General features: G+C 70.5%; 54 protein-coding genes, 1 pseudogene and 2 CRISPR repeat arrays (1 of these 57 running past the window's edge). Of the genes and pseudogenes, 22 read left to right on the top strand and 33 right to left on the bottom strand.

Features of this window, described 5'->3' with window-relative positions:
* The 10 genes from ACIBO1_RS28650 to cas3 form a co-directional block, all read right to left on the bottom strand.
* A protein-coding gene (locus ACIBO1_RS28650; RefSeq protein WP_155222115.1) for an HAD domain-containing protein crosses the window boundary here: on the bottom strand, nucleotides 1–355 show its 5' portion. The gene continues 140 nt to the left of window position 1, outside the view; 355 of the gene's 495 nt are visible here — the first part of the coding sequence; its start codon is at nucleotides 353–355; its stop codon lies beyond the left edge, outside the window.
* A 23-nt stretch (nucleotides 356–378) separates the two neighbouring features.
* Nucleotides 379–1,578, bottom strand: coding sequence for an IS110 family transposase (locus ACIBO1_RS28645; protein WP_396751812.1), 1,200 nt, complete (start codon nucleotides 1,576–1,578; stop codon nucleotides 379–381).
* 243 nt (nucleotides 1,579–1,821) lie between these two features.
* Nucleotides 1,822–3,130: direct repeats of the CRISPR family, unit length 28 nt; unit sequence GGGTGACCCCCGCGCGTGCGGGGACGAC.
* An 18-nt stretch (nucleotides 3,131–3,148) separates the two neighbouring features.
* On the bottom strand, nucleotides 3,149–3,427 hold the full coding sequence (gene cas2e, locus ACIBO1_RS28640) for a type I-E CRISPR-associated endoribonuclease Cas2e (RefSeq protein ID WP_387262401.1): 279 nt from the start codon (nucleotides 3,425–3,427) through the stop codon (nucleotides 3,149–3,151).
* Complete coding sequence (cas1e, locus tag ACIBO1_RS28635; protein ID WP_396751810.1) at nucleotides 3,424–4,416, bottom strand: type I-E CRISPR-associated endonuclease Cas1e; 993 nt, start codon at nucleotides 4,414–4,416, stop codon at nucleotides 3,424–3,426. The genes cas2e and cas1e overlap by 4 nt, the downstream gene beginning before the upstream one ends.
* A 1-nt stretch (nucleotide 4,417) precedes the next feature.
* Nucleotides 4,418–5,149, bottom strand: coding sequence for a type I-E CRISPR-associated protein Cas6/Cse3/CasE (cas6e, locus tag ACIBO1_RS28630; RefSeq protein ID WP_396751808.1), 732 nt, complete (start codon nucleotides 5,147–5,149; stop codon nucleotides 4,418–4,420).
* A gap of 4 nt (nucleotides 5,150–5,153) precedes the next feature.
* A complete protein-coding gene (gene cas5e / locus ACIBO1_RS28625) occupies nucleotides 5,154–5,966 on the bottom strand; it encodes a type I-E CRISPR-associated protein Cas5/CasD (RefSeq protein ID WP_387262395.1) in 813 nt (270 codons plus the stop codon).
* Nucleotides 5,963–7,150: a type I-E CRISPR-associated protein Cas7/Cse4/CasC gene (gene cas7e / locus ACIBO1_RS28620; RefSeq protein WP_396751805.1), complete on the bottom strand. Its 1,188-nt coding sequence runs from the start codon at nucleotides 7,148–7,150 to the stop codon at nucleotides 5,963–5,965. Before cas7e ends, cas5e begins: the two co-directional genes overlap by 4 nt.
* Before the next feature lie 58 nt (nucleotides 7,151–7,208).
* Complete coding sequence (gene casB, locus ACIBO1_RS28615) at nucleotides 7,209–7,781, bottom strand: type I-E CRISPR-associated protein Cse2/CasB (RefSeq protein ID WP_396751803.1); 573 nt, start codon at nucleotides 7,779–7,781, stop codon at nucleotides 7,209–7,211.
* A 30-nt stretch (nucleotides 7,782–7,811) separates the two neighbouring features.
* On the bottom strand, nucleotides 7,812–9,470 hold the full coding sequence (casA, locus tag ACIBO1_RS28610) for a type I-E CRISPR-associated protein Cse1/CasA (protein WP_396751801.1): 1,659 nt from the start codon (nucleotides 9,468–9,470) through the stop codon (nucleotides 7,812–7,814).
* A gap of 30 nt (nucleotides 9,471–9,500) precedes the next feature.
* Nucleotides 9,501–12,278 carry a CRISPR-associated helicase Cas3' gene (gene cas3, locus ACIBO1_RS28605; RefSeq protein WP_396751799.1) on the bottom strand — a complete coding sequence of 926 codons (2,778 nt, stop codon included), beginning with the start codon at nucleotides 12,276–12,278 and terminating at the stop codon, nucleotides 9,501–9,503.
* A gap of 180 nt (nucleotides 12,279–12,458) precedes the next feature.
* A CRISPR array of direct repeats spans nucleotides 12,459–14,863; the repeat unit is 28 nt; unit sequence GTCGTCCCCGCACGCGCGGGGGTCACCC.
* A 1,110-nt stretch (nucleotides 14,864–15,973) separates the two neighbouring features.
* On the opposite strand from cas3, the gene ACIBO1_RS28600 reads away from it, so the two are divergent.
* Nucleotides 15,974–16,489 carry an RNA polymerase sigma factor gene (locus ACIBO1_RS28600; protein WP_396751797.1) on the top strand — a complete coding sequence of 172 codons (516 nt, stop codon included), beginning with the start codon at nucleotides 15,974–15,976 and terminating at the stop codon, nucleotides 16,487–16,489.
* 1 nt (nucleotide 16,490) lies between these two features.
* Nucleotides 16,491–17,204: a hypothetical protein gene (locus ACIBO1_RS28595; protein WP_396751795.1), complete on the top strand. Its 714-nt coding sequence runs from the start codon at nucleotides 16,491–16,493 to the stop codon at nucleotides 17,202–17,204.
* A gap of 39 nt (nucleotides 17,205–17,243) precedes the next feature.
* Here the strand turns inward: ACIBO1_RS28595 and ACIBO1_RS28590 are convergent, their stop codons facing one another.
* Both ACIBO1_RS28590 and ACIBO1_RS28585 read right to left on the bottom strand, forming a co-directional pair.
* Nucleotides 17,244–17,825 (bottom strand): hypothetical protein, encoded by a 582-nt coding sequence (locus tag ACIBO1_RS28590; RefSeq protein ID WP_396751793.1) that lies wholly within the window; start codon nucleotides 17,823–17,825, stop codon nucleotides 17,244–17,246.
* A gap of 5 nt (nucleotides 17,826–17,830) precedes the next feature.
* Entirely contained in the window at nucleotides 17,831–18,367 is a 537-nt protein-coding gene (locus tag ACIBO1_RS28585) for a hypothetical protein (RefSeq protein WP_396751791.1), read from the bottom strand.
* A gap of 1,277 nt (nucleotides 18,368–19,644) precedes the next feature.
* Between ACIBO1_RS28585 and ACIBO1_RS28580 the strand changes: the two genes are divergently transcribed.
* From ACIBO1_RS28580 to ACIBO1_RS28570, 3 genes are all read left to right on the top strand, one after another.
* Nucleotides 19,645–21,141, top strand: a complete 1,497-nt coding sequence (locus tag ACIBO1_RS28580) for an alpha/beta hydrolase (RefSeq protein WP_396751789.1) — start codon at nucleotides 19,645–19,647, stop codon at nucleotides 21,139–21,141.
* Between the two features lie 74 nt (nucleotides 21,142–21,215).
* Complete coding sequence (locus ACIBO1_RS28575; RefSeq protein WP_396751787.1) at nucleotides 21,216–21,683, top strand: MarR family transcriptional regulator; 468 nt, start codon at nucleotides 21,216–21,218, stop codon at nucleotides 21,681–21,683.
* A gap of 24 nt (nucleotides 21,684–21,707) precedes the next feature.
* Nucleotides 21,708–22,439, top strand: coding sequence for a helix-turn-helix domain-containing protein (locus ACIBO1_RS28570; RefSeq protein WP_396751785.1), 732 nt, complete (start codon nucleotides 21,708–21,710; stop codon nucleotides 22,437–22,439).
* A gap of 114 nt (nucleotides 22,440–22,553) precedes the next feature.
* Here the strand turns inward: ACIBO1_RS28570 and ACIBO1_RS28565 are convergent, their stop codons facing one another.
* The 3 genes and pseudogenes from ACIBO1_RS28565 to ACIBO1_RS28555 all read right to left on the bottom strand — a co-directional run.
* Nucleotides 22,554–23,129 carry a dihydrofolate reductase family protein gene (locus ACIBO1_RS28565; RefSeq protein WP_396751783.1) on the bottom strand — a complete coding sequence of 192 codons (576 nt, stop codon included), beginning with the start codon at nucleotides 23,127–23,129 and terminating at the stop codon, nucleotides 22,554–22,556.
* A 1,134-nt stretch (nucleotides 23,130–24,263) separates the two neighbouring features.
* Nucleotides 24,264–24,566: a cellulose binding domain-containing protein gene (locus ACIBO1_RS28560; protein ID WP_396751825.1), complete on the bottom strand. Its 303-nt coding sequence runs from the start codon at nucleotides 24,564–24,566 to the stop codon at nucleotides 24,264–24,266.
* An 84-nt stretch (nucleotides 24,567–24,650) separates the two neighbouring features.
* A pseudogene (locus ACIBO1_RS28555) lies at nucleotides 24,651–25,769 on the bottom strand (PQQ-dependent sugar dehydrogenase); the annotation flags it as partial.
* A gap of 320 nt (nucleotides 25,770–26,089) precedes the next feature.
* Between ACIBO1_RS28555 and ACIBO1_RS28550 the strand changes: the two are divergent.
* From ACIBO1_RS28550 to ACIBO1_RS28535, 4 genes are all read left to right on the top strand, one after another.
* Complete coding sequence (locus ACIBO1_RS28550) at nucleotides 26,090–27,268, top strand: sensor histidine kinase (protein ID WP_396751781.1); 1,179 nt, start codon at nucleotides 26,090–26,092, stop codon at nucleotides 27,266–27,268.
* A complete protein-coding gene (locus tag ACIBO1_RS28545) occupies nucleotides 27,258–28,448 on the top strand; it encodes a hypothetical protein (RefSeq protein WP_396751779.1) in 1,191 nt (396 codons plus the stop codon). The genes ACIBO1_RS28550 and ACIBO1_RS28545 overlap by 11 nt, the downstream gene beginning before the upstream one ends.
* Entirely contained in the window at nucleotides 28,421–29,134 is a 714-nt protein-coding gene (locus ACIBO1_RS28540) for a response regulator (protein ID WP_396751777.1), read from the top strand. The genes ACIBO1_RS28545 and ACIBO1_RS28540 overlap by 28 nt, the downstream gene beginning before the upstream one ends.
* Before the next feature lie 79 nt (nucleotides 29,135–29,213).
* Complete coding sequence (locus tag ACIBO1_RS28535; protein ID WP_396751775.1) at nucleotides 29,214–29,915, top strand: hypothetical protein; 702 nt, start codon at nucleotides 29,214–29,216, stop codon at nucleotides 29,913–29,915.
* A 25-nt stretch (nucleotides 29,916–29,940) separates the two neighbouring features.
* Here ACIBO1_RS28535 and ACIBO1_RS28530 read toward each other — a convergent pair whose 3' ends face one another.
* The 9 genes from ACIBO1_RS28530 to ACIBO1_RS28490 all read right to left on the bottom strand — a co-directional run bounded on the left by ACIBO1_RS28530 (nucleotide 29,941) and on the right by ACIBO1_RS28490 (nucleotide 39,117).
* Nucleotides 29,941–30,690 (bottom strand): lysophospholipid acyltransferase family protein, encoded by a 750-nt coding sequence (locus tag ACIBO1_RS28530; protein ID WP_396751773.1) that lies wholly within the window; start codon nucleotides 30,688–30,690, stop codon nucleotides 29,941–29,943.
* 54 nt (nucleotides 30,691–30,744) lie between these two features.
* Nucleotides 30,745–32,805: a glycogen debranching N-terminal domain-containing protein gene (locus ACIBO1_RS28525; RefSeq protein ID WP_396751771.1), complete on the bottom strand. Its 2,061-nt coding sequence runs from the start codon at nucleotides 32,803–32,805 to the stop codon at nucleotides 30,745–30,747.
* The gene (locus tag ACIBO1_RS28520) at nucleotides 32,805–33,173 is read right to left on the bottom strand and encodes an SCP2 sterol-binding domain-containing protein (protein ID WP_396751769.1); all 369 of its coding nucleotides are present in this window, start codon (nucleotides 33,171–33,173) and stop codon (nucleotides 32,805–32,807) included. The genes ACIBO1_RS28525 and ACIBO1_RS28520 overlap by 1 nt, the downstream gene beginning before the upstream one ends.
* Nucleotides 33,174–33,353: 180 nt before the next feature.
* Nucleotides 33,354–33,770 carry a CBS domain-containing protein gene (locus tag ACIBO1_RS28515; RefSeq protein ID WP_396751767.1) on the bottom strand — a complete coding sequence of 139 codons (417 nt, stop codon included), beginning with the start codon at nucleotides 33,768–33,770 and terminating at the stop codon, nucleotides 33,354–33,356.
* Nucleotides 33,771–33,832: 62 nt separating this feature from the next.
* Nucleotides 33,833–34,855, bottom strand: coding sequence for an aspartate-semialdehyde dehydrogenase (locus ACIBO1_RS28510; protein ID WP_396751765.1), 1,023 nt, complete (start codon nucleotides 34,853–34,855; stop codon nucleotides 33,833–33,835).
* 73 nt (nucleotides 34,856–34,928) lie between these two features.
* Nucleotides 34,929–36,275, bottom strand: coding sequence for a M16 family metallopeptidase (locus ACIBO1_RS28505; RefSeq protein WP_396751762.1), 1,347 nt, complete (start codon nucleotides 36,273–36,275; stop codon nucleotides 34,929–34,931).
* On the bottom strand, nucleotides 36,272–37,564 hold the full coding sequence (locus tag ACIBO1_RS28500; protein WP_396751760.1) for a M16 family metallopeptidase: 1,293 nt from the start codon (nucleotides 37,562–37,564) through the stop codon (nucleotides 36,272–36,274). The genes ACIBO1_RS28505 and ACIBO1_RS28500 overlap by 4 nt, the downstream gene beginning before the upstream one ends.
* Nucleotides 37,565–37,648: 84 nt before the next feature.
* On the bottom strand, nucleotides 37,649–37,864 hold the full coding sequence (locus ACIBO1_RS28495) for a hypothetical protein (protein ID WP_396751757.1): 216 nt from the start codon (nucleotides 37,862–37,864) through the stop codon (nucleotides 37,649–37,651).
* Between the two features lie 98 nt (nucleotides 37,865–37,962).
* Complete coding sequence (locus ACIBO1_RS28490) at nucleotides 37,963–39,117, bottom strand: alkaline phosphatase PhoX (RefSeq protein ID WP_396751755.1); 1,155 nt, start codon at nucleotides 39,115–39,117, stop codon at nucleotides 37,963–37,965.
* A gap of 299 nt (nucleotides 39,118–39,416) precedes the next feature.
* On the opposite strand from ACIBO1_RS28490, the gene ACIBO1_RS28485 reads away from it, so the two are divergent.
* From ACIBO1_RS28485 to ACIBO1_RS28475, 3 genes are all read left to right on the top strand, one after another.
* On the top strand, nucleotides 39,417–40,523 hold the full coding sequence (locus ACIBO1_RS28485; protein ID WP_396751752.1) for a 3-deoxy-7-phosphoheptulonate synthase: 1,107 nt from the start codon (nucleotides 39,417–39,419) through the stop codon (nucleotides 40,521–40,523).
* A 232-nt stretch (nucleotides 40,524–40,755) separates the two neighbouring features.
* The gene (locus ACIBO1_RS28480) at nucleotides 40,756–41,019 is read left to right on the top strand and encodes a hypothetical protein (RefSeq protein ID WP_396751823.1); all 264 of its coding nucleotides are present in this window, start codon (nucleotides 40,756–40,758) and stop codon (nucleotides 41,017–41,019) included.
* Nucleotides 41,020–41,066: 47 nt separating this feature from the next.
* On the top strand, nucleotides 41,067–41,264 hold the full coding sequence (locus tag ACIBO1_RS28475; RefSeq protein ID WP_396691025.1) for a hypothetical protein: 198 nt from the start codon (nucleotides 41,067–41,069) through the stop codon (nucleotides 41,262–41,264).
* 87 nt (nucleotides 41,265–41,351) lie between these two features.
* Here ACIBO1_RS28475 and ACIBO1_RS28470 read toward each other — a convergent pair whose 3' ends face one another.
* The 3 genes from ACIBO1_RS28470 to ACIBO1_RS28460 form a co-directional block, all read right to left on the bottom strand.
* Nucleotides 41,352–41,882, bottom strand: a complete 531-nt coding sequence (locus tag ACIBO1_RS28470) for a DUF1360 domain-containing protein (RefSeq protein WP_350692312.1) — start codon at nucleotides 41,880–41,882, stop codon at nucleotides 41,352–41,354.
* Nucleotides 41,883–41,983: 101 nt separating this feature from the next.
* Nucleotides 41,984–42,307, bottom strand: coding sequence for a hypothetical protein (locus ACIBO1_RS28465; RefSeq protein WP_396751750.1), 324 nt, complete (start codon nucleotides 42,305–42,307; stop codon nucleotides 41,984–41,986).
* The gene (locus ACIBO1_RS28460) at nucleotides 42,307–42,630 is read right to left on the bottom strand and encodes a DUF6158 family protein (RefSeq protein WP_396751748.1); all 324 of its coding nucleotides are present in this window, start codon (nucleotides 42,628–42,630) and stop codon (nucleotides 42,307–42,309) included. Before ACIBO1_RS28460 ends, ACIBO1_RS28465 begins: the two co-directional genes overlap by 1 nt.
* Before the next feature lie 125 nt (nucleotides 42,631–42,755).
* On the opposite strand from ACIBO1_RS28460, the gene ACIBO1_RS28455 reads away from it, so the two are divergent.
* Together ACIBO1_RS28455 and ACIBO1_RS28450 are read left to right on the top strand one after the other, a co-directional pair.
* Complete coding sequence (locus ACIBO1_RS28455; protein WP_396751746.1) at nucleotides 42,756–43,217, top strand: hypothetical protein; 462 nt, start codon at nucleotides 42,756–42,758, stop codon at nucleotides 43,215–43,217.
* Between the two features lie 26 nt (nucleotides 43,218–43,243).
* Nucleotides 43,244–43,582 (top strand): DUF3817 domain-containing protein, encoded by a 339-nt coding sequence (locus tag ACIBO1_RS28450; protein WP_350692320.1) that lies wholly within the window; start codon nucleotides 43,244–43,246, stop codon nucleotides 43,580–43,582.
* 16 nt (nucleotides 43,583–43,598) lie between these two features.
* Here the strand turns inward: ACIBO1_RS28450 and ACIBO1_RS28445 are convergent, their stop codons facing one another.
* On the bottom strand, nucleotides 43,599–44,123 hold the full coding sequence (locus ACIBO1_RS28445; protein ID WP_396751744.1) for a DUF6232 family protein: 525 nt from the start codon (nucleotides 44,121–44,123) through the stop codon (nucleotides 43,599–43,601).
* Nucleotides 44,124–44,575: 452 nt separating this feature from the next.
* On the opposite strand from ACIBO1_RS28445, the gene ACIBO1_RS28440 reads away from it, so the two are divergent.
* A complete protein-coding gene (locus ACIBO1_RS28440; protein WP_396751742.1) occupies nucleotides 44,576–45,547 on the top strand; it encodes an NlpC/P60 family protein in 972 nt (323 codons plus the stop codon).
* A gap of 73 nt (nucleotides 45,548–45,620) precedes the next feature.
* Here the strand turns inward: ACIBO1_RS28440 and ACIBO1_RS28435 are convergent, their stop codons facing one another.
* The 3 genes from ACIBO1_RS28435 to ACIBO1_RS28425 form a co-directional block, all read right to left on the bottom strand.
* The gene (locus tag ACIBO1_RS28435) at nucleotides 45,621–46,610 is read right to left on the bottom strand and encodes an RNA polymerase sigma factor RpoD/SigA (protein WP_396751821.1); all 990 of its coding nucleotides are present in this window, start codon (nucleotides 46,608–46,610) and stop codon (nucleotides 45,621–45,623) included.
* Nucleotides 46,611–47,030: 420 nt separating this feature from the next.
* Nucleotides 47,031–47,981 carry an N-acetylmuramic acid 6-phosphate etherase gene (locus ACIBO1_RS28430; protein WP_396751740.1) on the bottom strand — a complete coding sequence of 317 codons (951 nt, stop codon included), beginning with the start codon at nucleotides 47,979–47,981 and terminating at the stop codon, nucleotides 47,031–47,033.
* Complete coding sequence (locus tag ACIBO1_RS28425) at nucleotides 47,978–48,892, bottom strand: MurR/RpiR family transcriptional regulator (RefSeq protein WP_396751738.1); 915 nt, start codon at nucleotides 48,890–48,892, stop codon at nucleotides 47,978–47,980. Before ACIBO1_RS28425 ends, ACIBO1_RS28430 begins: the two co-directional genes overlap by 4 nt.
* 189 nt (nucleotides 48,893–49,081) lie before the next feature.
* Between ACIBO1_RS28425 and ACIBO1_RS28420 the strand changes: the two genes are divergently transcribed.
* A complete protein-coding gene (locus tag ACIBO1_RS28420; protein ID WP_396751735.1) occupies nucleotides 49,082–49,777 on the top strand; it encodes an SDR family NAD(P)-dependent oxidoreductase in 696 nt (231 codons plus the stop codon).
* On the opposite strand, the gene ACIBO1_RS28415 is transcribed toward ACIBO1_RS28420, so the two are convergent.
* Nucleotides 49,762–50,559, bottom strand: a complete 798-nt coding sequence (locus ACIBO1_RS28415; protein ID WP_396751733.1) for a dTMP kinase — start codon at nucleotides 50,557–50,559, stop codon at nucleotides 49,762–49,764. The genes ACIBO1_RS28420 and ACIBO1_RS28415 overlap by 16 nt on opposite strands.
* Nucleotides 50,560–50,680: 121 nt before the next feature.
* Here ACIBO1_RS28415 and ACIBO1_RS28410 point away from each other — a divergent pair, with 121 nt between their 5' ends.
* The 5 genes from ACIBO1_RS28410 to ACIBO1_RS28390 all read left to right on the top strand — a co-directional run bounded on the left by ACIBO1_RS28410 (nucleotide 50,681) and on the right by ACIBO1_RS28390 (nucleotide 53,525).
* The gene (locus ACIBO1_RS28410; protein ID WP_396751818.1) at nucleotides 50,681–51,307 is read left to right on the top strand and encodes a nucleotidyltransferase; all 627 of its coding nucleotides are present in this window, start codon (nucleotides 50,681–50,683) and stop codon (nucleotides 51,305–51,307) included.
* Entirely contained in the window at nucleotides 51,304–51,579 is a 276-nt protein-coding gene (locus ACIBO1_RS28405) for a hypothetical protein (protein WP_396690846.1), read from the top strand. Before ACIBO1_RS28410 ends, ACIBO1_RS28405 begins: the two co-directional genes overlap by 4 nt.
* A gap of 9 nt (nucleotides 51,580–51,588) precedes the next feature.
* On the top strand, nucleotides 51,589–52,365 hold the full coding sequence (locus ACIBO1_RS28400; protein WP_396751731.1) for a metallophosphoesterase: 777 nt from the start codon (nucleotides 51,589–51,591) through the stop codon (nucleotides 52,363–52,365).
* Entirely contained in the window at nucleotides 52,356–52,499 is a 144-nt protein-coding gene (locus tag ACIBO1_RS28395) for a GPGG-motif small membrane protein (protein ID WP_162854360.1), read from the top strand. The genes ACIBO1_RS28400 and ACIBO1_RS28395 overlap by 10 nt, the downstream gene beginning before the upstream one ends.
* A gap of 531 nt (nucleotides 52,500–53,030) precedes the next feature.
* Complete coding sequence (locus ACIBO1_RS28390) at nucleotides 53,031–53,525, top strand: TspO/MBR family protein (RefSeq protein ID WP_396751729.1); 495 nt, start codon at nucleotides 53,031–53,033, stop codon at nucleotides 53,523–53,525.
* 53 nt (nucleotides 53,526–53,578) lie between these two features.
* Here ACIBO1_RS28390 and ACIBO1_RS28385 read toward each other — a convergent pair whose 3' ends face one another.
* Nucleotides 53,579–53,866 carry a hypothetical protein gene (locus ACIBO1_RS28385; RefSeq protein ID WP_396751727.1) on the bottom strand — a complete coding sequence of 96 codons (288 nt, stop codon included), beginning with the start codon at nucleotides 53,864–53,866 and terminating at the stop codon, nucleotides 53,579–53,581.
* Nucleotides 53,867–54,063: 197 nt separating this feature from the next.
* Between ACIBO1_RS28385 and ACIBO1_RS28380 the strand changes: the two genes are divergently transcribed.
* Entirely contained in the window at nucleotides 54,064–55,419 is a 1,356-nt protein-coding gene (locus ACIBO1_RS28380) for an ABC transporter substrate-binding protein (protein WP_396751725.1), read from the top strand.
* The last annotated feature ends 281 nt before the right edge of the window (nucleotides 55,420–55,700 follow it).

Raw genomic sequence — 55,700 nt, 5'->3', positions numbered from 1 at the left:
CGGGTGTGTGGAGGTCATCGATCCATGCCGCGGGCCGTTGCAGGGCGTAGGCGGCAATGAGTGGGATCTTGTCGCTGGGGTGGAAGGGTGGGGCTGGCATGGTGATCACGGGTAGGGCCGTGATGTGCAGAAGCGGAGCGAGAAGCTGGTTGGCTTCGTCGTTCCAGCTTGTGGCCCATGCGATGTCCAGGACGGTGCTCGCTTCGGTGATCCAGGCGCCGTGTGTGGGGTTGACACGAACGGGTTCCTCGTCTTCAGGGAACAGGTGGTGCTCGGTGTAGCCGGCCGGCGGCTGAGTGGTTCCGTAGGGGTTAAGGACACCGTCGACGTCGAGCAGCAGCAGGGGTCGGCTCATTCGGAGGATTGTGCCTGGTGTAGTCAGCCGGTTGTGACCGCGACGATTGGCCTCGGCTGGTAAGGGACCTTGTCGCGGAGCATGGCGAACAGGACGTCGATGCGGCGGCGGGCCAGGCAGATCAGGGCGGCGTTGTGGCGTTTGCCTTGGGCTCTCTTGCGGTCGTAGTAGGCACGGCTGGCTGGGTCGGCCAGGGCAGCGAACGCGGCGAGGAAGAATGCGCGTTTGAGCTGTTTGTTGCCGCCGCGGGCGGGGTGTTCGCCGCGGATGCTGCTGCCGGAGCGTCGGGTGACCGGTGCCAGGCCGGCGTAGGCGGCCAAATGTCCGGGGGTGGCGAACGAGGTGCCGTCGCCTACTTCGAGCAGGATTCTTGCGGCGGTCCTGACGCCTATGCCGGGCATCGAGGTCAGGACCGCGGCAAGAGGGTGCGCATCAAGCATCCTGTCGACTTCGGCGGCGACCTGGTCACGCTGTTGCAACACGTCGCGCAGGCTGTCGGCCAGCCTCGGCAGGATCGTCTCGGCCGCGGCGGTGCCCGGGACGATGACGGTCTGCTCATCCAACGCGGTCGTGATCCGTTCGACCAGGCGTTCGCCCATGCGCGGCGCGTTCTTGGTCGCGATCGACATCAGTTTGCGGCGTCCGGCCTTGCGCAGCCCGGCCGGGCCGCCGCAGCGCGACAGCAGCTCCAAGCCCTTGTGCTGAATGTTCTGGCCCGAAGCTCGCTCCAGAGCTGGATGAATCTGGGTGAGCAGCCCGCGGATGCGGTTGGTCAGCCGGGTGGCCTCACCGGCCAGGTCGTCGTCGAAGCCAACCAGTATCTCCAGCTCGGCGAGGGCTTCGTCGCCGATGTCGACGCGGCGCAGCGTGTGCGGCATGGTGCGGGCCGCATCAGCGATCACGTAGGCGTCGCGGGCGTCGGTCTTCGCGCTGCCGGGGTGCGGGTCGGCGATCCGGCGCATCGCGAGTCCGGGCAGGTAGGCGACCTGCTGGCCGCAGGCACGAGCGACCGCGACAGGCAGCGCTCCGATCGAGGCCGGCTGGTCAACCACGACCAGGACCGGGCCGTGCTTGGCCAGCTTGTCGAAGACCTGCCGCAGCTTGCCCTCGGTGTTGACCAGCGCCGCGTCGTGCAGCCGCTTGCCGTCCCGGCTGAGGGCGACGGCGTGGTGGCCGTCCTTGCCGACATCAAGACCGAGAAACACCTGGTAGTCGCCGTGCATCGCATCGCCTCCCCGCGACGTCGCGTTCCCGTCTCGGTCGCCAGTCTGGCGTCGACTGCCGGCAGCCACGTTACGAAGAGACCTACCCCAACCGAGCGGGCGGCCGTGTCCCTATCAGCGGTCCGTCGACGCCACCCGGCCCGGCGACAACACCCCCCGGATCATGCCTACGACAGGGGCAGTAAGTCATACCGAGCCGGGCGACCGAGCAGTCCCCGGCTGGGGACGATCAAAAAGGTAACGGGGTGACCCCCGCGCGTGCGGGGACGACTGGAAAGACCTCGCCGACCGCGACGCGGCGCACGGGTGACCCCCGCGCGTGCGGGGACGACATCCTCGGCGCCCGGGTCGGAACCACGTGGGTGGGGTGACCCCCGCGCGTGCGGGGACGACAGCACCGTCACCGGCGTCAGCGGATGGGCATGCGGGTGACCCCCGCGCGTGCGGGGACGACAACTCGGCGCGGCGTAGGGCGTCCCACGCCGTCGGGTGACCCCCGCGCGTGCGGGGACGACGCGTTCTGCCACGCCGTGTGGGCGCGCCCGATGGGGTGACCCCCGCGCGTGCGGGGACGACTCGCCGCCGATCAGCGGCGCGTCCTCCGGTCCCGGGTGACCCCCGCGCGTGCGGGGACGACCCCGACGAACTCTCGTCCTTCTACTTGCCACTCGGGTGACCCCCGCGCGTGCGGGGACGACGCGGCGGAGGCTGCCGCGGTGGTCCTGGTCGACGGGTGACCCCCGCGCGTGCGGGGACGACTGTGCTGGGCCACCCACCACCCGTCGATGCCCGGGGTGACCCCCGCGCGTGCGGGGACGACGCGTCGGTGGTCCGCTGCCCGTACAGCCGCTGGGGGTGACCCCCGCGCGTGCGGGGACGACTCTTCCCATGCGTCCTTCAAGATGGCCATCGCCGGGTGACCCCCGCGCGTGCGGGGACGACGCCCGGACTCTCCGCCGACGATCAACCAGTCGAGGGTGACCCCCGCGCGTGCGGGGACGACCGGACAATGACGCCGAGCCCGACCGCGGCCCAGGGGTGACCCCCGCGCGTGCGGGGACGACAAGGCCGTGGAAGCGGCGGTGGCTTCGGCGAGCGGGTGACCCCCGCGCGTGCGGGGACGACCTGGGGGTGGTTCTGTTCGCCCCACTGGCGGTCGGGTGACCCCCGCGCGTGCGGGGACGACGATGCGGGAGGCGATGACGATGGCGGGCAACTCGGGTGACCCCCGCGCGTGCGGGGACGACCATTCCGCCGGTCTTCTCCGAGTATTCGCGGGCGGGTGACCCCCGCGCGTGCGGGGACGACGTGGAAGAGGCTCGCCATCACTGGTGACAGGTCGGGTGACCCCCGCGCGTGCGGGGACGACCGAACGCGGGCAGGGGTACGGCCGGCAGTGGCAGGGTGACCCCCGCGCGTGCGGGGACGACCGCGACCAGGAAGGCACATCATGATCACATCTGGGGTGACCCCCGCGCGTGCGGGGACGACATTCCAGCGCGGATGGCCGGGTGGGTGTGGAGTGGGTGACCCCCGCGCGTGCGGGGACGACACTTGCTGACCTGGGATTTTATCGCCGAGGTCGGGCAGCCAGCATTAGTCCGTCGAGGTCGACTGGCATCCAGCGGTCTCGGCCCGCGGTGCGGATTGCCCATCCTTGTTCGTTCTGGGCGGGCTCGACCATGACGGCTTGTCCGTCCTCTACTCGGGTGGCGAGCAGGGTCCAGAGGCGGTCTCGTACGCGGGCGCTGGGGTTGCCGACGAAGACGCCTGCGGCGATTTCGATCATCCAGCGGGTGAGGTGTCCGCGGAGTCCTTCGGGTACGGCGATGAGGACGACGACAGTCAAAAGTCCACCTTGGGTTCTGCCACATCCGGGCCGGTCACCCCGACGAACGATGTTTCGTCGAACCTGCCGGCGAATTCGTCAGCCCAGTTGATGCCGCCCGGCACGGTGCCGTGCTCGTCGTCCCACAGTTCGTGGGCGTCTTCGATGGGTTCCTCGGTGTCTGCGTCGAGGAGCAGGGTCTTGATGTCGCGGACGATCCTGCTCATCAGTTTGCCTTCCGCGACGCGGTCGCGGAAGGTGGTGCGGGCATCGCGTTCGGTGGTGAGTCCACGGGCGGCGAGGTCGAATGCGATCGGGATCGTGTACTCGGCCTTGTAGAGATCGGCGATGTCGAGAACGAACGAGGTGGCGCCGCCGGTGTGAACGAACCCGAGGGCGGGGCTGGCACCGAGGCCGACGACCGCGGCATGGCAGATGCCGTACAGGCAGCTGTGTCCGGCGGACAGGAGCCGGTTGACGTCGTCGCCTGCTTCGAAGGGTTGGCCGGTCTTGTAGAGGCGGCCGTCCCACGGCACGCCGGTGCGCGTGGCGTGGAGACGGTAGATCTTCTTGACGCGAGCACCTTCGCGTCCGCGTAGTTGTTGCATGTTCAGGGTGCTGACGTCTTCGTCAGGGAATCGCATGCCATACATGCGCCGGGCGACAGCGAGGCGTTCTTTGGTGCGGGTGACCAGGTATGCCTGGCGGAGCAGGAGTTGGGATCCCCGGCTGGGGCCGATACCGCTGGCGTAGAGCCGTACTCCGCGTTCGCCGACCCAGCAGATGGCGGTGCCGGAGTCGGCGAGAAGGCGCACGGCGGCGGTGGTGATGCGGGTGCCGGGGCCAAGGAGCAGGGTGGCGACCATCGCGGCCGGCACGCGGATAGTGCGTTCCCTGTTGACCAGGACGACCGCGTTGTCGGCGCGATCGACGTGGCAGCGTTCGACGTAGACGCTGGACAGGCGGTCGCTGATGCGGTGCAGGTCCTTGGGGTCGGCCAGCCACCACATGTCAGGACTCTCTTGGAGTTGGTGGGGCGAGGGTGAGCAGCCCGAACCCGTATGCCTTGCCGGTGCCGATCCCGCCGAGCAACGCCTGACGCGCCTGTTCGGTGTCGTCGATGTGCAGGATGCCGTCGAAGGTGACGCTTTCCAGGATGACCTGCGTTCCCTCTTTGGCACCGTGCTTGCGGAAGCGGAGTGGTTGCCGGTCGCTGGCGCGCACGGCGGGAACCTCGTTGTCGTTGACCAGATCGGTGGGGATGGTGCAGCCGGATCGGGCCAGCTTGTCGACGAGCCAGGTCATCTGGTCGGCTAGCTTGCGGTGGGCGACGCGTACGCCTCGGGGGCGTTCACCGGCGAGGTGAAGCGTTTGAGCCTTGGACGGGGCGGTGGGCTTTTTCGTGCTGATGGTGGGGTTGGCTTTCAGGCGGAACGCGAAACGGCGGCCTCGCTGGAGTTGAGCGAGCAACGGTTCATACGACCTGGTGAGGGCCTGCGGTTCGTCGGCGGATGGCCAGCCGGCTTGTTCGATGAGATGTTCCCAGGACGGGATGGACTGGGTCAGTACCAGTAGGGCATGTTGGTGACGGTGGGGTGTTTCCAGCCGCCACAGCACCCGTTCGTCGACGGGTTGGCGGCTGAGGCCGCCAAGGACGGCGGCGTGCAGGGTCTGTGGGTTGTGCAGCATCTGCTGGGTGCGGGTACGCAGCGGGTTGAGCAGGATGCGGGACAGGTACGGCATGCGGCTACCACCCGAGGAGCGCGAAGGGGTCGTGGGGTTCGTCGTTTGGTGAGTTGCTGCCTGACCAGCCGGTAGGCAGCCGGACCCAGTCCTGCCGGACGCGGCGAGTGTCGAAGCCGCGGCGCAGGGGGTCGAACGAGCGGGGCAGGTCGACACGGACGTCTGTGCCGGCGGTGTCATCGACGGTGGCAGGCAGCGCCACGGTCGCCGGACGGTCGAAGCGTCGGGCGATGTCGTTGCGGTGGTGGTCGCTGGCCTGCCACGGAATCTGGGCGAGGACGTCGCCGGGGCTGCCGTCCCAGATGTCGGCATTTGCCGTGTCCTCCTCCTGTTGCAGGAGCAGCGGGAGGGCTGGTGGGCAGGATCTGCGTCCGAGTGCAAGGGGGAACGCGGGGCGGCGCAGTGCGTCGGCGAGGGTGCGCAGCAGGTCCGGCGGGCCACCGATAGCGGCGACGAACACCGCGTCCTGAAGATAGAACCGCTGGGTGACGTGGGTGTACTTCGGCGGTGAGGTGAGCTTCTGGCGGCCCTTGGCGTTCACGGACGCAGACAACAACGGACGTCCGAGCGGATCGCTGACCGTGTGGTAGTCACGCAACAGACTGCCGGGCTGGTCGGTACGCACACCCAGGGCGAGCGTGAGTAGATTCTCAATCGGATCCTGTCGGCGGAGGCCCTGCGCTGCCGCGAGCAGTCCCAGGATTCCGCTCTTGGTGGGCTCGTCGAGGGTGTCGCGGCGGTTGAACTCGCCGCGTCCGCCCCACGACTGCAGCGGCCCAGCGAGCCGCAACACCAGGCTGACCGCGGGCGCGGTCATCGGACCTCCGTGAAGCGGGCACGCACCGCGGACACGGTCGCGTCGATGGCCTCCGGCAGCCCGCTGGGCTGCCCGAGCCACCGCGTCAGGAGGTCACTGTTCTTCTCCTGCTCCTCGCTTCGCTTTGCAGCGGCCTCCGCGAGGGCGATGTCGTAGACACTGGCCACCGACAGCGGTGTGATGTCCCACTTCTCGCTGGAGAACCTCAGTTGCTCGGCGAGGCGGACGGCGGCGTGGGCGGCGATGCCGTCCTTGCTGCGGATGGGTTTCTCGAACGCGGACACACAGTTGACCGGCTGGTCATCGCGGACGGCGAAGGTGACCACAGTGGGCAGGGTGCGATGGGCGAACGTGTTCTGGTGGCCGGTCGGCATCGATCTCACAAACGCCTGCAGGAACGCGCGGGTGGCGTCCTCGGTGGCGGCGATGTCGTTGCCGAGGTTAGCGGCCAGTTGGACGACGTTGAGCGTGGCATACCGGTAGAGAGTGGCGGACGTGAACTCCACCGTGCCGATCATCGCGGCGCCAGCGTCTTCGTCTGCGGGCTTCTCGTCGTCGACGGCGGTGAAGTAGTCGAACTCGATCTCGACCGGGTGAACCGACAGGGCGTGAGCGACCTGCGCGGCGGCATCAACGTTAAGGGCGTTGATGTCAGCGACCATCCGGCCGAACAATGCCACATCGATCGGGTGACCGACCCTCAACTGCTCCCGGACGGGCAGGTCCGCGACTGTCTTACTGAGCGCATCGTCGGCCAACGCGGCCAACTCCGCAGCCCGGTCGGCGACCAGACCGATGATCGCGTCGAGCTGGCTGACACCGAAGAACAGCAGGTAGGCGCTCTCGGATTCCTTCTTGCCCGGCGTGACCTTCAGGTCATGTGCGAGCAACGCGTTGGCCAGCCGCGTCGCGGCCTCGTGATCAAGCCCGGTACGCGCGGCCAACCGCGCGGCCAGCAGCGTGGACACCCGCTTCGTGCGGGTGCCGAGCCGGCTCGGGTCGATGTCGGGCTGCTTCTTGAACTCCTTCCGGGTGGCTCGTTTCCACGCCTGCGACGACACCCTCGCCCGCCGCGCGCCACCGTAAATGGCCTGCTTCGGGCTACCCGCGTCGTCACGGTTGAGGTTCGACGGCGGCACCGTCTGCAAGACGTGCACATCAATATAGGTACGGCGGTCACTCACAAGTTCTCCTCAAAGAATCCAACGAACAGTTTCAGGAAGGGACGGAAGGCCGCACCGGTCAGGCAGACGGACTGTCCGGGGGAGGCTCGGCTTGGTCGCGGTGGGTAAAGTACTGGGATCCCCACCGTCGGCGTACCGCGTGGGCTTTGTCGTCGTCCTGCCAGTCACGCAGGTCAAACAGCAGTGACGTGTAGTCCATCGGTTGACGGATTCCTCGCAGTTGGGCCACCAGCCCACGCAGATGCAGCGTCACCTCGATGAAGCTCGTCGCGGTTGCAGCAGCGGCGAACCGCCGATCGACCGCGTCGGCGCTGAACTTCCCGCTGATCCGCAAGGTGCTCATGGCGGTCCCGAGCCCTACCCCGAGATGGTGCATCAATGTCGGCTGGGACTGCTGATGCACCGCAAACAATCCGAGCGCAGCGTGCTCGGCGTGCAACTCCGGACTGACATACCCGTCCGCCCGCAGCCGGGTGTAGTACGGCCAAAGAGCAGGTACGTCACCGGCGCCGCGACCGAGTCCGCTGCGTAACGCAGCCAAGTCTCGGCCGTCCGGCGTCGCGCCCCGGAATTTCTTCTCCCAAAAGAATTGACGCCGTGCAGGCGCCGACGGATCGCTGGTCGTGCTCATACATGCCTTTCTCGACCAAGAAGGTCAGATTCAGGGCTGGCTACCCAAGATCCTGCGGACAGTCCTGCGATACGACGATTCCGCCGTGCTCGCCCGCAGCATCGGCTTCGTGTCCTTGCCGTCGAACTTCTTGTCCCTGCTCTTGTGACCGAAGAAGGCTGTCGGAGGCGTGGCGGCCAGTACGCGTTCACCGGCCGCGAACGCCAGTTCCTGTGCAGCCTGCCGCCACGCGTCCTCGGCTTCTTCCCACCGCTGCGGCTGCCGCTGCAATCCCGCCAACAGCCGTCGCACCAACTGGGAGAACTCGAACATCAGTCCGTCGCCGAGCCGTTGTCCCTTGTCCCACGGCAACGCCTCACCGCCGGCAGCCTGACGGAGGTCATCGCCGAGACGGTTCGCCGCACGGCGTAGTTCCTCCGCCTGCACGACTACGGTCTCCACGACCTGCCGCACGTCGCTGTCCGGGTCTAAGGCCGTCAACGGCAGCGGCACCACGTCGGCGATCACGTCCTCAACAACAGCGGATTGATTGCCATACGCCACCCCGACGGTCAGCACCTGCACCGGCGCATCCGCCGGGATGTGCCCGTTCATCCTCAGCTGGTGAAGCTGTACCAACAGGTTGCTGCTGAAGACCTTCGTGCCGCTGCTCGGTATCGTCGCCAGTAGCGACTCCAGGCCGCGCCACGCCTCCCGACCCAGCACATGCCGGACCGGCATTACCGACGGCTGATTCGCTTTCGGCTTGTCCACCTGCCGCCACGCGGTATGGGGCTCGACATCCTGCGGCACCCGCAGAAGCCGATCACCCGCCGTCAGCACCGCCCGGCGCACCACCACGTCCCCGCCAGCCGTACGTTCAGGAATCAGCCGCACCCGACGTGACTGCCACGTCAGCAGATCCAGCAGGCCACGTGCACCGCGTGTCTCCCACACTCCCGTAGGACGAGGCTCGCGCCGCCACTGCGGCACATCGTCCGTCGGCGGGTGCCGCACGATCGGAGTGTTCAGCAGAATGGTCTCCGCAAGGTTGCGTCCCAACGGCACCACGATGCCCAACGCACCGCACGGCCCGGTCGGGTTGCCCGTGGTCTTGCCCGCCGCGCCGGCCTGGGGGTCATCGGCCGCACCCGACTTGATCGCCGCAGTGTCCCAGCACTGCGCGGCCAGCATCGCCCTCACCGCCTCTGCAGGACTCAAAGGTGGCGGGTTCGCCTCTGTGCGCGAGGTGAACATCGGCACGTTGTTCCCGGTCGCTATCGCCGCCACCAGCAGCGACACCGGCTTGGTCTCGTCCTTACGCGTACGTAACCCCGCAACCTGTCCAAAAGGTCGAGGACCGAACAAGTCAAACAAGGACCGGCGGGACGTCAGATAACCCTTGATCTGCGCCGACGGCAACGCGCCCTCCATCCACCGCTGACGCCACTCCTCCTCACTACGCGGCACGCCACACGCATCGATGTAAGCGGGCACCAGCACCTGACGTAGTACCGCGGCGACCTCAAGCGGGTTCGCCAGTCCAAGCGCATCGATCTCGTGCGCTCTGGTCAACACGTCAGCCAGGGACCATACCTGCGGAGCGGGCGGAAAGCTGCCGTGATCGGGCTGCCCGGTCGGTGGACCGTCCCGCTGCGCGACGACAGGAATCCACGCGTCGTCCGTCAAATTGAAGGACGGGTTGTCCATCAGCACTCCCAAGTAGTCCTTGCCGTGGCGCTACGCCGAAGCATCAACCAACCCAAGATCGTGTTTATAGGTCAGCCGCCGGCCAGCGAGCACAGTCGAGTTGTTGGCGTCGAGGACGAGAGCACGGCATCGCTGCAACCACGGGTTCCCGTACCAGCCCGGCAGCGGACCAAGCTCGGCCTTGGCTGCGGCGGTGAGATTCGGTCGGGGCGGCAGGCGCACCATCGACCCCGCGACTTCCTCGACGATGTCCGCGTCGCTGGCGTCGCCGTTCGGGCCGAGGCTGTGCCCGCCAAGGGTCAGGTAGCGTCCCTCGTCCTGTCGCACCAGGACCACCTCGACGGATTCCGTCCCGTCGCGTACCACGGCGGCGACGGCGTCATCGTCGGGTAGGTCACCGGTCGCGCGGCCGTGTAGCCCCGCCAACGTCGGGGTACCCAGCGTGTCTTCCCCCGCGAGGAGGAACGATCGTGCAATGTCTTGACGGGCACGCTCGCTGGTCTCCCACACGCGCCGCGCCGACTCCGCCGAATCCCCCCAACTCGCTGGTACGGGTTCGCTGTCACCGTAGCCGCGACTGACCAGATCGGGAACATCTGTCGGGATGCTCCAGCCCCGACCATCCACCCCTTCCAACACCAGCGCGGCACTTCGCAGCAGCAGATGCCGGCCGTAGATGTACATGCTGCCCGACGGAAACGCCGGCGGACCGTCGGCGACGGTGTGAACCCCGGCCACGAACACCTGCGGGGGATGCAGTCCAGCCGGCCGGACAGGTCGGGTGTGGCGGTGCACGCGCCCGATCCGTTGCAGCAGAAGGTCAATCGGGGCGAGGTCGGTCACGAGGAGATCCGCGTCGACATCGAATGACTGCTCAGCAAGCTGAGTCGCCACCACGATCAACCGCTTCGGCCGCTGCACCGGCCCGCCGGGCGGCCCGAGCAGCTCAAGGGCCCGGCGGGTCCGCTCGGCGCGCTCCGCGACGGTCAACCGGGCGTGCAACAGCAGCACCTGCCCGGATCCCCACCTGCCCACCAAAGCCTCGTAGGTCTGCTGCGCACGGCTCACCGTGTTCCGGATGACCAGCGCGCACCCGCCGTCGCGTAGCTGCTCATCGAGCAGACCCACCACCTGCTCCGCCCCGTCCTCAGGCGCCTCCTCCAAGATCCGTAGCCGCACCTGCTCGGCGCGGCGCCACGGAACACTCGTCCGCACGTCCCGCCGGGCAGTGCCACCGACCACGCTGAGCGCGTGGAAGACCGGATACCCCTCTGCCTCGCTTACCACGGACAGGTCCACCACACGCTGGCCGGTCGCCCCTTGCAGATACGCCCGCATAAGGTCGTGCCGCTGACCGGGAGGCAGGGTGGCCGACAGGAGGATCACCGGAACACCGGCGTCAGCCAGCCACCGCAACGCCTCGAACAGGAACTGCGACATGTACACGTCGTACGCGTGCACCTCATCGAGGATCACCACACGACCGTTCAGACCGGCATGCCGCAGCATCACATGCTTGGTACGGGTCGCGGCGTGCAGCAGCTGATCGATCGTGCCGACCACCACCGGCATGAGCATGCCGCGCTTAGGTCCGAGGAACCACTCCGCCGGTGCATGCTCCGGGCGTTCCCACCGGCCACCGTCCGAGACGGCATACTCGTCGTCGCAACCAAACTCGTCCACCCCGGCAAAATGGACACACTGCTGCATCTCGTTCCAGCGCCGGTTGAACATGCGCTTGCCGTGCAGAAGACCCACCGGCAGACCGGTGTCAACGGCACCCGCCCACTCCACAACCCGCTCGAACATCGGATCGCTGGTCGCCTGCGTAGGCATCCCGACGAAGACACCGTCGCAGCCGAAACGGCGACCAAGCACCTCCGCCGCCGCCAACGCGACTTCCGTCTTGCCTTCCCCCATCGGCGCCTCGACGATCAGCAAACCCGGCCCCGGCATCCCCTCCGCCAGTTCGACACCTGCCACCTGAAGAGGCCGCGACGGCTTCCCGAACCGCGCCGCCACCAAATCCTCCACATGCTGATACGGCGCCGCGCCCCATCCGCCCCGCAGCTCCAGCACATCCCACGCCGCCAGGGCACGCCGCCGTGCTGCCTCCATGGACACCTCACCGAGAACGTCCACACCAGCGAACGGCATCCCGCTGGCAATCCAGTCAGCCATGATGACCAACCCAGACAAACTGAGCTGCTGACCCCGACGTGGCGCGACGACAGCACCCAACTCCGTCAGATCGACTTTCAGCTCATCGGCCACCGCCTGCACCAACGCGGCCTGAGCCACCCGCCAGCTCTCCCCTCGGCCCTGGGCATTACCGAGCCGCCGACCAGCCAACAATTTCTCGGCGTCCGGCACCAAACCATGATGTCCCGCGACCAAAGGCCACACCCACGCCACCGTCGAAGCACTCCAGCCGAACGCAGGCAGAACCGACCGGAGAAGAAACGCACCCGCAACCGAGTGGTGCCACCGCGCCGACTCCGCATCAAGCCTGCGCCAATCAAGCCCGACGGCACGAACTTTCCGCGCCAACCCATCAACCTTCGCCTGAAACGCAGGCGTCGCCTTACCAACATCATGAAGTCCTGCTACAAGCGCAAAGAACGTCCTCCCCGCACCACCTGACACCGCATTCAACCAACTCCTCGTACCAGGAGCCAGATACCGATCCCACAGCAACTCGGCCACAGCCGCCGTATCCAGCAGATGCTGCAACAGCAGATTCGGCCGCCCACCAGCATCCGACTTACCCCACCACACTCCCAAGGCGGGTGACCGGTCCAAGGACATGCGGGAGACTGTAGAAGCGGCCACCGACAAACCCAGCACACAAAGCAGCCTCCAGTCGGATCCCCGACAGCCACAAGAGAGGATTCGTTGACACCCGCCACACCCACATCGCGACAGACCAGGCCGAACCAAGTGATTGAAACGGCCACTCGGCTGACCTAAACGCCCAGGTCAGCAAGGGTCGTCCCCGCACGCGCGGGGGTCACCCCAGCCACCGCACCCGCTTGTGGCCGTCCGGGACGTCGTCCCCGCACGCGCGGGGGTCACCCGGTCGGGCGTCCGGTATGAGCCGCACTGTGCTGGTCGTCCCCGCACGCGCGGGGGTCACCCTGGACGGCCGGAGCCGTGCTATCGCCGGACTGTGTCGTCCCCGCACGCGCGGGGGTCACCCCAGGCCACCACCGCGGCGGCTGCGTCCGGTGCCGTCGTCCCCGCACGCGCGGGGGTCACCCGCTACGGCGGTGCTCGAACACGTCCGGGCAGTCGTCGTCCCCGCACGCGCGGGGGTCACCCGCGTGTTCCTAGCTGGTGCTGCGCTGCTTGGTGGTCGTCCCCGCACGCGCGGGGGTCACCCCTTGTCGGCGCCGAACGCGTCAGCGAGCGCGTCGTCGTCCCCGCACGCGCGGGGGTCACCCCTCCCACGCCTTTCGGCACCGGTTTCTGAGACCGTCGTCCCCGCACGCGCGGGGGTCACCCGCGGAGCATCAGCAGCATCGCCTGGCCCGGAGTGTCGTCCCCGCACGCGCGGGGGTCACCCGGTCGGCCGGGCCGGCGACGCCCAGCACCCCGAGTCGTCCCCGCACGCGCGGGGGTCACCCTCGGTCACGATCGCGGTGTAGGGCGCTTCGACGTCGTCCCCGCACGCGCGGGGGTCACCCGTGGTTCGCCGTCGCCAACAGCACGCTCGCCGGGTCGTCCCCGCACGCGCGGGGGTCACCCGCCGAGCCCACCGATCGGCAGCACCTCGTCCGGGTCGTCCCCGCACGCGCGGGGGTCACCCACGGTCAGATGGGCGAGCTGGTGGCACTCGTCGGTCGTCCCCGCACGCGCGGGGGTCACCCGTCCCCCTGATGATGAGTGTGGCGAGTGCTCCCGTCGTCCCCGCACGCGCGGGGGTCACCCTCCTGACTGTCCTCGCGGGCCGCAGCGAACCGTGTCGTCCCCGCACGCGCGGGGGTCACCCCCCGGAGGCGCGGGAGCCGCGCCGATACCTGGGGTCGTCCCCGCACGCGCGGGGGTCACCCGCGCTCGTCGCCGTCGCCGACGGATGGCGAACGGTCGTCCCCGCACGCGCGGGGGTCACCCGGCCGCCTACATGCGCGGCCGGCGCGCCGTCGCGTCGTCCCCGCACGCGCGGGGGTCACCCGCGGAGCCGTCTATGACTGCCACCCTTGCCATTGTCGTCCCCGCACGCGCGGGGGTCACCCTGACCGCCACCAGCCCCCTCATCCCGGCCCCCAGTCGTCCCCGCACGCGCGGGGGTCACCCGCACGGTGGAGATGACTCGTCCGCTCACTGGTGGTCGTCCCCGCACGCGCGGGGGTCACCCTCCGCCAGGGCGGACGTAGGCGAACCGTCTGCGGTCGTCCCCGCACGCGCGGGAGTCACCCGCTTCTCCCGCCGTCCTGCCCGGCGCTGTACAAGTCGTCCCCGCACGCGCGGGGGTCACCCGATCACCACCGGCCCCGCCATCGCCGCCCTGCTGTCGTCCCCGCACGCGCGGGGGTCACCCGCTGGTACGACGATGAGGACCGGGCTGGGCGGTGTCGTCCCCGCACGCGCGGGGGTCACCCGGTCACCGCGCCGGCCCGCTCGTACGAGTACAGGTCGTCCCCGCACGCGCGGGGGTCACCCGATCGCCCCCAGCAGGGTGCGCGGGTCGAACGCGTCGTCCCCGCACGCGCGGGGGTCACCCGTGCCGCCACCCGGTGCGGGTGCGTTGTCCGGCGTCGTCCCCGCACGCGCGGGGGTCACCCGCTCATGGTCGCCGAGGTCCTCTGACCCGAGAAGTCGTCCCCGCACGCGCGGGGGTCACCCCGCCGTAGGCGTCAGCAACGGCTCCATCGGGCCGTCGTCCTCGCACGCGCGGGGGTCACCCGCAGACCTACACCCTCGGGGCCGGTGCGCTGTCGTCGTCCCCGCACGCGCGGGGGTCACCCTACCTGCGGGTTGAGAGTGACCGCCGGAGTCGAGTCGTCCCCGCACGCGCGGGGGTCACCCGGTGGAGGCCGCCGGTTCGAAACCGGCCAGCCGGTCGTCCCCGCACGCGCGGGGGTCACCCGCGCTCGTTCCTTCGCCACGGGCGTATCCAATCGTCGTCCCCGCACGCGCGGGGGTCACCCGACCGACCCTAAGGACGGTTCGGTCAGGCTTCTGTCGTCCCCGCACGCGCGGGGGTCACCCCTCGCGCACGCCGGACAGTGAGCTGCGCATGAGGTCGTCCCCGCACGCGCGGGGGTCACCCCAACTTCGCCTCGGCCTGTTCGGTGACGGTGGCGTCGTCCCCGCACGCGCGGGGTCACCCGCACGAACGTGGCGGCGGCTAGCCCCGTGGCAAGTCGTCCCCGCACGCGCGGGGGGCACCCGGGGTGATTCGACCAGGTTGTTTCGGTACTAGCGCACCAACTTTTCTTGGCCCCACCTGCGGGAATCCAACTTTTCCTGGCCCCACACGAACGTCGACGTTGGTGCCCGACACCGGCCGATGGCAGCTCGGATTTGCTGCCGCGTGGCTGCCGCTCCTCGGCCGTAGACGCGCCTGCGGTGCGGGTCGGCTTGCCGCCGCACCAGGCGGCGGGGCAGGCGCGGGTCGAGCTGGCCGGCTGGCTGCGGCCGGGGCGCTCTGCGAGGTGGGGCCAGATCAACATGCCAAGAGGCGTCCGCCGATGCCACTGGTCCCAGAAAGAGTTGGAACGGTGGGGCCAGAACAGGTTCATACGGACACCCGGGGTGAGCGGCCGTACGGTTCAGAGCGCCGTCGTCGTCCCCGCACGCGCGGGGGTCACTCTGGCACCCGCAGGCACCCGGCGCGGACACCAGCTCGTCGTACCCGCACGCGCGGGGATCACCCGACGCCTAAGTACGCGCCCTGCCCGGCGTGTGGGTCGTCCCCGTATGCGCCGGGCGGTCACCCCGTCCACGGCCGACGCGTTCACCCTGGACCCGTCGTCTCCGCACGCGTGGGGTCACCCATCGGGGCCACAACGCCAACCGGAAGATCAAATGCCGTTGGAGTAGTAAGGCCACAAGGATCTGGACCAGCCTTATATCCGGACGGCCAGTGAGCCCGGTGTGAGCCCGGACGTTCAAGCATCCGGCACTACTGATCATCATAGACCGGGATCCGCAGAGGCATCTAGCTGGATAGATAGATGCCCCTGCGGATCGACAAACACCCGGAATCACAAACCGCATTCAACTTCTAATCCCAAGGCCGCAGGTTCGAATCCTGCCGGGCGCACCTCTGTTCGCACTGCTCAGCGGCTTGCCGCCGCCCCTCGGTCCCCCGCTCACCCGGCAACCCGCTGTCCGACCTACGCCGCTGGCGCCAAGGCCGAGGCAGACCTGACCCACCCCGTGAACGCAGCCGGCCGGACGCTGGCGACCACCACCGGCGCCCTGAGACGCTACCGGTGGGTGAACGATGCCGGGGAGTTCTGCGTCCAGGTCCGGGAGGGCAACGGGAGGGAGTGCCGATGAGGCCGCCGGTGCGCAGATCGCTGGAGGACGACCCGTCATCGGGCATCGACGTCAGGCGGGTCCGAGCCGTGCTGAGCATGGGCGGTGTGCCATGGCAGGACCTGGATGATGCGATGCAGCAGGTCCGGCTCAAGCTCCTGGAGCAATCGTCGGCGGAGACGATAAACAACTCAGCCGCCTGGACGGCTGTCGTCGCGTCGCGGGTCGCCGTCGACTGGCACCGTCGTCGGCGGCGCCATGAACAGCTACGCCAGCGGCTCGTGGCGCTTCGGGCGCCTGCCGTCGCCGACACGCTGCCCGACCCGGACCGCGATCTCGCGATGGTGGTGGCCGGGGAACTCGATGAGCTTCCAGCGGACCAGCGCCAACTTCTGGTGCTGCGGTTCTATGTCGATTTGACCGTGCCGCAGATCGCCGACGTGCTCGGCATCGCGTCGGGAACGGTGAAGAGTCGGCTGCATGCGGCGGTCGGTCGGATGCGGGCCAGGTTGAGCGCGAAGGGAGTGGTGTGAGATGTCTCGGGTGGAGAGCGGTGGCAACTCCCATCGCGACGATGCGCTGATGTCCGCCGTCACCGGCGAGCAGCCGGCTGATGCGATTGCGGGCACCGACGAACTGGCCGAGGCGACGGCAGCCGTGAACGCGTTACGGCGTGGCATGGCAGCACTCGGCACCGAACTCGCTGCGGCGACGCCCGCCGGGGTGGCGGACTCGCGTACCCCGCTCATTGCGGCCCCGACGAACCACGGGCCCGACCGGCCTCCGGCCAGGCGGATGTCGACACGGTCATGGGTGCTCGCCACCGCGGCGGGGGTCCTGGGTGTGGCTCTGGTCGGCGGCTACGCGCTGAGGGCGTCCGACCCGGCTGACACGTCGGCGAGCCGGAGCCTTCCGGGTGTCGTGGCGTGCGCCGAAACCATCGCGGTGGGAAGTGTGGCGTCGGTGAGCCGTACGGGCGACCGGTTCACGGTGACGCTTGACTCGGTGCGCTACCTGAAGCCGGAGAACGGGCCGGAAGTCCTCACGGTCGGTGATGCAGAGTTGGCCGTCGGTGGATCGAGCACTGAACCGGTCACGGGTCAGCCAGCCCTGGTAGTGGTTCACGACGCGGCCAAGGGCGATGTCGACCTCGTCACCGGCGCGGACATCGACTCGGAGTGGGCCTGGATGGCGCAAGCGCTGCCCGACTCACGTTCGATCGATTCGACGGACTGCGCCGACGAGTGAGTGGCGGCGCAGTGTCCTGCACTGCGCCGCCGCCGTCGCTCAGTCGATCTGAGCTGACTGGTAGAGCGAGACCGGGTTGGCGGCCCTGTCGACGTCGGACGGGAACACGGAATCCTGCGACTCAGGCGCGGCGACGGCCCTCTTCCACTCGGCCACTACCGCTTCCGCAGCGGCGCCGGACGGAACCTCGACCGGGGTGAAGTTGGACGGTACGACATGCCAGCCGTCCTTGCCCGACAGGCGCGACGCGAGAATGTAGGTCTTGCCCGGCTCCAGCGGGGTGGCACCGTCGAAGACGACGCGTTCCCGGCTGATCGGGTCGTCGCCACCTTCTTGAACGACCCGGACATGGCCACTGACGCTGCCCTGAAGCGTCGCCTTGACCGTTACCTCGAAAGGCGTACAGAGAAAATCATCGGAGTCGCGCTCCGCCGAATCCTGGGAGTCGATGGAAGCGACGAAGATGTCGTCGGCCCACCCTGCGGCTAATCGCGGAGTGTCGAGACTGACGGCGTACGTGGCATGGATGGCAGTCGTCTCGTAGGGAACGGTGAACCATGCCCCAGCGGCAACTGCGGCGACCGCTAGTGCGACTGCGGAGTACTTCTTCGCCTTAGCCACGGAACTTACCCCCAGATCTCTCTGTACTTGTTGATGTCCAGCGACGCCGGGGCGGTGGTGGTCCGATTGTCGGAGCAGTGCATCAGCGCTGTCCGGTTGTCGAAGTGGCCGAGGCGTAACGCGTGTCCGATTTCATGGCCGATCACACCGCGCCGGTTTGCCCAGCTGTAGTTCGTCAGGAAGTGGAGGTTCAAATAAATGTCGTCCTGGCCGGCCGACGACTGCCAGTAGCCGGACCAGGTGACCGTGCTCCGGGTGACATCGCTGATGTGCAGGTCGTTGACGGTGGTGGCGGTATCCGGCGCGATGTTGACCCGCCCGAGCCTGTTCCACAGGTCGCGGGCCTCCGTGAACTCCCCGGTGTACCTGCTCGATCGGGTGTATCGGATCTCGCGACCATCGACCGACCCGCTGGTCAAGCCTTCGTTGGAGCAGCCGTCCGCGGCCTGGGCCGGGGCAGCCGGAACGGCGACGCCAGCGGCTATCAGGCCCAGCACGACCAGCGCCTTTCCTAGCCGTTTTGGCGCATGCGGTACTGTCACTGTCTGTACTCCTCTGCTGGAGTTCGCCCCAAAGGGTGGAATTGAGCAAGGTGAAGCCACGCAGCAGTCCGAAGAGTTCGGAGGCATGCGATTATTGCCAGTAAAGAAGGCTGAAAGAAGCCGAGCTGGCGCTAAATGGACGACGCCTGGCAGTTAGTGCGCACCATCAACCGGTACACGGGACCATGGTTCCCGCCGGCAGGTGCGGTGCGATGCGGTGCGTTTAGCTGGAACGCAGGTCGGCTAGCCGCACTTTTCGGCATATTTGCCTGATCCGAGCGTCACGAAAATACACCAACTCGATGCGCATGCGAAAACCCCCGTGATCGTCAAGCGCGCTATCGTTGCCGAGAATTCAGGCGACATACGTCAATGCCTTGAATTGATCGTCAGAGTATCACGAGCGACCGAACAGCACCAGCAGGGCCTCTGCAAAACGTAAGCCCTGGTCACGCCGGCGCCCACCAACCACCCGACACCGAACACGAGTTCGCACCTCGGCCGCAAGATCATGCCCGATCCGGGATCGAGTGGTATCCAAGCGCCGCGATAGCCACTCGATCCCGGATCGAGCGACGCAGCGTCCCGACGAGGATGATCAGCCAGGCAGATCATCGCGAGTGCTTTCCACGGGAGCAGCCCAGATAGGTGCAGACCTCGCGCACCCTCCACATGTCCTGCTCGTCGGCACCTCTGGTGTCCTGTGTCCACTTCGCCACCATTCGCTCTCCGCACTCGGGGCAGTGGACCGGCACGTGCTGCGCCCTCTGGCTGGCGTTGAATCGGCGCTGCAAGCTCATCTCCCCGATCGTGCCTGAGAAGCCGCTGCGACTCTCACTCAGCGCTGGATGCCGACGACGCAGGTGCCGGCGGGTCAGCACAGCCTGAGGGACTGGCGGTGCGACTTGGCGAGTCGACAGTCACAGGTCGATGCGCTGCTCGGCCGTACTGATGTGTCGGGTTCACCGAAGCGGCGTGTGGCATGCGCCGGCTCGGCCGGGACGCCGAGCGCGGCGGACCTGACGACGCAGAGGCCCCGCACGCAACCGGGCAGCGCCCGATAGACGGCGCCGAAGTGCGCCCCGGTCGACTCTCCGACCATGGGTGGTGACCGTAGCAACTGGACACCGAGCGTCGCGCAGGCCGAGTCGCTGACCAGGCATTTTGATCTCGAATCGCGAGATTAGACACTGTGTGTATAGCCTGTGTGTATAGCGGCCCGACCATCGTCGAACTCCGGCGGCCACGGGAGGACCGCGAGAGACGGAGGCTGTGACGTGAGACGACAGACGCTGACCGGTACGGCGGCCGCCGCGCTGGCGACCGTGGTGGCGCTCGGCATCACACCCGCCCAGGCGAACCCACGGACCGAGGCACCGGCCGCCGGAACGGGCATCGCGTGGGAGCCGTGCGCCGACGAGCCGGCGGCGGAGTGCGGCAGCGTGACCGTACCCGTCGAGTGGTCCGAACCGGACGGGCCGACGATCGACATCGCGCTGGCCCGTCGTACCGCCACGGATCCGGCCGCGCGGATCGGCACGATCCTCACCAACCCCGGCGGACCGGGTGCCTCGGGGGTGCAGGACGCCATCCTGGGCGGCATCGGCGGCAGCTTCAGTGACGAGGTACGCCGCCGCTTCGACGTGGTCGGCTTCGATCCCCGAGGCGTGGGCGGCAGCGACCCGATCCGGTGTCAGGTGCCGGAGGGCCCGGAGCCGAAGCTGTTCCCCACCACCGCCGAGGAGTTCGACGGCCTGCGCGCCTGGACCCGGGCGTACGGCGAGAGCTGCCGGGAGCACAGCGGCCCGCACGTGGACTTCCTCGACAGCCGCACCGTGGCGCGTGACATGGACGCCATCCGGGCCGCGCTCGGCGAGAAGAAGCTGACCTTCTACGGCAACTCGTACGCCACGATGATGGGACAGCAGTACGCCACGCTGTTCCCGCAGCGGGTGCGGGCGATGGTGCTCGACAGCACGATGGACCACAGCGCGGCCACCACCTGGGAGTTCCTGCGCAGCGAGACGAAGGCGACGCAGGACAGCTTCGACAGGTACGTCGAGTGGTGCCGCACCTCGACCGAGTGTGCGCTGCACGGCCAGGACGCCCGCACGGTCTTCCGGGACCTGTACGCCAAGGCCGAACGCGGTGAGCTGGTCGACCCGGGCAGCTCGCGGACGATGAGCCCGACCGATCTGCTGGATGACATCCAGTGGACGTTCCTCGGCCCGTACTGGACGCAACTGTCGGAGCGACTGGCCGGCCTGTCGGCGGGCGAGCCCGGCGCCACGACGGACGCCGCCCGCCCCACCACGGCCCGGACGGCGACGACGGAGCAGGAGCCGGTCGAGGATCCGAGCCTCGCCATCTTCTGCCAGGACTGGAGGTTGCCGGTGCGGGACGTCGACCAACTGCGGGCGTACCAGGACCGGCTGGCCCGGGTGGCACCGGAGATGAAGCTCAACCTCCAGGCGTGGGGCTCGACGATGGCCTGCCTGGGCTGGCCGACCGAGGTCCGCAACCCGCAGGCGCCGCTGCGGTGGAAGGGAGTGCCGCCGGTGCTGGTGCTCAACAGTCGGTACGACCCGGTCACTCCGCACGAGTGGGCTCGGAACGTGGCGCGTCAGTCGGGTGCGACCCTGCTGACCTACGAGGGTGCGGGGCACGGGGTCTACTCGTTCGGCAGCGACTGCGTCGGTGACGCCACCACGCGGTACCTGATCCACGTCAAGACGCCGCCGCAGGGCACCCGGTGCCCGGCCGTGGAGCAGTGACCGGCGTCTTGACCTGAATCGGACGTGAGGTTCTACGTTCCTCATCCATCCGTTCTGCACTCGGAGGAGGACCCATGACGACGGAACAGCTCTCCGACGCCGAGCTCGCCGCGCAGCCCGCCGCCTACTGGACGGGCGTCGCGTACAAGTCCCTGATCTCGTTCACCCGTGCCCGGCACGTCGAGCTCGGCTTCACGCCGCCACAGTTCTGGCTGCTGCGCAACCTCTCCGTGCACGACCTGCGGCCGGACGGCAGCGGGATGACGGTGCCCGAACTCGAACAGGCGATGAGTTCGTACCTGCCTCCCGAGGACGATCTGGACGCCGAGGCGAGAGTGTTGCAGGAGCGCGGGTGGCTGACCCGGGACGGTGACGGACGGCTGTGGATCACCGAGGCGGGCGAGGCGGCGCGCGTCAGCCTCAAGCAGCACGCACCGTCGATCCGGGCCCGCATCCACCAGGGCATCGACGACGCGGACTACGTGACGGCCCTCAAGGTGCTCCGGCAGTTGATCCGGAACACCGGCGGCGCGGTGGACTGACAGCCACGTCGTAGGGTTGCCGCCGTGGGACTGGTGAACACGTCGCGTTCCTCGGACTCACCGTGGATCTCCTCGGTGTGGACCGGTCACAGCACCCAGGTCTCGCAGATGACCTCCGTCGCCAGCGAGACCTGGGGGCTGGTGTTCTGGCAGTCCGGGGGTACGCCGTTCGCGGCGGTCGTCGGCCCGGAGGACCGCACCGACTCGGCACCCGTACCGCAGGACGCCCGATTCGTCGGTGTCCAGTTCGCGGTCGGCACCGTGCTGCGGGCGGCACCCACGTCGACGCTGCTGAACTCGGGGATCGCACTGCCCGACACCACCTCCGGGCGGTTCTGGCTCGACGGCGAACGCTGGCACACGCCGCGTGTCGACGACGACGCCGAGGCCCTGGTGGCGCGGCTCGTCCGCAGCGGCGTCATCGTCCGGGACCCGCTGGTGCAGGAGGCGGTGGCCGGGCGGCTGCCGGCCACCGCGAGTCGGACCGTGGAGCGACGGTTCCGGGCCGCCACCGGCCTCACCCGGGGCACCGTCGCGCAGATCGGACGCGTCCGGGCCGCCGCGGAGCTGCTGTCGGCGGGCGCGCAGGTCAGCACCGTCGTGGACCGGCTCGGCTACTACGACGAGCCGCACCTCGCGCGGGCGTTGCGACGGTACGTGGGGCGTACCGCCGGTCAGCTCCGCAGCGGTGCCGGCGGCGCGATCGCATTGCCCGAGCCAGGTCGCGTCTCGGCGCCCGGTGGCGCGCGTCGGTGATCGAAGGGTGCAACCCTTTCTTCAGGATCTCCCGGGTGACGATGGCCGGCAGGTACTGACCCCGGCCCCCGCACCGTGCGCGCCACTCGGACGGCGTCCACGGACCGCCGGACCCTAGCGGACGACGTCGTAGACGGCCTTGAGCACACCGTTGCCGTAGGCGGCGGACTCGCGCAGCGCCAGCCGCTGCTCCCGCTGCTCGCGCCGGGGGAACACGCTCTTGCCGTCGCCGAGCAAGACCGGAAAGACCAGGAGGTTGTACCGGTCGACCAGGCCCGCCTCGGCCAGCCTGCGCGCGAGTTCCGCGCTGCCGTGAACGAAGATCGCCCCGCCCTCGGTCTCCTTGAGCGCGGCGACGTCGTCCGTGGACCGCAGGATGTGCTGGTCACCCCAGTCGCCGACCAGCGCGTCCGCACCGAGCGTCGACGACACCACGTACTTCGGCAACTCGCGGTAGGCCGCGTGGTCCTCGGACTGCGGCCAGATCGGTGCGAACGCCTCGTAGCTGCGGCGTCCGAACATCAGCGCGCCGGTCTCCGCGAGTTCCTCACCCTTGAGCGAGTACGCCTCGGGGTCGAACGCCGTCCGGAACACCCATCCCCCAGCGGGGTGCCCTTCGACAGTCCCGCCAGGCGAGTCGACGATCCCGTCGATCGAGATGAATCCGGTCCACACAAGTTCGCGCGTCACCACAGTCTCCGCTTCGGTCCTCGTACCCTGCACCTCGGCCCGAAGGTCCATCACCCCGCGCCACACCAGGGACGCTATCGCCCCCACCCCCACCGGTCTTGTACGAAACCGACACCACCCCCGGACGGCCGACGCCCACCCGACGGACCGAACCCACCAGAGTTGACCAAGGAGTTCGCGCCGTCCGTCCTCTTCCTTTGCGACCCAAACTTCTTGATCAATATTCCGAACCTGTCGGGCGAGTGCCGGGGCGGTGGTGTGCTTGTGATCCCGGTGAGGGTGGGTAGTTCTGTTGTCGCTCCGACGACAACAGAACTACCCACCGCCCTACACCGGGGCCGACCGTCCCCGATCCGCTAGCCATGAACTGAACGAGTGCAGGCACAGAGCTGGACAGGCACAGAGTTGCCGGCAGGTGCCGAGCTGACAGGGGCGGACGCAGGGCCGGGCAGGCGCAGGGCCGGGCAGGCGCAGGGCCGGGCAGACGCAGGGCCGGGCAGACGATCCGACGCCCCGGCCCCTCCCCAGTCAGGGCGGCACTCCCCAACAGACCGTCCCCGTGCGGGCGACGCACCCCCTGCGGGCTGGGCTATGGAGTTGACCAAGGAGTTTGCGCCCTCAGACCTGCCTCTCCGAGACCAAAACTTCTTGATCAACGCGAGCGTCAGCGTGTGGGCGGTGTGCTTGCGCGTAGGCGGGGCAAGATCCGCGCAACTTCAGCGATATTGCTGTCTCCGAGGGCGCCTGAGGCAGCAGTATCCATGAAGTTGTGCGGATCATGATGAGCCGCGTGGGGTGTGCGGACATGTGCACACCATCGAACGGCCCCCGGGCAACACGAACGGGCCCGGGCAGCCCACCGTGGACGGGTGGGCTGCCCGGGGTGGCGTCGGGGCGCCGTTCGCCCGGGGACGCGGGCGGGGATCAGCCGAGCCGGCAGGACGTGCTGCCGGCGGGGATCAGCCGAGCCGGCAGGACGTGCTGCCGGCGGGACTCAGCCGAGCCGGCAGGACGTGCTGCCGGCGGGACTCAGCCGAGCCGGCAGGACGTGCTGCCGGCGGGACTCAGCCGATCTGGCAGGACGTGCTGCCGGCGGGACTCAGCCGAGCCGGCAGGACGTGCTGCCGGCGGGACTCAGCCGATCTGGCAGGACGTGTTGTTGAGGCGGAAGTCGCCGGGGCGGTCGTTGGTGCCGGAGTAGGTCGCCTGGAGGCCGAAGGTGGCCGTGCCGTTGGTCGGCAGGCTGCCGTTCCAGGACACGTTGCGCGCGGTCACGGTCCGGCCGGACTGGGTCACCTGGGCGTTCCAGGCGTTGGTGACCTGCTGGTTACCGGGGAACGACCAGGTCAGCGTCCAACTGCTCAGGGCCGACCCACGGTTGGTGACGCGTACGTCGGCGGTGAAGCCGTTGCTCCACTGGTTGGCCGTCCAGCTCACCGTGCAGGCGGCCGGGCCGGTCGTGGGGGGCGGCGTGGTGGGCGGCGGCGTCGTCGGAGGGGGCGTGGTGGGGGGCGGCGTGGTGCCGTCGCGGGGCGGGAAGCGCAGCACCCGGTCGTCGGTGGACGCCGGGGTGCCCCGGCCGTCGCGGTTGCTGGTGGTGACCCAGAGCCAGCCGTCGGGGCCGTACTCGACGGTGCGCAGGCGTCCGTAGGCGCCGAGCAGTTCGGCGGTGGGGGTGCCGACGCCGCCGGAGCCGTTCAGCGGCACGTTCCACAGCCGGGTGCCGCGCAGGCCCGCCACGAAGAGCCGGTTCCCGGCGATGGTGACGCCGCTCGGTGACGCCTCGGCCGGGGTCCAGACGAGCAGGGGGTCACGGAACCGGGGGTCGTTGGCCCGGCCCTCGACCGTGGGCCAGCCGTAGTTGCCGCCCGCGACGATCAGGTTGACCTCGTCCCAGGTGTTCTGACCGAACTCGCTGGCATATAGTCGGCCTTGGGCGTCCCAGGCAAGACCCTGCACGTGGCGGTGGCCGAGGCTGTAGACGGGTGACCCGGCCGTCGGGTTGTCCGACGGGACGGTGCCGTCCGGCCGGATACGCAGGATCTTGCCGTTGCGGCTCTGCGGGTTCTGGGCCGTGGCGGTCTGTCCGGCGTCTCCCACTCCGACATAGAGCATGCCGTCCGGCCCGAAGGCGATCCGGCCTCCGTTGTGGATCGACGCCCGGGTCAGCCCGGTGAGGATCGGTTGCTGGTCCTGCACGGCGGTGAGTCGGAACCGGGAGATGCGGTTGTCGGTCGCGGTGGTGAAGTAGACGTAGATCCAGCCGTCCTGTGCGTAGGTCGGCGAGACGGCGAGGCCGAGCAGACCACCCTCGCTGGTCGCGGTCACCCCGGAGATCGTGACGACGGGTACGGGCTGCTGGCCGGGACGGACCCGGACCACCTGGCCGGTGGGACGTTGGGCGACCAGGGCGCTGCCGTCGGGCAGGAAGTCCATGCCCCACGGCACCTGGAGCCCGGTGGCGACCGTTTCCGGGCGGGTGAAGTCGAAGTCGCCGACGGCGAGCAGCCCGGGGGCTCCGGCGGCGACGGCGGACGGGCGTTCGACGGCGGGTACCGCGCCGGCGAGACCACCGACACCGACGGCACCGGCGACCAGCCCGGCGGTGAGTACGGCCCCGACCGTGAGTCGGATTTTCATGCCACCTCCCGAAATAGAGATGTTTATCAATGTAACATGAGCGAATTCTCGACACGCGCGAATCGCGCCACGCACAATGCGGCGGAGGAAGAAAACGCGGGAATCATTCGCATTTCTGCCACGGGCCATCGCCCGACTACGGTAGGGAGTCAGGCGATCCGGACCACGGCTCGCCGGTCGAGGTAACGGGCCGCCCACGCGGCGGCGACAGTCTCGACACGCTCGGTCACCTAGGTCGCCGTCACATGCTATTCTCCGGCGTCGATCTCCGCAGCGCGGACCCGGATCGGGTCGATTGTCGCAAAGGACGCCCTCCCCCGATGTCGGCCCACACCGCTTCGATCACGCCAACCGCTTCGGTGGAGCGCCCGGCCACCGGTGCGTTCACGCTGATCTTCACCCGGTTACCGGCGTTGCTACGACTCTCCTGCGGCCTTTTCGTCGCGGTGGTGGCGCTCTCCGTCCGTACCCCTCCGGTCCGGGTGGAGTTGTTGATCCCGGCCGTGGCGGTGCTGACCGCCTGGGCCGGCTGGTATTCGCTGCGCGCCTTCCGGCACGGCATCGGCCCCGCCGTGGTCACCGGGGACGTGGCCCTGACCACCGCCGCGTGCCTGGCGATGCCGGTCCTGGTCGCGCCGGAGGTGCTGCCCGGCGAGGCGAGCTGGATCGCGGTCCTGGCCAGCACCACGGTCATCAACGCCCAGGCGACCGCCCCGGCACGCTGGTCGATCGCCGCCGGCCTGCTGGTCACCGCGAGCTACGCGACCGGCGCATACGCGACCGGGGACCCCGTCGAGGCCAGCGCCCACGCCGCGACACTGCTGGCACAGGTCGCCTGCACGGCGATGATGACCGCGGTGATGCGTCGCCGGATGGCCCGCGCCGACGCCGAGTTCGTGACGAGTCAGAAGGCCACCCGGGAGGCGTTCCTCGCGCGTACCGCCCGGGAGTCGGAACGGCAGCAGAACCGCGACCTGCACGACACCGTCCTGGCGACGTTGACCATGGTGGGACAGGGCGCGGTGCCCGGTCCGTCGCCGGCGCTGCGCGAGCGGTGCGACAGCGACCTGCGTACCCTCGCCGCCCTTGCGGAAGCCCGGTCGGTGCCGGTGGGCGGCACGGCCCGGGTGGACGAACGGCTGCGGGCGGTCTTCGCCCGGCTGCCCGGCCTGCCGGTCAACGCCGACCTGCCGCCGTGCCCGGCACCGGCACCGGTCGCCGAGGCGCTCGCGGAGAGCACCCACGCCGCGCTGACCAACGTGCTCCGGCACGCGCCCGGCGCCGCCACCACCGTGCGGCTGCGGCGCATCACCGGCACCGTCGCGGTCGAGGTGGTCGACGACGGTCCCGGCTTCGACCCGGCCACCGTCCCGGCGCACCGGTACGGCCTGCGCGAGTCGATCCACGGCCGGATGGCCGCGATCGGCGGGCGGTCCGAGGTGGACTCCGCCCCCGGTCGCGGCACCCGGATCCGGTTGGAGTGGTCGGATGTCGGCTGAGGCGGGGACGGCACCCGGGGCGGTGGTGCGGCCGGTGGCGCGTACCACCGGGGTGGTCGACGGTGTCGACGCCGGCCGGGCGGCGGCTGCGGTGGCGCGCATCTCCGACCGGGGAGCCCGGGTCGTCGCGGTGACCATCGCGCTGGTCTGGCACCTGGTGATCGGGCTGCCGGCGGTGCTCTCCGCCTGGTCCGAGCTGGCGGTGCCGCAGGTGGTGCTCGGCGGCTGGCTGCTGGTGACGGCGGTCGGGGTGGTCGCCGGCGTGCGCCTGCTGCACGACCGCCCGCTGCCGGCGGCGCCGACGGCCGGGCTGCTGCTGGCGGTGGACGTGGTGGTCTTCGCCGCGGCCGGTCGGGCGCAGTTGTTCAGTCCCGCCAACTGGGTCTGGGGCACGCTCGCCTGGTTCTTCCTGGTGGTGCTCTGGGGGCAGCGGGTGCGCTGGCTGCTCGTCCTGCTGGTGGCGCACGCGGCGATCGCGATGTCCGCCGTCGCGCTGTACGGCGCAACCGGCGCGGCGGACCTGGCCCGCTCCACGATGGCCCTGTACGGCACCTCCTCGCTGCCGGCAGCGGTCTTCGTCGGCGCGGTGGCCCTGTCTCTGCTCTCCCGCGAGCGGGCCGCCACGGTCGCGACCACGAACGCGATGATGGCCGAGCGGGAGGCCGCCGAGCACGCCCGGCGCGAGCGACGGGAGCGGCTGGCGCTGGCCGGTGCGGCGGCCAGCGAGGTGCTGACCGAGCTGGCGCAGGGCCGGGCCGACCCGGCCGACCCGGAGGTGCAGCGCCGCTGCGTACGGGCCGCCGGACAGTTGCGCCGGTTGATCGCCGAGTCCGACGACGTGCCGCACCCGCTGTTCCACGAACTCCGTGCCGCCGCCGACCTGGCGGAGCGTAACGGGCTGCCCATCGACCTGGTCACAATTGGTGCACCGCCACCGTTGCCGGTGCAGGTCCGCCGGAGCCTGGCCGATCCGCTCATCGCCGTCCTCGCCGAGGCACACCAGTGGGCCCGGATGACAGTCGTCGCCGGTCCCGACGAGGTGGTGGTCAGCCTGGTCACACCGGACCGGGGCGGCCCGGAGGCCACCGGGCCGCCGCCGGAGGAGAGCGACGCGCAGGTCGAGCAGGTACACGAACGGGACGGGGAGATCAGATGGACGCAGACGCGGTGGCGCCGTTGACGCCACAACGCCCCGTAGGAGTGGCCATCGTGGACGATCATCCGGTGGTCATCGACGGGGTCCGCGCCTGGCTGTCCACCGAGCCGCGACTGACCGTACTCGCCACCGGCGACGACCCCGACCAGGTGTTGCGCGCCGCGCCCGACGCCGACGTGGTCCTGCTGGACCTGCGCCTGCACGGTCGGCTGGTGCTGGACAAGCTCGCCGAGCTCTGTGCCGCCGGCCGGCGGGTGGTGGTCTATTCCGAACACTCCGACCCGCGCACCATGCTCGCCGCGCTGGACGCCGGGGCGGTGGCGTTCCTCGCCAAGCACGAGGGGCGGGAGCACTGCGTGGCGACGGTGCTGGACGCGGCGAGCGACCGCCCGTACGTTGCCCCGTCGTTGGCCGGTGCGATGGTCGGTGACCCCCGACCGGACCGGCCGGTCCTCTCCGACAAGGAGCGCGAGGCGCTGCTGCTGTGGTTCCAGTCGATGTCCAAGGCGTCGGTGGCCCGCCGGATGCGGATCAGCGAACACACCGTCAAGCAGTACGTCGACCGGGCGCGGATCAAGTACACCCGGGCCGGACGGCCGGCGGCCACCAAGGCGGCACTGCTCGCCCGGGCGATCGAGGACGGACTAGTCCGACCAGAGGAAATAGGCATCTATCGGTCGCATGCGTCGACCGATTGGCCGACCCCCTAACGGGCGTCATGACAGGGTGTGTCGGATTGGGCGAGGCTCGTGATCAGATGCCACCGCCCGCACCGGAGGTTCCGTCCCGATGCACGATGATGCGTCCCCGTTCTTCATCGCCCCGCATCGCTTCGACGCGGTGCACGACGACGCCGGCCCGGTCCTGGACCGGCGGCACGAGCTGGTGCCGGAGCCCGGCGAGCAGGTGCTCGGCCGCCACCGGCTGAACGTGGCGGGTTACCTGCTGGGCCCGTCGGACGCCTCCCGGACGTGGACGCTGCCCGCCCCGGTCACGCTCACCGTCACCGACTTCCGGATGGTCTACGTCGGTACGCGTTCGCACCTGTCCCTGGTCGGCTCCCGTTCCGGCCCAGGCGGCCAGACCCCGGGTCTGGTCAGCGGGCAGATCCGCTGGCAGTGGCCGTCCCGGTTGGAGTGGTTGCCGGGCACCGACGACGACGCGATGCGGCTGCTGGTGGTCTGCGACGCGTTGCGGACCATCCGGCAGCCGGCGCTCGGCCTGATCGGGCAGCGCGCCGAGGTGGGCGAGCTGGCTCGGCAGATCCGCCGCGCGGTGGCGGTGTTCCGGCTCACCCGACCGGAACTGGTGGACCTGTCACCGCCGGAGCGAGACGCGCTGGCCCGGGTCGCCCGCAGTACGCTGCTGGCCGGCCCGGCGCGGGTGGTGCTGCCCGGTTCCCTGCCCGTCGAGTTCCACTCCCGGGACGACTACTACCGGCCCCGGCACGCCGACCCGATGCCGTACGACGCGGCCTCCGGGCAGCGGTGAGCCTTTCGGCCTGATCCTCGGCGGGTCAGGGTTTGCGGGCCTCCCGGTCGGCGGCGTCCAGCGCGGCGGCCTCCTCCGGGGTCGGCGCGGTGCCGTCCAGGTGGGCCGGCAGCCACCAGCGGTCCTCCGGTCCGGCCGGCCGGTCCGGATACTCGCGCTGGGCCCGGTCCACCATCGCGCGGAGCCGGGCCGCCAGGTCGGCGGTCATCGCGGCGGTGTCCGGGTACGCGCCGGGCAGCATCGGCTCGCCGACTTCGATGGTGATCGGGGTGTGCCGGCGGGTCAGCGTGCGTGGCCGGCCCTTGGTCCAGAGGCGCTGGCTGCCCCAGAGCGCCACCGGCAGCACCGGCACGTCGGCGTCGCGGGCCATCCGGGCGGTCCCACTCTTGAGCGCCTTGACGGTCAGGGACCGGCTCACGGTGGCCTCCGGGAAGACACCGACCGCCTCGCCGGCCCGCAAGGCGCGCACGGCGGCGGCGTACGACTCGGCACCCGCCTGCCGGTCCACCGGGATGTGCCGCATCCCGCGCATCAGCGGGCCGGACACCCGGTGCCGGAACACCGCGTCCTTGGCCATGAACCGGACCAGTCGCCGGGACTCCAGCGCCCCCAACCCGCAGAAGATGAAGTCCAGGTAGCTGACGTGGTTGCTGGCCAGCACCACGCCACCGGTGCGGGGCACGTGGTGTGCCCCCTCCACGGCCAGCTTCAGGTCGAGTACACGGAACATCGTCTTGCAGGCGGCGATCACGGGTGGGTACACGAGTTCCGGCATTCGGCAACTTTACCGTTGGTAGGTTACGCACCGGTAGGACATGGCGCGGCCCCGTCAGTCGGCGAGTTTGTGCAGGTCCAGCCGGCCTCGGGCGAAGGCGTCCACCCGACCCCAGCGGCCCGGAATGTCCAGCACCTCGATCCGGCCCATGCCCACCGGCAGCCGTGGCTCGACCGCCAGGTGACCCTCGTGCGGCTCCAGCCCCAACATGGTGCGCAGCAGCAACAGCGGGGCGCCCGTCGACCACGCCTGCGGGCTGCACGCCGTCGGGTACTCCACCGGGAACTTCGTCTGCTCCCGCTGGTAGCCGCCGAACGCCTCGGGCAGCCGCCCGTCGAAGTAGCGGGCGGCGTCCAGGATGCCGTTGGCGATGACGGCCGCCTCCTCGGCGAAGCCGTACCGGCGCAGGCCCCACGCGCAGAACGAGGTGTCGAACGGCCAGACCGTGCCGTTGTGGTAGCCGATGGGGTTGTACCGCACCTCGCCCTCGGCCAGCGTGCGTACTCCCCAGCCGGAGAAGAGTCGCGGCCCGACCAGGTGGTGGGCGACCTGCTCGGCCCGGTCCTCGTCGACGATCCCGCTCCACAGCAGGTGACCGATGTTCGAGGTGAGCACGTCGCACTGCCGCCCGTCCGGGTCCAACGCCAACGCGTAGTAGCCGCCGTCGTCGACCCACCAGTCCCGGTTGAACCGCTCCTTGAGCGCCGCTGCCTCGCGCTCCAACTGGTCGGCGAACCCCGGATCGTCCCAGAACTCGCGGGCCAGCCGGGCACCACGCATCTTCGCGTCGTACGCGTACCCCTGCACCTCGCAGGTGGCCCGGGGGAACGGCGGCAGACTGCCGTCGGCGTACGAGATGGAGTCCCAGGAGTCCTTCCAGCACTGGTTCTCCAGGCCGGTGTCGGTGTTGCGGCGCTCGTACCAGATGTAGCCGTTACCGACCAGGTCGGCGTACTCGTCCATCCATCGGAACGCCCGGCGGCACTCCTGCTCCAACTCCTTGACCAGCGCCGCGTCCCCGCTCCACCGCTCGTACTCGTCGAGCAGCACCACGAACAGCGGCGTGGCGTCCACCGAGCCGTAGTACGGCGAGTGCGGCTGCTCCTCGAACGCAGCGCTCTCGCCGTACCGCATCTCGTGCAGGATCCGGCCCGGGTCCTCCTCCCGGAAGTCGTCACACCGGGTGCCCTGGAGAGCGCCGAGGATCCGCAGCGTGGTCGCGCTCAACTCGGGCGTGAACGGCAGCGTCTGCAGACAGGTCAGGATGCTGTCCCGGCCGAACATGGTCATGAACCAGGGCAGACCGGCGGCCGGCAGCGTCTGTCCGCCGAGCGAGAGCGGCGCGAATCGCAGTGCCGCCAGGTCCACGATGCACCGCCGGTACGTCGCCGCGACCCGGCCGTGCTCGCTGTTCACCTTCGGCGCCTTGGCGATCCACTCCTCCAGGTCGTGCTGGAGGGCGAGCCGCTCCGTGCCGTGCACCTGCAATCCGATCCGCAGATCCCGGTGGTCCGGGCCGAGCGCCAGCGTCTGCACGTCGATGGTGGTCTGCCACTGCTCGTTCGGCTCCAGGTGGACCGTGTACGAGAAGCCGTTGCGGTCGTACCGGGTCGGCTCGGAGGAGGAGATGACGGTCTCCCGCCGGAAGTTGCCGCGCCGGTAGCCGATGCGCAGCCGGTCCGACTCCACCTCGGCGTACGTCTCGCCCTTCTTGTTCAGGATCTCGTCCTTGACCTCGAACAGGTCGGCGAAGTCGCACGCCGCGTCCATCCGCACCTGGAGGTCCACGGCCTTCTCGTCGTGGTTGAGGATGGTGATGTTCTCCCGGAAGCTGCCCCCGACGGCACGCTCGCGGATGATCGACAGCTTCGCGTCCACGTAGTGCGTGGCCAGGCCGGGCACCAGGAAGAAGCGCGACTCGAAGTACTGGAGGTCGTCGTAGGAGAGCGAGTTCAACCGCTCACCGTTGACGGTGAGCACCCACTTGGACAGGTAGCGGGTGTCGAAGGAGAACAACCCGGTCGGCTCGGTCGGTGTCGCCTCGATGTCGCCGGTCGCCTCGCAGACCACGAAGGTGCTGCCGTCGAGGATCCGTACGGTGTGGCCGGGAGCCATCAGCGGACCCCCTTCCGGTACCGACGCGGCCCCTGCGCCTGCGGCGGCCCGGGAAAGAGCCGATCCACCTGGATCACCAGACGCGCGTCACCGGACACCGTGATGTCCCCGCGCAGCAGCGCCGCCAGCCCGTTCTCCCGGCCGGTCACCAGGTCCTCGAACAGCTCTGGGCTGGTCCCGACCACGGTGTCGGCCGCCAGGTCCTCCCGGGAGACCGTCATGTTCCCCCGGTCGATGCGCAGCAGCCAGTGGCTGGTCCGGGGTCCCTCGTGCAGATCGAAGCGCAGGGCGCCCGACGACTTCGCCAGCAGGGGCTCGTACCCCCGGTGGTCGAGGTCTTCGAAGAACCGTGTGGTCGCGTCCGACATCGCCGCACTCCTCCCGGTCGCTGTGCTCCGAAAGGCGGGTCCCCACGCTCGGCGGCGTCAACCTCGCCCGGATCGGGTGAGCCGGGGCGGGCGAGGTGGGCCGGCGCAGCTTGCGGGCAAGGCGGGTGAACAGCCTCGACGCCGGCCCCCGAGACGGGAGCCGGCGTCGCGCGGCGGAGGTCAGTTGTTCGGGTCGTCGGCGCTGATGTCGGCCAGCACCGACTGCGGCTCCCGCTCCACGGCCAGGTCACCCATGGAGACCAGACCGATCAGCCGGCCGTCCTCGATCACCGGCAGCCGCCGTACGGCGTACGTCCGCATCAGGTCGGCGGCGGCCACGGCGTCGTCGTACTGACTGACCGTGATCACGTCCTTCGAGGTGATCTGGTCGAGTCGGGTGGTGTTCGGGTCCATGTCCTGCGCGACACCCCGAACCGTGATGTCCCGGTCCGTCACGATGCCGACCACGTTGTCGCCGTCGCACACCACCACGTCCCCGATGGCGGAGTCACGCATCTCCTGCGCCGCCGCGGCGAGCGTGGCGTCGCCGTCCATGGTCACCAACCGGGTCGTCATGAAGTCTCCGACCGTTGTCATGGCGCCTCCCTCTCGGTCGTGGGGCAACCCGGTGTCTACCCCACGACCGCAGGCAGTAACGCTCAGCGCTGGGCGGCGACCAGTTCGGCGAGCTGCACGGCGTTGAGCGCGGCACCCTTGCGCAGGTTGTCGTTCGCGCAGAACAGGGCCAGCCCGTGCGGGACCGTCTCGTCGGCGCGGATCCGGCCCACGTACGTCGGGTCCTGCCCGGCCGCCTGCAACGGGGTCGGCACGTCGGAGAGCGCCACGCCCGGGGCGTCGGCGAGCAGTTCGTGGGCCCGCTGCGGGCTGATCGGCCGGGCGAACCGCGCGTTGATCTGGAGCGAGTGCCCGGTGAACACCGGCACCCGGACGCAGGTGCCGGAGACCTTCAGCTCGGGGATCTCCAGGATCTTGCGGCTCTCGTTGCGCAGCTTCTGCTCCTCGTCGGTCTCGGCGGAGCCGTCGTCGACGATCGAGCCGGCCAGCGGCAGCACGTTGAACGCGATCGGCCGGGCGAACGAGCGCGGGGCCGGGAACTCCACCGCCGCGCCGTCGAAGGTCAGACCGGAGGCGGTCTCGACCACCTTGCGGACCTGCTCGTCAAGCTCGGCCACGCCGGACAGCCCGGCACCGGACACCGCCTGGTACGTCGACACGACCAGGCTGACCAGCTCCGCCTCGGCGTGCAGCGGACGCAGCACCGGCATCGCGGCCATCGTGGTGCAGTTCGGGTTGGCGATGATGCCCTTGGGGCGGTTCGCGGCGGCGTGCGGGTTGACCTCGGCCACCACCAGCGGCACCTCCGGGTCCATCCGGAACGCCGACGAGTTGTCGATGACCACGGCCCCGGCGGCGGCGACCCGGGGCGCCAGCTCCTTGGCGGTGCCCTTGCCCGCCGAGAAGAGCACGATGTCCAGCCCCGAGTAGTCGGCGGTGGTCGCGTCCTCGACCGTGACCTCCTCGCCGCGCCACGGCAGCGTCCGCCCCGCCGACCGCGCGGAGGCGAACAACCGCACCTGCTCCGCCGGGAACTCCCGATCCGCCAACACCTGCCGCATGACGCCGCCGACCTGGCCGGTCGCGCCCACAATGCCGATCCTCATGCCCGCGAGGCTACCCAGCGGGCCGGTGGCGGCGGGAACGCTTTCCCACCGCCCGGACCCTCCGACCGCCCGATCACCGCGTGGCGTCGATCACCTCACCCAGCCCGGCCGCCACGATCTCGTCCCGGATCACCGCCGCGTCGCCCTCCACGACCAGGGTCAGCGACTCCGGGAACAGGTGGGCGGCGGCCGCCGCCGAGACCTCCGCCACGTCGGCGGCGAGCAGCGACTCGCGCAGCCGGGCGTGGTAGTCGTCCGGCAGGTCGTGCACCACCAGCGTGGTGAGCGCACCGGCGATCGCCCGGGGGCTCTGCAACTCGACCGAGAGCTGCCCGGCCCGCCAGGAGCGGGCCACCGCCAGCTCCTCCTCGGTCACCCCGCCGGCCTGGGTACGCGCGACCTCCCCGACCGCGTCCACCAGAGCCGGCGCGGTGACGGCGGTCTGCACGCCGGAGCTGACCCCGAACCGGCCGAACCGGCGCGACGAGGCGAAATCGCCCCGGATGCCGTACGTGTAACCGCGTACCTCGCGGATCAGGTGGTTCAGCCGGGACGTGAAGGCGCCACCGAGCACCGTGCCGGCCAGCGCGATCGGCACGTGGTCCGGGTGGGCCCGATGCGGCGCCGGATGCCCGAGCCGCAGCGTGGACTGCACCGAACCGGGCCGGTCGACCAGGATCACCCGGCGGCCTTCGCGCAGCGGCACCTCGATCGGCGCGCCCCGGTCCACCGGTCCGCCACCGGTGCCGGCGAACGCCGTCGCGGCCAGCGCATCCAGGTCGAGCCGGTCCAGGTCCCCGGCGACGACCAGGGTCCCCGGGCGGATGAACCACTCCGAGTGGAAGACCGTGACGTCCTCCACGTCCAGCCCGGCCACCGAATCCGGGTCGCCGTACATCGGGCGGCCCCACCGGCTGTCCGCACCGAACAGGTCGGCACGCAGTACCGCGTCGGCCCGTGGACCCGGGTTCGCCCAGTCCATCCGCAACGCGGTCGCCTCGTCGTCGCGGACGCGCCGTACGTCGTCCGGGTCCAGCCTCGGCGTACGCACCGCCTCGGCGAGCAGTTCCACGGCCGCGCCCAGCCGGTCCACCGGCACCTGCACACTGGCCTGGAAGGTGTCCCAGTCCAGCCCGGTCACCAACTCGGTGCCGAGCGCCTCGATGGCCAACGCGTACGCGGTGGCGTCCCGCTGGCTGGTGCCCTCCTCCAGCGCCTTGGCGAGTACCCCGCCCAGCCCCTCCTTGCCCACCGGCTCCCGGCCCGCGCCCGCGTCGAGCAGCAGCAGCGCGACGGCCAGGTTCTGCCCGGGCAGGTGCGCGGCGACGACCTGACCGCCCGCCACGCTCCGACGCACCACCTGCGGGAACCGGTACGGACGGGCCGCACCCGGTCCCGGACGATCGGCGATCAACGTCATGGCTTGTCCTCCGGAACGTAGGTCAGGGTCGCCCGGTCGGCAGGGGCGAGTACGTCTGCGGCGACCTCGGCGATCTGCTCGGCGGTCACCGCGAGCCAGCCCGGGAGCCGATCGGCGAGCACGCGGGGGTCACCGAACTGGGTGGCGTACCGGCCCAACGCGTCGGCCCGTCCGTCCACCGTGGACATCTGCCGCCACCACGCGGTGGTCAGCAGCGCCTTGGCGCGGTCCAGCTCGGCGGCGGTGACCGGCACGGTGGCCAGTTCGTCGATCACCTCGGCCAGCCCGACGGCCAGCCGTTCGGCGTCCACTCCGGGGCGGGCGGTGGCGGTGGCGATCAAGGGTGCCGGCGCGTGCGCCAGGTCCACCCCGTACGCCCCGACCAGATCCGGCTGGGCGATCCGCTCACCGTCGGCGAGCCGTTGATAGAGGCGGCTGCCCCGGCCGCTGCCGAGCACGGTGGCGAGCACCGTCACCACGTCGTAGCCGGGCGTGCCGAAGGGGTGCGTGCGGTGGGCCACGTACACCCGGGGCGCCGGAACGTCCGCGACCACCGTCTCCGCCACCGGCTCGCCGCTGCGTGCCACGACCAGCCCGTCCGGTGCGGACGGGATCTCCGGCCGGGGCGGGATGACGCCGAAGTACTTCTCGGCCAGTGCGGTGACCTCGTCGACGGTCGTGTCACCGACCACGGTCAGCACCGCGTTGTTCGGTGCGTAGTAGGTCCGGTGGAACGCCTGGAAGGTGGCCAGGTCGGCGGCGTTCAGGTCGGCCATCGAGCCGATCGTGGCGTGGTGGTAGGGATGGCCCGGCGGATAGAGCAGCGGCAGCAGCCGCAGCCAGGCGTCGCCGTACGGCACGTTCTCGTAGCGCTGGCGGCGCTCGTTCTTGACCACGTCCCGCTGGTTGTCCAGCGTCTCCTGGGTCAGCGCCGGCACCAGGCCGCCCATCCGGTCGGCTTCCAGCCACAGCGCCAGTTCGAGGTGCTCGGCCGGGACCGTCTCGAAGTAGTTCGTGCGGTCCGGGTTGGTGGTGGCGTTGAGCGAGCCGCCCGCGCCCTGCACCAACTTCATGTGCTCGGTCTTCGCGACGTTCACCGAGCCCTCGAACATCAGGTGCTCGAAGAGGTGTGCGAAACCGGTCTGACCGGCCGGCTCGTGTCGCGAACCGACGTCGTACCAGAGGTTGACCGCGACCGCCGGTGCGGTGCGGTCCTCGCTGACCACCACGCGCAGGCCGTTGTCCAGTCGGGTCGTCGAGATGGGCCAGGGATAACCGCTGTCGGGCATGGCCCCGACGCTATCCGATCTCCGCGCTCCGGCGGGGATGGGACGCGGCACGCCCGTGTCGCGGGCGGCCGCGCCCCGGCAGGGTCAGTCCGGCGGCTCGATCGGGGTCACCGTCTGCTCCGAGGTGCGCCGTTCCAGGAAGGTGTCCGGGGCGGCGTTGCGGTCGGCCTCGCGGAGGTCCGACTCGGTCAGGATCGCGTCGGCCTGGGCCTGGGGGTCGTCGCTGCCGACCACCGCCTCCTCCGGCAGCAGGTGGGCCCGCGACTCGATTCGCTCCTGGTCGCTCTGCGCGTCAGTCATGCCGCTTCCTTACCCCCACCCCGTCCCGCGCACGCGTGCATGTAAGGAGGGGTCCCCTGCTATGCACGAGGCGATAGCAGGGGACCCCTCCTTACACGTCAGGTGCGGAACGGGCCACGGACCTCGTAGGTGATGCCGCCGGAGGAGGAACCGGAGGTGCCGCGCTGCGAGGAGAAATAGAACCGGGTGCCGTCGGGCGAGAAGGCCGGCCCGCAGATCTCCGAGGAGGACTGCCCGGTGATCCGCAGGAACGGCGCGACCACCTCGTCCGGAGTGATCACGCAGATCTCCATGGTGCCGCCGTCCTCGGCGACGTAGAGATCGCCCGACCGGGCGCCGGTGATGTTGTCCACCCCGGTCAGCGGCGCGGTGCCGGAGACCAGCGAGTCGTCGTACGCCAGGTCGATCCGCTGCCGCACCGCGTCGTACGCCCAGACCCGGTTGTCGCCCTTGGTGGTGAACCAGCAGGTGCCGTCGGCGTACCAGCAGCCCTCGCCGCCGTTGAAGCTCTTGGCCCCGGAGACCTGGCGACGGGTGAGCGTGCTCGACGCCGCCGGGTCGGGCACCCGGGCCCAGGTGACCGGGCCGCTGGTGCCGCTGCCGGCGACCAGCACCTCAAGTGTGCCGGCGGAGAGGTCGCCCCAGTTCGTCGGCCGGAAGCGGTAGAAGCAGCCGTCGGTCTCGTCCTCGGTCAGATAGATCACCCGCCGGTCCGGGTCGCAGGCGGCGGCCTCGTGCGTGAAGCGGCCCATCGCCGCCCGACGCACCGCCGTGGTGCCGCCCTGCGGGTACGTCTCGTAGACGTACCCCCGGCTGACCTCCTCGCAGGAGAGCCAGGTGCCCCACCCGGTGGCGCCCCCGGCGCAGTTCTGGTTGGTGTCGGAGAGCAGTCGGTACGCCGACGCGACGCTCCCGTCGGCGTGGAACCGCACCGCCGAGGCACCGCCGCCGGGCGTGATCTCAGAGTTCGAGACGTAGATCCAGCCGGTGCCGGCGGTGAAACAGGCGCCGCCGTCGGGGGCGTCGTGCCAGACGTATGACGTGCCGGGCACCGCCTGGCGGGACCGGGCGATCACCCGGCTGGTGAATCCGGTCGGCAGCATGATGCCGTTGGCGTCGGCGGTGCGCAGCGGACCGTAGGGGCCGACACCGGGTTGAGCAGGGGCGGCGACGGCGGCGCCGGCCCAGAGGCCGCCGGAGAAGGCGGCGGCGCCACCGGCGACAGCGGTACGCAGAACGGTACGACGATCCATCGGAACTCCCCGGGAGACGTCTGTCGGTCGCGCCGAAACTACCGAGCGCTCCATCGACGGGGGTGAACCTGAGGCGAGGCTTCGGCGACGAGAAGGTGAGCATCCGCGCACCGTCAGGTACTCTTACCGCCGTGACGCGGTCGTATCGATGGTTTAGGCAGCCGGCTCGGCCGGTGACCTCACCATGATCTGACGTCACCGAATTCGAGCCGGCCGGGCAGGAGCTTTCGTTCCTGCCCTTTCGCGTACGAGCAGCCGGCTCGACCCGGGCACCGGCCCCGGGTGCGGTCGGCGAAAGGATGCCCACCGTGACGACCCCGGAGAACCACCGGGTCATCGACCAGCGGATCGACCGCGTCGTGCCGCTGACCACCCCGGCCCTGCTGCTGCACGAGTTGCCCCTGGACGCCGGCCTCACCTCGGCCGTGCTGACCGGGCGACGCGCGGTCGGGCAGGTCCTCGACCGTGCCGACGACCGCCTGCTGGTGGTGGTCGGGCCGTGCTCGGTGCACGACCCCGCCGCCGCCCTCGACTACGCACACCGGCTGCGCGAAGCGGCCGATCGGGTCTCCGACGACCTGCTGGTGGTGATGCGGGTCTACTTCGAGAAGCCGCGCTCCACGGTGGGCTGGAAGGGCCTGATCAACGACCCGGGGCTGGACGGTTCCGGTGACGTCAACACCGGCCTGCGGCTGGCCCGGGCGCTGCTGCTCGACGTGCTGCGCCTCGGGCTGCCGGTGGGCTGCGAGTTCCTCGACCCGATCACCCCGCAGTACATCGCCGACACGGTGGCGTGGGGCGCGATCGGGGCGCGCACGGTGGAGAGCCAGGTGCACCGCCAGCTCGCCTCCGGCCTGTCCATGCCGATCGGCATGAAGAACCGCCCCGACGGCAGCATCTCCACCGCGGTGGACGCGATCCGGGCGGCCGGCGTACCGCACGTCTTCCCCGGCATCGACGTCTCCGGCACCCCGGCGATCATGCACACCCGGGGCAACGCAGACGGCCACCTGGTGCTGCGCGGCGGTGGCGGTCGGCCCAACTACGACGCCGAGTCGGTGGCCGGTGCGCTGGAGCTGCTGCGGTCCGCCGGCCTGCCGGAGCGGCTGGTGGTCGACGCCAGCCACGCCAACAGCGGCAAGGACCACCGCAACCAGCCCATCGTGGCCGCCGACGTGGCCGCGCAGATCGCCGCCGGTCAGCAGGGCATCGTCGGGATCATGCTGGAGAGCTTCCTGGAGCCCGGTCGCCAGGACCTGGACCCGACCCGCGAGCTGACCTACGGGCAGTCGGTGACCGACGCCTGCATCGGCTGGGACACCACCGACGAGGTGCTCGACGCGCTGGCCACCGCCGTGCGTACCCGCCGCGCCCACCACTCGCGGACCCTGCCCACCCCCGCCTGACCTGCTTCCGTCGATCAGAGGTCGGCGGGCGGCGCGACCAGCGAGAACGCCGCCGACCTCATGATCGCCGCAGGTGCGGTGGGAGTTTGGCCGGGTGGGGTGGGGGTAGGTGGCGGGCGTGACCGATGACGTACCCGTGACCGGGGCGCCCGTGGCGCCCACGGCACCGACGACCGAGGCGCGGCTACCCGACGCCATCCTGGCCGACGTGCCCGTGGTCGACACCGCGGGCATCGACCCGGCCGTCACCGACCTGCCCGATACGGCTGCCGCCGTACCCGACGAGGTGGAGACGGAGGAGGTGGACACCCGGCCGCTCGACGACCTGCTCGACGACCTCTACCACGGTCAGGAGCGGATCAGTCAGGTGGACATCTACCGGCGGGCCGTCGCCGCGGAACTGCCGGCGCAGTTGCTCTCCCGGCTCAACGCGCTGCCCCAGGGCGAGTACGCGGTCGACGAGGTGTCCGACCTGCTGGGTGGTACGGCGGGGTGACGTTCGGCGCCGACCCGGCCGGCGCCGGAGACGAGAAGAGGAACGTGATGTCGCAGCCCGAGGAAGACCAGGACGACCGGATGCCCGCGCTCGGCCAACCCCCGGAGGGCACCGACACCCTTCCCGAGCCGGACTTCGCCAACGAACACGACCGCACGGCCGTGGACCGGGACATCATCACCGGCGCCGACGAGGACGAACGGGAACCCGAGTCGCCGCGCGGCTGGTCCGGCATGCAGCGCTGACACGACTGTTCTGCGGCGCTGACGCCCGCGCACCAAAGAGGCCCGGTGTCCCGACCGCTGGAGGACACCGGGCCTGACCGACGGACGTCACTCCCGGTGATCGCCCTCGGCCCCCCGCTGCGCCATCGCGTACGCCATCTGGAGGAAGTCGGACGCGGTCACCGCGGTCAGGGCGGTGGCCACCAGTCGGGTCAGCCTCGGCGTGAGCACCAGCGCACCGGTGAATCCGGTGGCCACCCAGACCGCCAGGCAGAACGGGCAGCTCAGCAGCTCACCGATGGCGTGCCGGGTGGAACTGCCCGAGTCGCGTACCTGCTCCATCACCTCGCCGCTGCCGATCGGCCGGTCGTACTGCGTGAACGGCGCCCGCAGCGGACTGGTGACCGCGTCCTTGGACAACAGCCGGCTGAGCTTGTGGGTGGCGATGGCCAGGAGCACCACGTCGGAGGTGGCGGGCCGTTCGGGCACCGGGCGGCCGGTCGCCTTGACCAGCCCGGCGATGGCACCGGTCACCGCGGCGTAGGTGCCCATCGCCGCCAGGTACCCGCCCAGCGGGCGGTGCTCGTGCGGGGCGTACGCCTGACGCAACCGCGCCACCTTCTGCTTCAGCTCGCTCACCCGGCCTCCTTCGTCTCACGCGGGGGTGCGCCGTCCCGGCCGGGACGGCCCAGATCGCCGCCCGGACTCCGGGCGGCTCGGTCGTGCGCTGTCCGGCCGGGTCAGCCGGCCTGGAGGTTGTCGTCCACCTCGCGGGCCAGCTTGGTGAGGGCCTCGTCGGCGAGCCGGTCGGTCTCGGCACCGCCGCCGGAGATGTCCAGACGGACCCGGGCACCACCGGCGTCGACCGGCTCCACCCGCAGCTCGGCCCACCAATCTGTGTCGTGGCCGGCCCAGCGGGCCCGCATCCGGTCACCGTCGCCCTGGTCGGACGAGTCGCCGGTGCGCAGGGGTTCGGGCAGCCAGGCGGCGACCCGGTCCGGGTCGGTCGCGGTGTTGAAGACGACCTCGGGGGGTGCGGACACGCCGCGTTCCGCGTACGCCATCACGCGTCCCGCAGCCGGCTCGGGTCGACCTCCCGCCCGGGGTGCCGGGCGAGGTACTCGGTCTCGAGTTCGGCGGTACGCCGCAGGTGGTTGGCCAACGCCGAGTCGGTGGCGTGGCGCAACGTGTCCAGGCGAGTGCGGTGCAGGCTCTGCACCTCGCGGATCAGGTCGTCCTCGCTCAGCTCGGCCGGGTCGACGCCGGGCAGGTCCCCGTCGAGCGGACCGGTCGCCGTCCGGTCCTCGCCCCACTCGGGGATCCGCTGCTCGGGGCTCACCTCGGTGCCTCCGCTGGGAAACCCGTCCGATCGTCCTGATGCGGTCATCTCGCGCCCCCTCGTCCGTGCTGGGCTGGCGTCTGTACGGTTGCCCACGCGGGGTGCGGCCAAACCAGGGCCGCCACTACGACACCGCGTCGGAGAGCGCAGCCGCTCCCGGTACCCTCGTTGCCATGAAGCGGCTCTGGACCCCGGCGTGGATCGCCCGCCACGTGGCCCTGGTCGTGCTGGTCACCACCTTCCTCGGCCTCGGCTGGTGGCAGGTCAGCCGGGCCGCCGCCGGCAACGCCATCAGTTGGGGCTACGCCGTGGAGTGGCCGATCTTCGCGGGCTTCGTGGTCTTCGTGTGGTGGCGCGAGGTGCGCCACACGCTGCGGGAGGAGCCGACCGCCGAGGCCGGCGACACCACGCCGGACGCCTCGACCGGGGAGACGCGCGGCGCCGACGAGGCCGGAGCGTCCGCCGGTACGCCGGAGACGAACCGGCCGCGACCCGGGATCCGCCGGCCGGTACGGGTGGCCCGCGCCACCGCCGTCGACGAGGTCTCCGACGACGCGGACCTGGCCGCCTACAACCGCTACCTGTCATGGTTGAACGCCAATCCGGGCGCCAAGCCCGGTGACTACCCCGGCTGAGCCCGGGCCGGAAGGACTGACGAGACGTGCGCGCTGCCCTCACCCGCTACCGCGTGATCGCCTGGGTCGTCGGCGTGGTGCTGATCCTGCTTGTCGTGATCGGCATGCCGCTCAAGTACGGCTTCGACAACCCGATCCTGGTGGAGACCGTCGGTCAGGCGCACGGCTTCCTCTACATGCTCTATCTGGTCGCCGCGTTCGACCTGTCCCGGCGGGTCGACTGGCCGCTCAAGCGGATGGTCCTGGTGATGCTGGCGGGCACCGTGCCCTTCGTCTCCTTCTGGGCCGAGCGCCGGGTGAGCGCCCTGTACCTGGCCGAGCAGCGGGTGCGGGAGCAGCAGACGCCGGAGCCGGTGGCCGGCTAGCCGCGCGGCAGGGCCCTCAGCGGCGCGGCCGCCATGGGTCGGCAGCCGCCAACGGGTCCTCCCACCCGCCGTAGCTGTGCATTTCCCGGGCTCGTCGCAACGCCCGGCTCACCTGGCCGAACTGCTGCTCGTCGTCGCTGCTGAACAGCAGTTCCTCGACGTCGCCGCGCCGCCCCCACAGCTCGTACGGCGGCGGGCGCCAGCGGTCCCCGGCCGCCGCGAGCAGCACCGGCACCAGGAACACCGCCCCGAGCAGCAGGTACGCCTCGGCGGTGAGCCGGTGCAGCCCGCCGGTGAAGCCGAGCATCAGACCGATGCCGCCGATGACGACGGTGGAGACCAGCACGGCCCGGGCCGCCACCGGGTCCTGGTCCCCCCGCGTGGTGTGCAGGTGGGTCAGCTCGGCGACCCGCCAGGTGCTGCGCCCGACGGTGAACCGGTCGGCGGTGACGATGATCCCGGGTCGGGCGTAGAGCAGCCGCTGGCTCCGGCCACCGGGCGCGGAGCGTGGTGGTCGTGTCGTCGCACCGTCAGGATTCACGGCCCCTCCTCCCCCACCACCGGGCGTCGCCGGGCCGGTCCACCGCCCCACGACGCCGGCTGACGGGAATCCCGGCTGTGCGCCCATTGTCTGCCGGGCGCGCCAGCCGCACCGGCCTGTTTCCGGTGGTCACGCCGCTTCCACGGCCGACCGTCGCCGGAAAGAGCCGTCCAAGTCCGTCTTATCGGTTATAGCGCTGAGGCATCCGACGTCATATGCCGAGAGCGACCAGTGCGGCATCTGCCCAGATAAGCCTACATACCCCCTTAGGGTGAATCAGATTCGCCACATGCTCCTCACATGTCCCGACAATCCCTGCCGGTAACTCTGTTCCCGTACTACCTTGGGCAGGTCGGCCCGGTCGACCGCCGTCCAGCCGGACGGCACCGGTCCGGTGCCGTCGCGGAGCGTCAGCAGGCCCGCGCCGGCTCTGGGAGAGGAGCATCGAGCTCTTGTCGTCCCTGACGAACACGCTGCGCGCCTTGGCCGTGGCCGCCTGTTCGCTGGCGCTGGTCGCGCCCGCCACGGTGGCCCGGGCCGAACCGTCGACCGCCGAGTTGACCCGGCGGATCGACAAGTCCTCCGCCGAGCTGCAGGACGTGGTGGAGTCACACAACGAGCTGCGCGAGAAGATCAAGGACAACCGGACCGCCGTCGACCGGCTGCAGGAGCGGATCGGCCCGCTGGAGCAGCAGGCCGAACAGAGCCGGTCGGACGTCGGCCAACTGGCCGTCACCGCGTACAAGACCGGCAACCTCGGCGCCGCCGAGGCCCTGCTGCGCACCGACGACTCGACGTCCATGCTCGACCGGCTCGGCACGCTGGACCACCTGACCCGACAACGCCAGGCGACGGTGGCCAGCTACACCGCCGACCAGCAGCGGCTGCTCGACGAGAAGACCCGGCTGGACGTCACGCTCAGCCGGCAGGCCGCCCAGTCCCGGGAGTTGGCCGCCGCGAAACGGCGGATCGAGCGGGACCTGGCCAAGCTGTACGAGATGCGCCGGCAGGCGTACGGCCGGGCGACCGAACGCCCGACCAACAACTCCGGCAACGCCAACAACGCGCCCTCGGTCTCCGGGCAGGCCGGTGTGGCCGTCCGGTTCGCTTACGGCGCGCTCGGCAAGCCGTACGCCTGGGGGCAGGACGGGCCGAACGGCTACGACTGCTCCGGGCTGACCTCGGCCGCCTGGCGGGCGGCGGGCAAGTCGCTGCCGCACAACACCCGGATGCAGTGGGGCAAGGTGGCGCAGATCAGCCGTGGCGAGCTACGCCCCGGTGACCTGGTCTTCTATCGCAGCCTCGGGCACGTGGCCATCTACGTGGGCGACGGTCAGGTGATCCACGCCCCCACGTTCGGTCGCAACGTGGAGAAACGCGCCGTCGACCTGATGCCCCCGTACGGCTACGGACGGGTGCGCTGAGTCGTACCCGCAGACGGTGAACGGCCGGCGTCCCCCTATCGGACGCCGGCCGTTCGCCGTCATTCTTACCAGCTCAGGCGGCCTGTAGGCCCTCCGCGCGAGCCAGCTCGCGCAGTCGCCCGAGCGCCTGGATCTCCAACTGCCGGATCCGCTCCCGGGAGAGCGAGAACCGCGAGGCCACCTCGGTGAGCGAGTGCTCCCGACCGTCCTCCAGCCCGTAGCGGGCCCGCATGATCCCGGCCGAGCGGTCGTCGAGGTGGTTGAGCAACCCCTCGATCCGCTGCCGCTCCAGCCCGGTGAGCACGATCTCCTCCGGCGACGGTGCGTCGCTGTCGGCGACCAGGTCACCCAGGTTGGTGTCGCCGTCGTCGCCGACCGGCGTGTCCAGCGACACGGTGTCCTGCGACCAACGGACCAGCTCGTTGACCCGCTCGACGGTCACGCCGAGCGCCGCGGCGATCTGCTCCGGCTCCGGGTCGCCGCCCAGCTCGCGGGTGAGCTGGCGAGCCACGTTGCGCATCCGGTTGACGTCCTCCACCAGGTGCACCGGCAGCCGCACGGTGCGCTCCTGCTGGGCGATGGCCCGGCTGATCGCCTGGCGGATCCACCAGGTCGCGTAGGTGGAGAACTTGTAGCCGCGCTCGTAGTCGAACTTCTCGACCGCCCGGACCAGACCGGTGTTGCCCTCCTGGATCAGGTCCAGCATGGGCATCCCGGAGCGGACGTAACGGCGGGCGATCGACACGACGAGCCGGAGGTTGGCCCGGATGAACAGGTCCTTGGCCCGCTCGCCCTCGGCGACCAACCGGCCCAGTTCGTCCCGGGTGGCACCGTCGGGAATCCGGTCCTCACCGAGCAGGTGCTCGGCATAGAGGCCGGCCTCGATCGCCTTGGAGAGATCGACCTCCTTGGCGGCGTCCAGCAGTGGCGTCCGGGAGATCTCGTGCAGGTAGACTCCGACCAGGTCGCGCTCCTCGGCGACCTCGTCGGTGCGCATTCCGATGTTCTTGTCCACGTTGCCCACGGTCCCCTCGCTCGCGCCGGTTGCCCGGTTCCTTGCCATCCCCACGCCCATCAGCCCTCCCCGCAACTTCCGCTGTGCCCACCGGAGCCGGCATCTACACAACAGATGAGACGTGTCAGGGATTCCATGTCGTGGGTCGAAAGTGTCACGAATGCCTGATAATCCGCTGAGAGCACGGTCTACGTTTGCTGTCAGCACCCTGCCTGACTGGGGTCGGCAGGCACCTCGTGAGGTCGACGGATCGACGGATCGCCGTCCGTCCCGGTCCATGGCAACACTGCCCGGCCGACCGACACAGCGACCCGGGTCACCACCGTGCTGCGATCCTGGTCACTGCCTGATACGCGTACGCGGACCAGTCGGTTCATCCACGCCGGTGGTATTACCCCACGGCCAGTTGAACAATCCGTGCCCCGGTTCTATGCCCGGCCCGTACGGCGCCCGTGACGCCTGTCGGATTCAGGACGCGAGGAGCGCGAGCGCGCCGCGTACCTGGTCGGCGGAGCGAGCCAGGGCCGCCCGCGCGGCGGTCACCTCCACCCCGGAGACGAGGCTGACCAGGGCTGTCTTCAGATCGCCGTCCGCCTCGTCGAGGGACTGACGGGCCCGGTCCTCGGCACAACCGGTCGCCTCGACCAGGATCGAGAGCATCCGTCCTCGGAGCTTCGCGTTGGTCGCCACCATGTCGATCATCAGGTTCGAGTAGACCCGACCCAGGCGCACCATGACCGCGGTGGAGAAGCTGTTCAGCACGATCTTCTGGGCCGTGCCCGCCTTCATCCGGGTCGACCCGGCGACCACCTCCGGCCCGGTGTCCAGGCCGATGAAGACATCCACGGACCGGGCGGCCGGAGCGTCCGGGTTCGCGCAGAGCAGCACTGTCGAGGCGCCCTCGGCCCGGGACGCGGCGAGCGCCCCGAGGACGTACGGGGTGCGACCGCTGGCGGTGAGGCCGACCACCACGTCACCGTGACGTACGCAGTCGGTCGCCTCGGTCGCCCCTCGGGTGTCGTCGTCCTCGGCGTCCTCCACCGCCCGCCACACGGCGTCCGGACCACCGGCCAGGTGGGCGCAGAACCAGTGGCGGGGCGAGTTGAAGGTGGGGGCCAGCTCGGCGGCGTCCAGGACGCCCAGCCGACCCGAGGTGCCGGCCCCGAAGTAGTGCACCCGGCCGCCGCTCCGCAGCGCCGTGACGGCGAGGTCGACACTCTCGGCGATCCGGTCGCCGACGGCGGCCACCGCGGCCGGTACCCGCCGGTCGGCCTCGTTGATCACGGCGAGCACGTCCCGGGTGGACATCAGATCCAGGTCGACGCTGATCGGGTTGCGCCGCTCGGTCGGCGCACCGACGCGGACCGTCGGGCGGACGGCGGCCGGGGCCGCGTCGGGCTCCACCGCACCGGCGGTCATGCCCGTCTCCGGGCGGACCCGACCCGGTGGGACCGGACCGCCTCGGCCGTCGCCTCCAGCGCCTTGCGGGCCCGGGGGCGGTTGCGCGCGGCCACCCCGACGAAGAGGCAGTCGACCACGGTGAGCTGGGCGAGCCGGCTCGCGGTGGCGCCGGAACGGTAGGTCGTCTCCCGGGCCGCGGTGGTCAGGACGTGATCGGCGACCTCGGTGACCGGCGAGCGGGGGAAGTTGGTCAGCACCACCGTGGTGGCGCCCCGGGCCCGCGCCTGCTCCAGCACCTCGACCACGTCCGAGGTGGTGCCGGTGTGCGAGATGCCGACCGCCACGTCACCCCGGCCGAGCAGGGCCGCCGAGGTCAGCGCGGTGTGCACGTCCGGGAAGTAGAACGCGGTGCGGCCGATGCGGTGCAGCTTCTGTTGGAAGTCCGAGGCCACGAACCCGCTCGCCCCGGCACCGTAGATGTCGATCCGGCCGGCGCCGACGATGGCGTCCACCACCCGCTCGCAGACCGCCGGGTCGAGCTGCTCGGCGGTCTCCTCCACGGCGCGGGCGTCGTTGAACGCGATGGTCGCGATGATCTGGGCGAAGTCGGCCCCGGGCGGGATGTCGCCGCCCACCACCCGCGCGTCCGGGGGCTCGATCCGCCGGGCCGCCTCGGCGGCGAGCCGGATCCGTAGTTGCGGGTAGCCCTCCATGCCGACCGACCGGCAGAACCGGATGACGGTGGCCTCCGATGTCTCGGCGGCGGTGGCGAGGTCGGTGATGGTCCGCCGGGCCGCGTCGGCGGGGTCGGCGACCACCAGTCGGGCGACCCGTTGCTCGGCCGGTGACAGCGACGGGAGCAGACCGCTGATGTGGACGATCAGTCCACCCGGCTCGGGGCTCGCGGAAATCTTCGGACTCTTCCCCACGGATGAAACTTACTTTCACAAGTCGTGAGCGTCAACCACGCCGCGCCCACCCGACGGACGACACCGCCCGGGCGCACGCCCACAGCCTGCCACCCGTCCGACCGGGCCCGCCTCCCCCGGCGGGCCGGGTCCCACCGGTCGGCCGGGGCCGCTCGGGGGCCGACCGGACGGCAGCACTAGCGTGGGGCCATGACGCGACGCAGTGTGCTGGTCACCGGGGGCATGGGCGGGCTGGGTAGGGCGGTGACCGCCGTGTTCGTCGAGGCGGGCTGGCGGGTGGTGGCGCCGCAACGCGCGCAGCCGTCGCCGGAGACCCAACCCGACGGCGACGCACCGGTACGGCCGGTCGCGGACCTCACCGACCCGCAGGACGTCGCCCGCGCGGTCGAGGTGGCCGCCGGTGACCCCGAGGCGCCACTACGCGCCCTGGTCAACCTGGTCGGCGGGTACGCCAGTGGGGGCCTGGTACACGAGACCCCGGTCGAGGAGTTCGAGCGGATGCTCACCCTCAACCTCCGCCCGACCCACCTGGTCACCCGGGCGGCCCTGCCGCACCTGGTCGCGGCCGGCGGTGGCGCGGTGGTCTGCGTGGCGGCCCGGGCGGCCCTCGCGCCGTTCCCGGGCGTGTCCGGCTACGTCACCGCGAAGGCCGCCGTGCTCGGCTTCGCCTCGGCCGTCGCGGTGGAGTACCGGGCCTTGGGCGTGCGCTGCAACACCGTGCTGCCCAGCGTCATCGACACACCCACCAACCGGAGGGCGATGCCCGACGCCGACCACGCCCGCTGGGTGGACCCGGCTGAGATCGCCTCCGTGATCCGCTTCCTGGCCTCCGACGAGTCCGCGCCGACCAGCGGCGCCGCCGTACCGGTCTACGGCCGGGCCTGAATCGCCGGCGGTCGGATCGACCACGGGCGTACCTGAACGGGGACCGACCCGGCCGCCCACGGCAGGGCCTGGATCGGCACCAGCGCGGTCACCGGCCCGGGCAGCCACGGCCGGTACCGCTGCGGACCCGGCTCGTCCGGCTCGTCGTCGGCGGGGAGCCACGCGGCGAGATGGTCGCGGATGTCCCGGGCCACCTGGTCCGCCGGCCGGTCCCCGTCGACCGGCACGAAGGTCGGTGACTCCGGTAGCGTGCGGTACGCCAGGTCTGCCGCGGTCAGGTAGGGCAGGCTCTCCTCGTCGGTGCCGCGCCGCTCGATCCGCCGGTACGCCTCGTCCGGCGGCACCGTCAGCAGGAACGTCACCTGCGGCTGCGGGAAGACCCGGTACGCGACTCGGACCAGCCGCTCCCAGCGCCGACCACCGTGTGCCCGGAGGCTGGCGTACTGGCAGGCGGCGTAGCGGTCCATCACCGCCACCCGGCCGGTGACCAGGCTGCCGAGCAGAGCCATGGCGATGGCCAGCCAGCGCAGCACGGACTCCAGCAGCAGCATCCCGTCGCGCCCGAGCAGCCCCTGCGCATCCGGCCGACCGAGCCGGTGCGCGGCCCGCCCCAGCCAGCGACGCCCACCGGCGTTGCGGTGGTAGGTGGCCGGGTGGCCGGCGGCGGTGAGCGCCTCGGCGAGCCGGTGCGCCTGAGTGGTCTTGCCCGAGCCGTCCACGCCGATCAGGGCTACGGTGCGCAGTCGGGCCGTGCCGCACCGGGTACCCGTCGATCTGGCCACTCTCGACAGGATATCCGACCCCCGCACGGCCACCGGGTGGTTCATCCCGCTATCCGCCTGATCGACCCCTTCCGCGCGCCAGGCAGGTGTGGGCGACCGGATTGCCGGGTACCGATCCGGCATCCCACCGGTAGCACCGAACGATCTCGACGGGAGAGGCGACATGGCCGAGCGCGACGACGAGACTCTCCTGCACACACTCAAGAAGGTCGCCGCCGTGCTCAAGCAGTCGGACATCCCGTTCGCGCTCGGCGGCAGCTTCGCCGTGTACGCGCACGGCGGCCACTCCAGCGAGCACGACGTCGACTTCCTGATCCGTGAGCCGGACGTCGAAGCCGCCCTGGAGGCGCTGGTGGCGGCCGGCTTCACCGCCGAGCGTCCGCCGGAGGACTGGCTGGTCAAGGTCTACGACGGCGGACGGATGGTGGACCTGATCCACCGCCCGATCGAGACGCCGGTGACCGAGGAGACCTTCGCCGACACGGTCGTGCGACCGGTCGACGCGATCCACATGCCGGTGCTCTCCGCCACCCAGTTGATGGTGCACAAACTGCTCAGTTTCTCCCAGCACTACTGCGACTTCGCGCGAGGGCTGCCGCTGGCCCGGTCGTTGCGGGAGCAGATCGACTGGGAACGGGTACGCAAGGAGACGCAGCACTCGCCGTACGCGGAGGCGTTCCTGGTGCTGCTGGACAGGCTGGACGTCGTGCCCGACGGCGGCACGGCCGACGGGAGGGGAACACCGTGACCACGTACCGCGACCCCGGTGCCGGGCCGCCGGACGAGTACGTCGAGGCGGAGATCCACCGGCTGCTCGCCGAGGATCCGGCCGTCGCCGAGCAGGGCATCTCCGTGGTCCGTACGGAACGCGGTCTGGTGCTCATGGGCGAGGTGGAGAGCGCCCACCGGCGGGACGAGATCCTGCGCCGGGTGGCCGAGCGCTTTCCCGAGGAGCCGGTCACCAGCGACATCGGGGTGATCCGCGCGCAGGCGCCCACAGAGATCGAGCAGCTGCCCTGAGGAGGCGCGATGGCTATCCGGATCGCCGCGGTGGGCGACGTACACGTGGACGAGGACGTGGTCGGCCGTTTCCGGCCGGCCCTGGAGGAACTGCCGGACAAGGCCGACGTGCTGCTGCTCGCCGGTGACCTGACCCGGCACGGCACCGAGGCGGAGGCCCGGTGCGTGGCACGGGAGTTCGGCGGACTGGGCGTACCGGTGATCGCCGTGCTCGGCAACCACGACCACCAGTGCGACCAGGTGCCGCAGGTGGTCGGCGCGTTGCAGGAGGCGGGGATCATCGTGTTGGAGGGCGACGGCGTGGTGCTCGACTGCGCCGGCGGCCGGCTCGGCGTCGCCGGGGTCAAGGGCTTCGGCGGCGGGTTCGCCGGCCGGTGCGCCAGTGACTTCGGTGAGCCGGAGATGAAGGCGTTCGTTCGCACCACGACCGAGAGCGCGGACCGGCTGGCTGCCGCGCTGCGATCGCTGGACTGCGACACGCTGGTGGCGCTGACCCACTACTCGCCGGTGCCGGACACCCTGGCCGGGGAGCCGCTGGAGATCTATCCGTTCCTGGGCTGCTACCAGCTCGGACAGGCCGTCGACTCGGCGCCCACCGCGCTGGCCCTGCACGGGCACGCGCACCACGGCTCCGAGCGCGGCACCACGCCCGGCGGGGTACGCGTACGCAACGTCGCGCACCCGGTGATCAAGCAGGCGTACAGCGTCTTCCACTTGGGTGAGGACCTTGATCAGCCGCAGGTTTCCGGCGTCGGAGTGGGGGGTATTCAGCAAACATGGAGCTGATTCTCTGGATTCTCGCAGTCGTACTGGTGGTCTCCGGCATCCTCGCGCTGTTCCGCCGGCAGATCCTGTGGGGCATCGTCCTCATCGTCGTTGGCCTGCTGGTAGGCCCGGGTGGTGTGAGCATCTTCAGTTGACGTGGCGGCGCAACGCGTCGCCTGTCCCGGACCCGCCGGGGTCGTCGTGACCGGAACTCCGTCCTCCCGACAGGAGCCACCGGCCACGGCGACCCCGGCGTACTTGTGTCCCCGGCGTTTATGGTGTCCCGGCCGTAGCCACGCTTCACTCGGCCCGCAGGTCCTTCCGGTCCGGGCCACATCGCGCGCCACTCGGCCGGCAGGTCTTTCCAGTCTGGGCCTTATTACGCGCCAGGTCGCCGGCAGATCTTCTCGGTCTGGGCCGTATCACGCGCCGCCCCACCGGCAGCTCTTTCCGGTCCGGGCCGCTTCACGCGCCGCCCCACCGGCAGGTCCTTCCGGTCCGGCCCGCGTCCCACGCCAGGCCGCAAGCAGGTCCTTCCGGTCCGGGCCGCTTCACGCGCCGCCCCACCGGCAGGTTCGTCCGGTCCGGGCCGCGCAGGAGCCCCGCACCGACGGCAGGTCTCGCCGGCCCATGGATAGGCCCGCCCCGGCAGGTTTGCCGGCCCGCCCCACGGAGAAGCTGTGAGCATGCGGACGAGTGCGAACGACACCCGGCGTGGCAGTGCCCGGCAGTGGTGGGCGTTGGCCGGCTTCGCGGCGGCGGTGATAGCGGCGGCCGTCATCGGCAACCTCGCCGCCGTCGGCGCGGCGGACGAGTACCGCAGTATCGAGCAGCCCTCCTGGGCGCCCCCTTCCTGGCTGTTCGGCCCGGTCTGGACGGTGCTCTATGTGACCATCGCGCTGGCCGGCTGGCTGGTCTGGCGTCGGGTGGGCTTCGGCCCGGCCGTGCTCGCCTGGGCGGTGCAGCTCGTGCTCAACGCCGCCTGGACTCCGCTGTTCTTCGGCGCCGGGCAGTACGGTCTGGCCTTCGCCGAGATCGTGCTGTTGTGGTTGGCGATCGGCGTGACCGTCCTGCTGTTCCGACGGGTCAGCACCGCCGCAGCCGTCCTGCTGCTGCCCTACTGGGCCTGGGTGACCTTCGCCGCAGCGCTGAACTACTCGATCTGGCAATTGAACGGCTGACCCGTCCCGGCTCCGATCTCAGATCGAGCCGGTGCCGCACCCCTCGCGACTCATCATGATCCGCACAACTTCACGCACAACCCCACCGCCCACACGCCGACGCCCGCGTTGATCAAGAAGTTTTGGTCACGGAAGGGCAGGTCTGAGGGCGCAAACTCCTTGGTCAACTCCGGCCAGACCGGCACGTCGAGTGTGCGCAGCCCGGCCGGAGTGCCCAGCCTGTCGGGAGCGCGCAGCCCGTCGGGAGTGCGCAGCCCGTGCGGGGTGCGGCGGTTGTCGGCCCGGTGGAAGTGCGGCACCTCGCGCCGGGGCGGTCCGTCGACCTTGACGGTCGGGGGCACCGATCGACAGGGGTCATCAGACGCGGTGGGAGCGCGCCCAGGCAGGGGCGACAGGTTTCCGGATTGTTACTCGGTCGTGTCCCGCCCAGGGGTGGACCGCGCGGGATGCAAGCGCTTACATGTGAAAACGCCCATCGGACCGGCGCCAGGTCACCGGAGACCATTCCCGGCCAGCGCCGGCTAGGAAGGAGGACGGCATGGCAGTCTTTGCCAGGCCACGCCAGGCCCTCGTGATCGCCGGCGCGCTCGGGCTGGCGCTCAGCGCCACCGCCTGCGGTACCGGTAGCAGCAGCAGTAGCGGCAACAACACCAACGCCGATTCCGCCGAGTGTGCCCCGTACGAGAAGTACCAGGGCCACGACGGCAAGAAGGTGACGATCTACTCGTCGATCCGGGACATCGAGGCCGACCGGCTGGACGAGTCGTGGAAGCAGTTCGAAGAGTGCACCGGCATCGACATCAACCACGAGGGCAGTGGTGAGTTCGAGGCGCAGCTGCCCGTACGCGTCGACGGCGGCAACGCCCCCGACCTGGCGTTCATCCCCCAGCCCGGTCTGATCCAGCGGTTCGCCGAGCGCGACCAGATCAAGGCCGCCAGCGCCGAGACCAAGGCCATGGCCGAGGAGAACTACCCGGCCGACTGGCTGACCTACAGCACGGTCAACGGCACCTTCTACGGCGCGCCGCTCGGCTCGAACGTGAAGTCCTTCGTCTGGTACTCGCCGAAGATGTTCCAGGAGAAGGGCTGGGCCGTCCCGAACACCTGGGACGAGATGATCAAGCTCAGTGACACGATCGCGGACAGCGGCACCAAGCCGTGGTGCGCCGGGATCGAGTCCGGCGAGGCCACCGGCTGGCCGGCCACCGACTGGATCGAAGACCTGATGCTGCGTACGCAGACGCCCGAGGTCTACGACCAGTGGACCAAGCACGAGATCCCGTTCAACGACCCCCGGGTCGCCGAGGCGCTCGACCGCGCCGGCACCATCCTGAAGAACGAGAAGTATGTCAACGGCGGCTTCGGCGGGGTGCGCAGTATCGCCACCACCTCGTTCCAGGAGGCTGGCGTGCCGATCACGGCCGGCAAGTGCGCACTGCACCGGCAGGCCTCGTTCTACGCCAACCAGTGGCCGCAGGGCACCCGGGTGGCCGAGGACGGCGACGTGTTCGCGTTCTACTTCCCGGCCATCGACCCGGCCAAGGGCAAGCCGGTCCTGGGCGGCGGCGAGTTCGTGACGGCGTTCAGCGACCGTCCCGAGGTGCAGGCGGTGCAGACGTACCTCGCCTCCGGTGAGCACGCCAACAGCCGCGCGAAGATCGGCGACTGGGTGTCGGCGAACAACAAGCTCGACCTGGCCAACGTCGCGAACCCGATCGACAAGCTGTCCGCGGAACTCCTCCAGGACGACAGCTCGGTCTTCCGCTTCGACGGGTCCGACCTGATGCCGGCGGCTGTCGGCAACGGCACCTTCTGGAAGGGCATGGTCGAGTGGATCAACGGGCGGGACACCGCCACGGTCCTCCAGGGCATCGAGAGCAGCTGGCCGAACTGAGTCCAGTGGTGGGGGGGGGCGCGCCCCCCCGCCCCCCCCCCCGGGGGGGCCCCCCCCCGGGGGGGGGGCGCCCCCCGGCTAAGCCGCCCCCGCCCCGCCCAGGATGTGGTTTGGGGGGGGGGGGGGGGCCGGGGCGGGGGGGGCGGGGGGGGGGGGGGGGGGGGGGGGGGGCGGCGCGGGGGGGGGGGCACGACCTGGGGGTGGTTCTGTTCGCCCCGCTGGCGGTGGGGTGACCCCCGCGCGTGCGGGGACGACGATGCGGGAGGCGATGACGATGGCGG

The sequence above is a fragment of the Micromonospora sp. NPDC049903 genome, from assembly GCF_044460945.1.
Lineage (GTDB): Bacteria > Actinomycetota > Actinomycetes > Mycobacteriales > Micromonosporaceae > Micromonospora.
The sequence above is the reverse complement of the archived record's forward strand: the minus strand, read 5'-3'. Positions and strand labels throughout refer to the sequence as shown.

Coding starts and splice junctions, on each gene's coding strand:
- ACIBO1_RS28525 (WP_396751771.1), bottom strand. CDS start 32,805: ATGGCTCCCGGCCACACCGTACGGATCCTCGACGGCAGCACCTTCGTG.
- ACIBO1_RS28505 (WP_396751762.1), bottom strand. CDS start 36,275: ATGACGTTGATCGCCGATCGTCCGGGACCGGGTGCGGCCCGTCCGTAC.
- ACIBO1_RS28495 (WP_396751757.1), bottom strand. CDS start 37,864: ATGACTGACGCGCAGAGCGACCAGGAGCGAATCGAGTCGCGGGCCCAC.
- cas6e (WP_396751808.1), bottom strand. CDS start 5,149: ATGCCGTACCTGTCCCGCATCCTGCTCAACCCGCTGCGTACCCGCACC.
- ACIBO1_RS28645 (WP_396751812.1), bottom strand. CDS start 1,578: ATGCACGGCGACTACCAGGTGTTTCTCGGTCTTGATGTCGGCAAGGAC.
- ACIBO1_RS28510 (WP_396751765.1), bottom strand. CDS start 34,855: ATGAGGATCGGCATTGTGGGCGCGACCGGCCAGGTCGGCGGCGTCATG.
- ACIBO1_RS28595 (WP_396751795.1), top strand. CDS start 16,491: ATGTCTCGGGTGGAGAGCGGTGGCAACTCCCATCGCGACGATGCGCTG.
- ACIBO1_RS28490 (WP_396751755.1), bottom strand. CDS start 39,117: ATGGATCGTCGTACCGTTCTGCGTACCGCTGTCGCCGGTGGCGCCGCC.
- ACIBO1_RS28500 (WP_396751760.1), bottom strand. CDS start 37,564: ATGCCCGACAGCGGTTATCCCTGGCCCATCTCGACGACCCGACTGGAC.
- ACIBO1_RS28550 (WP_396751781.1), top strand. CDS start 26,090: ATGTCGGCCCACACCGCTTCGATCACGCCAACCGCTTCGGTGGAGCGC.
- ACIBO1_RS28535 (WP_396751775.1), top strand. CDS start 29,214: ATGCACGATGATGCGTCCCCGTTCTTCATCGCCCCGCATCGCTTCGAC.
- ACIBO1_RS28420 (WP_396751735.1), top strand. CDS start 49,082: ATGACGCGACGCAGTGTGCTGGTCACCGGGGGCATGGGCGGGCTGGGT.
- ACIBO1_RS28430 (WP_396751740.1), bottom strand. CDS start 47,981: ATGACCGCCGGTGCGGTGGAGCCCGACGCGGCCCCGGCCGCCGTCCGC.
- ACIBO1_RS28455 (WP_396751746.1), top strand. CDS start 42,756: ATGAAGCGGCTCTGGACCCCGGCGTGGATCGCCCGCCACGTGGCCCTG.
- ACIBO1_RS28400 (WP_396751731.1), top strand. CDS start 51,589: ATGGCTATCCGGATCGCCGCGGTGGGCGACGTACACGTGGACGAGGAC.
- cas1e (WP_396751810.1), bottom strand. CDS start 4,416: ATGTGGTGGCTGGCCGACCCCAAGGACCTGCACCGCATCAGCGACCGC.
- ACIBO1_RS28545 (WP_396751779.1), top strand. CDS start 27,258: ATGTCGGCTGAGGCGGGGACGGCACCCGGGGCGGTGGTGCGGCCGGTG.
- ACIBO1_RS28475 (WP_396691025.1), top strand. CDS start 41,067: ATGTCGCAGCCCGAGGAAGACCAGGACGACCGGATGCCCGCGCTCGGC.
- ACIBO1_RS28485 (WP_396751752.1), top strand. CDS start 39,417: ATGCCCACCGTGACGACCCCGGAGAACCACCGGGTCATCGACCAGCGG.
- ACIBO1_RS28435 (WP_396751821.1), bottom strand. CDS start 46,610: ATGGCAAGGAACCGGGCAACCGGCGCGAGCGAGGGGACCGTGGGCAAC.
- ACIBO1_RS28540 (WP_396751777.1), top strand. CDS start 28,421: ATGGACGCAGACGCGGTGGCGCCGTTGACGCCACAACGCCCCGTAGGA.
- ACIBO1_RS28395 (WP_162854360.1), top strand. CDS start 52,356: ATGGAGCTGATTCTCTGGATTCTCGCAGTCGTACTGGTGGTCTCCGGC.
- cas3 (WP_396751799.1), bottom strand. CDS start 12,278: ATGTCCTTGGACCGGTCACCCGCCTTGGGAGTGTGGTGGGGTAAGTCG.
- cas5e (WP_387262395.1), bottom strand. CDS start 5,966: ATGACCGCGCCCGCGGTCAGCCTGGTGTTGCGGCTCGCTGGGCCGCTG.
- ACIBO1_RS28465 (WP_396751750.1), bottom strand. CDS start 42,307: ATGGCGTACGCGGAACGCGGCGTGTCCGCACCCCCCGAGGTCGTCTTC.
- ACIBO1_RS28460 (WP_396751748.1), bottom strand. CDS start 42,630: ATGACCGCATCAGGACGATCGGACGGGTTTCCCAGCGGAGGCACCGAG.
- ACIBO1_RS28515 (WP_396751767.1), bottom strand. CDS start 33,770: ATGACAACGGTCGGAGACTTCATGACGACCCGGTTGGTGACCATGGAC.
- ACIBO1_RS28575 (WP_396751787.1), top strand. CDS start 21,216: ATGACGACGGAACAGCTCTCCGACGCCGAGCTCGCCGCGCAGCCCGCC.
- ACIBO1_RS28600 (WP_396751797.1), top strand. CDS start 15,974: ATGAGGCCGCCGGTGCGCAGATCGCTGGAGGACGACCCGTCATCGGGC.
- casA (WP_396751801.1), bottom strand. CDS start 9,470: ATGGACAACCCGTCCTTCAATTTGACGGACGACGCGTGGATTCCTGTC.
- ACIBO1_RS28390 (WP_396751729.1), top strand. CDS start 53,031: ATGCGGACGAGTGCGAACGACACCCGGCGTGGCAGTGCCCGGCAGTGG.
- ACIBO1_RS28520 (WP_396751769.1), bottom strand. CDS start 33,173: ATGTCGGACGCGACCACACGGTTCTTCGAAGACCTCGACCACCGGGGG.
- ACIBO1_RS28380 (WP_396751725.1), top strand. CDS start 54,064: ATGGCAGTCTTTGCCAGGCCACGCCAGGCCCTCGTGATCGCCGGCGCG.
- ACIBO1_RS28530 (WP_396751773.1), bottom strand. CDS start 30,690: ATGCCGGAACTCGTGTACCCACCCGTGATCGCCGCCTGCAAGACGATG.
- casB (WP_396751803.1), bottom strand. CDS start 7,781: ATGAGCACGACCAGCGATCCGTCGGCGCCTGCACGGCGTCAATTCTTT.